Here is a 57097-nt window from a genome sequence, read left to right on the forward strand (position 1 = left end):
ACCGCCAGAACCAGGCGCTGAGCCTGATGGAGCGGATGGCGGTCAAGCGCCTGGGCTCGAAGCAGCACTTCATCCGTACGCTGGAGAAGCAGGGCCTGCTGGATCGCCAGATCGAGTACCTGCCTTCGGACGCGGAAATGTCGGCGCGCAAGGCACGTGGCCAGGGCCTGACCCGTCCGGAGCTGTCGGTGCTGCTGTCCTATTCCAAGCTGGTGGCATTCGCGCAGCTGCTGGATTCGGACATTCCGGAAGATCCGTACCTGTCGAAGGAGCTGCAGCGTTACTTCCCGACGCCGCTGCAGAAGAAGTATGCGGATGCGATGGAGCGTCACCGCCTGAAGCGCGAGATAATCGCTACGGCGGTGACCAACCAGACCATCAACCGGATGGGCGCGACGTTCCTGATGCGCATGCAGGAAGACACGGGCCGCACCATTGCAGAGGTGGCGAAGGCGTACACGATCAGCCGTGAAACGCTGGACGCGCGTGCGTTGTGGGCGCAGATCGATGCGCTGGACGGGACGCTGCCGGAGTCGGTGCAGATCGATGCGCTGGAAGTGATCTGGAAGTTGCAGCGTGCGTTCGTGCGCTGGCTGCTGTTCCGCCCCGGTACGATGCCGGGCATCACGGAGGCGGTGAACCGCTACCAGGCGCCGTTCAACGACATCCGCGAGGCGTCGGGCGTGCTGCCGGACTCGCAGCGCCCGGCCTACGAGGCGAGCGTGCAGGAGTGGAAGGACAAGGGCCTGCCGCCGGCGCTGGCACAGCAGCTGTCGGAACTGCAGTTCCTGGAACCGGCGTTCGACATCATCGAGCTGGCGCGTACGCGCAAGCTGAAGCCGGTGGACGTGTCGAAGGTCCACTTCCGCCTGGGCGATGCGTTGCAGCTGCCGTGGTTGTTCGAGCAGATCGATGCGCTGGAGGTCAACGGCCGTTGGCACGCGGTGGCCCGTGGCGTGCTGCGCGACGAGCTGGCGGCGCATCACCGCAACCTGGCGGCGCAGGTGCTGTCGATGAAGGGCAGCAGTGCGGAAGCGAAGGTCGCGGCCTGGCTGGCACGTGACGACAGCAGCCTGCGCTTCACGCTGTCGATGCTGCAGGAACTGGCCGAGCAGAAGACCCTGGACTACCCGACCGTCTCGGTCGCGGTCCAGCGCCTGGGCCAGCTGGCTGCCCACGGCGCGTAAGCGCTTCGGGTAGTGCTCTGAATGAAAGGCCCCGCTTCGGCGGGGCCTTTTTTTTGGCTGCGACGTGGTCGCACACCCACGTAGAGCCGGGCTCTGCCCGGCTGCGGTTGGATTCGTGCGAACAACCCTCGGCCGGGACATTCCCTGTGTGGGGCCGGCGGGTGGGGGGTACGGGACACGCCTTAAATCTCCCGTTAGGCTCGGGCGGCACATCCATGTGCCTTCACGGTCCCGTACCCCCCACCCGCCGACCCCTCGACAGCGCGTCGGTGGCCACGGGAAACGCGGATGCCGGCCGTTGGCCGCCCCGGCACGGATGAACTGAAACGCTGCCGTTCGCGACCAGGCAAGCACCTGCAATCTCCCACCCCGGTTATGCTTCAACCAGCAACCCCCTCCGGACCCCTACATGAGCGATTCCCCCCGCATCGCCTTCCTGGCCAGCAACACCGAAGCGGCGCAGCTCGCCCGCGCGGCGATGGTGGCGCGTTATGGCGACCATGCGCCGGAAGAGGCTGACGTGCTGTGCCCGCTGGGCGGCGATGGCTTCATGCTGCAGACCCTGCATCGGCATGGTGCGCTGGGGCGGCCGGTGTTCGGCATGAAGCTGGGTACGGTGGGGTTCCTGATGAACCAGTACCGCGAGGACGATGGCGAACTGCCGGCCCGGCTGGCCGTGGCCGAACCGGCCAACCTGCGGCCGCTGGAGATGCTGGCGCTGACCGAGTCGGGTACCACCACCGGCTCGCTTGCGTACAACGACGTGTCGCTGCTGCGCCAGACCCGGCAGGCGGCGCATATCGGGGTCGACCTCAATGGACAGGAGCGCGTGGCCGAGCTGATCGGGGACGGGGTGCTGGTGGCCACGCCGGCGGGGAGCACTGCGTACAATTACTCGGCGCACGGCCCGATCCTCCCGCTGGGCTCGCATACCATCGCGCTGACGCCGTTGGCGCCGTACCGGCCGCGGCGCTGGCGCGGTGCGATCCTGAAGGCCGACACCGAAGTGCGTTTCCGCGTGCTCGATCCCTACAAGCGCCCGGTCAGCGTGACCGCCGATTCGCATGAAACCCGCGACGTGGTCGAGGTGACCATCCGCGAGTCGCGCGAGCGCCGGGTGACCCTGCTGTTCGATCCGGAACACAACCTGGAAGACCGGATCCTCAGCGAACAGTTCATGTTTTGAAGGACCTTTGACCGCCATGGGCGACAACACTCCCCGCTTGCTGACCGTTGCCGTGACCTCGCGTGCGCTGTTCGACCTTGAAGAAGGCCATGCGCTGTTCGAGGCCGAAGGCGTGGACGCCTACGCCGAGTACCAGCGCACGCATGAAGACGACATCCTGCGCCCCGGCGTGGCCTTCCCGGTGGTGCGCAAGCTGCTGGCGCTGAACCAGGGCGAGTCGCCGGAGTCGCCGCGCGTGGAGGTCATCCTGCTGTCGCGCAATTCGGCCGACACCGGGCTGCGCATCTTCAATTCGATCCAGCATTACGACCTGGGCATCATCCGGGCTACGTTCACCGCCGGCGAGCCGACCTGGCCGTACGTGAAGCCGTTCGGGACCGACCTGTTCCTGTCGGCCAACCCCGAATCGGTGCGGCGTGCGCTGCGCCACGGCATCGCGGCCGCGACCATCCTGCCCAAGCCCTACGATGAAACGCTGGCCGCGGCCGAGCCGCTGGACATGAGCCAGCCGCTGGGCCAGCTGCGCATCGCCTTTGATGGCGACGCGGTGATCTTCGGCGATGAGAGCGAGCGCATTTCGCGCGAGCAGGGGGTGGAGGCGTTCGGGCGGCATGAACGCGAGAACGCGCGCGAGCCACTGAGCGGCGGACCGTTCCGCAACTTCCTGTCGGCGCTGCACACCCTGCAGGCGGAATTCCCGGCCGGCGAGGCCGCGCCGATCCGTACCGCGCTGGTCACCGCGCGCTCGGCGCCGGCGCATGAGCGGGTCATCCGCACCCTGCGCGAATGGGGCGTGCGCCTGGATGAAGCGCTGTTCCTGGGCGGCCGCCACAAGGGGCCGTTCCTGGAAGCCTTCGGCGCGGACATCTTCTTCGACGATTCGCAGCACAACATCGACAGCGCCCGGCAGCACCTCAATGTGGCGGCCGGCCACGTCCCGCACGGCGTCGCCAACGAAACACGGTGATGCCCGATTACAGGGGCAACCGGATATCCACCAGTTTCCAGGTCAGCCCCTGCCGCTGCAGCACGAACACCACCGGACCCTGCGCGGTCTGGGTGGTCGCGGTGAACCGCGACAGCGACTCGAACCGATGCGTGGCGCCCTCCAGCGGCCGGGCCGCCTTCGGCGCGGCATAGGCGTCGCTGGTCTCCAGGTCGTTGCTGGCCCGCTTCCACAGGGTGTGGCCTTCGAGCAGCGCGCCGATCCCGGTCGGGGTCACCATCGCATCCACGGCCGTCCCACCCAGGCGCTGCCCGGCGGTCAGCAGCAGCGCGCCCACCAGGTTCGACTGCACGTCCGGCCCGGCCCGGCGCACCACGTAGTCCTCCAGCTGTGCACGCAGGTTGGCGCGCAGCATCGGGAAGTCCACATAGCGGTCCAGCCTGTCGGTATCCCGCTGCTCGATGGCCTGCGACAGGCCGCGAATGGTCAGGTAGGGCCCAGCCGCGACGAAGCCGGCCAGCAGGACCGCGAGAACGACCAGGATCCAGATCAGCTTCTTCATAAGGTCAAGCTTGCCCCAGCATTCGTAAAGGCGGGGTAGAGCGACGCCCCGCGTCGCTGCACCGTATCAACGTTCGATCAAACGATCAAAACTCCAGATCCAGCGCCGCACACAGGTAATCCACGAACGGGCCCAGCGTCACCAGGTCCTTGGCCAGGGTCTGGCGCAGCTTCGGCCCGGTCATGGTGGCGTCGTCCAGCGAGCGCCAGAACACCCAGTTGCGGTGCTTGAGGTCGTCGATGAACTCGAAGTCCGGCTCGAACCCACGCGGGGCCCGCACCAGCTTCTCGCTTTCCTCGAAATCGAACTTCTTCCGCAGCGCCGGCGCGTGCGCGGCCGCCTTCTAGGCACCCGGGTTGTCCACGATGAAGTGGCGGACCTTGCGCTGGGTGGCTGGCTCGGGATGCCACAGCCCCGCGCCGACGAAACTTTCGCCCGGCTGCAGGTGGATATAGAACGAGGGCGCCGGCACCTGCTTGCGCCGCTCATGGAACAGCCGCGCCCCCTGCCAGGTCTTGTACGGCGACTTGTCGTTGGAAAAGCGCGCGTCGCGGTAGATCCGGAACAGCGAGCCGCCCACGCCACGCGGGTCGGAACGGAAGTGGTCGCTCACCGTTGCCAGGTCGGGCTGCAGGTCGCTGATCAGGCGCAGGAACGGCTGCCGCACGTGTTCCTCGTACTTGTCCTTGTGCGCGTTGAACCAGGTCTTGTCGTTGTTGCGTGCCAGGCCCCGCAGGAACGTGAAGCTGGCAGGGGTGAAGTAGGTACTCACAGGCTCTGCTCCAGGTGGTTGCCCCAGTCGCGCAGGTGCTGCAACAGGGCCAGTTTGTCGGGCACGTCGGCATGCTCGGCCGCCAGCGTGTCCAGCTGCGCGCGGAACTCCGCCAGGGTCTGCTCGCCCAGCGCGGCATCGCCGAGCAGGCGCTGCCGGCGGTAGTCGTTCCAGCGGCTGCGTTCGTCCGCATCCAGCGTCTGCGGGTGGTTGCGCGCGCGGTAACGGAACAGCAGTTCCGGCATGCGCGGGTCTTTCAGGCGCTCGGCGAAACCGGCCAGCTCGGCCGGGGGGCTGGTGCGCAGGCGGGTCATCAAGGCCTTGTCGCCGTCGGCCAGGAAGCCGTCGTACAGCGACGCATCCACGTCGCTCACCGTGGCGGTGCGCTCGCCCGCATAGACCTGGCGCACCTTTTCGACCAGCGCCGGGCCGGCCGCGCGCACGCGGGCGACGTTGGCCTCCACCAATGCCACGTCGATCCCCAGCCGGGCGTGATCGGCCGGGCGCAGATGGTTCCAGGCGACCAGCGCCGGCACCTTGTTGAGGTGCACTTCCTTGAGCGGTACGCGCTGCTCGCCTTCGGCCAGGTCGGCCGCGCGGGTGTACAGGCGCGCGGCCAGGGCTTCGGCCGGGAGCGCCAGCAGCCCGTCGAGGTCGCCCTCCAGGTCCAGCGCGATCACCCGGTTGTTGATGTAGGGGTGCCGCGCGATCGGCAGCACCGGGGCGGCGCACATGCGCTGGGCCGGGTAGCGCATCGAGATGTGCAGTACCGGCTGCAGGGCGTCCACCTCGAGCAGGCTGCCGACGAAACGCTTGTCGCGCAGCTTCAGTGCGTAATCCCACAGTCGTGGCTGGGCCTGTTTGAACAGGCGCGCCATGCCGATGGTGGCATGCACGTCCGACAGCGCCTCATGCGCGTCGCCGACGCGCACGTTGTTGGCCAGTGCCAGATGTTCCAGCTTGAACGAGGTGGCGCCGTCTTCGCGCTGCGGCCAGGCAATGCCGTCAGGACGCAGCGCATGCACCAGGCGCAGCATGTCCAGCAGGTCCCAGCGCGAATTGCCGTTGCGCCACTCGCGCTCGTACGGGTCGAAGAAGTTGCGGAACAATCCGTGGCGGACGAACTCGTCGTCGAAGCGCAGCGTGTTGTAGCCCAGCGTGCAGGTGCCGGGGCGTGCCATCAGGTCGTTGATGCGCGCGAATGCCTCGGCCTCGCTGACGCCTTCGGCCAGGGCATGCTGCGGGGTGATGCCGGTGATCAGCGTTGCCACCGGCGATGGCAGCAGGTCGTCGGCCGGCTTCACGTAGAAGCTGACCGGTTCGTCGATCGGGTTGAGATCGGCATCGGTGCGGATCGCCGCGAACTGCGCGATGCGGGTGCGGCGCGGGTCCTGGCCGAAGGTTTCGAGGTCGTAGAACAGGTAGCTGTCGGCCATCAGTGCGCGCCCTCCAGCACCGGCAGCTGCGCGTGCACGACACGTTCCAATGCCGCCCAGTCGATGTGCTCCAGCGTTTCGTGACCGCTGGTGGCGTCCTGCAGGATTTTCCGCTGCAGTTCGGTACGCTCCAGCGCCACCGCATACGGCGTGTGCAGGAAAGTGACCATGGTGTAGTGCGGCACGAACCGGGTCGGCCAGCGTGCCTGCAGCGCCTGTTCCAGCTCGCGCTGCAGCAGGAATGCGGGGTCGGCGACGCGGTCACGCATTTCGAGGTAGTTTTCCAGCGCCATCTGCTGGATCGCTTCGGCATTCGGCTTGCGCTCGGCTTCGAACGCGGCGAACGCGGCGGCCAGCGAGTCCTGTTCCTGCAGGTGGCGGGCCAGCGCCACGCAGTCTTCGAACGCGCAGTTCATGCCCTGGCCGTGGAACGGCACCATCGCGTGCGCCGCATCGCCCAGCAGCACCGCGCGGCCCTGCAGGTGCCACTGACGCAGGTGCAGGGTGCCGAGCAGGCCCGGGGGGTGCTCTTCCCAGTCGCGGCGCAGGTTCGGGATCAGCGCCAGCGCATCCGGGAAATCGCGCGCGAACAGGGCTTCGGCTTCGGCACCGCTGTTGGTGGTGGCGAAGCTCGGAGTGCCTTCGTTGGGCAGGAACAGGGTGACGGTGAAGGTGCCCTCGTCATTGGGCAGCGCAATGCACATGTAGTTGCCGCGCGGCCAGATGTGCAGCGCGTTGGCTTCGATGCGGAACCCGCCGTCCTCGGTGGGCGGGATCTCCAGCTCCTTGTAGGAGTGGTCAAGGAACTCGATGCGCTCGTCCAGCGGATGTTTGCGGTTCATCGCCGCGCGCAGCGCCGAGCCGGCGCCGTCGGCGCCGATCAGGGTGTCGAAGCGGATGTCGTGCGGGTGGTCGTTGCGGTCGTCGATGAAGCGCGCGTAGCCGGCATCGAAGTCCACCGTATGCAGGCGGCGGTGGAAGTGCACCTGCGCGCCGGCGTCTTCGGCCAGCTGCAGCAGGGTGGTGTTGAGGTCCTTGCGGTGGATCGACCAGATCACTTCGCTGTCGTCGCGGCCATAACGCTGCAGCTGCGGCTCACCCTGGCGGGGATGGACCATGCGCCCGCGCATCATCACCGCCTTGGCCATGACCGCGTCTTCGACCCCGGCCTGGCGCAGCGCGTTGCGTCCGCGCTCGGCCAGGGCCAGGTTGATCGAGCGGCCGCTCTCGTAATCGCTGATACGGGGGTCGCCGCGGCGTTCGTACAAGGTGATCCGCCAACCCTGGCGGGACAGCAGGATGGCCAGCAGGGAGCCGGCCAGGCCGGCGCCGATGATGCTCAGGGAGCGGTGTGCAGATGCGATCAAGTCAGGGTCCACGCAGGGAAGGGCAGGCTTACAGGCCCGCCCAGGATTCCACTTCTTCGACGAAGTGATGCAGGTCGAGGTAACGGTTGTACAGCGGAGTGGGCGAAATGCGGATCACGTCCGGCTCACGCCAGTCGCCCAGCACGCCCACGGTCTGCAGGTATTCGAACAGGTTGCGGCCGCGCTCGCGGCCACCGACCACGCGCAGCGAGAGCTGGCAGCCGCGGCGCTCGGGTTCGGCCGGAGTAAGCACCTCAAGCACGCCCGCCAGCCGGGCACGGACCAGCGCGTCGAGCAGGCCGGTGAGCTGCAATGACTTGGTACGCATCGCCTCGATACCGCCGGCCTTGTCGACCACGTCCAGCGCAGCGCGCAACGGCGCCAGGCCCAGCACCGGCGGGTTGCTCAGCTGCCAGCCTTCGGCACCCACCGCCGGGACGAACTGCGGTGCCATCTTGAACCGGGTGGCTTCCTCGTGCCCCCACCAGCCGGCGAACCGGGGAAGGGTGGCGTCGCGGTGGTGGCGTTCGTGCACGAAGCAGCCGGCCACCGCGCCGGGGCCACTGTTGAGGTACTTGTAGTGGCACCAGACCGCGAAGTCCGGGGCGATGTCGTGCAGCTGCAGCGGCACGTTGCCGACCGAATGGGCCAGGTCGAAGCCGACCCGTGCACCCTGCAGGCGCGCCATGCGGGTGATGGCGTCAAGGTCGAACACCTGGCCGCTGCGGTACTGCACGCCGGGCCACAGCACCAGCGCCAGGCGCGGGCCGTGTTCGGCGATGGCGCGCTCGATCGCGGCCAGCGAGATCGTGCCGTTGGGTTCATCGGGCTGCACTTCGACCAGGTCCGTGGCCGGGTCGAAGCCGTGGAAGCGGATCTGCGACTCCACCGCGTGCCGGTCGGTGGGGAACGCGCCGGCCTCCATCAGGATCACCGGACGCTCGGCGGTCGGGCGATAGAAGCTGACCATCATCAGGTGCAGGTTCACGCTCAGCGTATTCATCGCGACCACTTCGCTGGGTAGCGCGCCGACCATGCGGGCCAGCTGCGCGTTGACCAGCCGGTGGTAGCCCAGCCACTGGGTGTCGCCGGTGAAGTGGCCCTCCACCGCCAGCGCCCCCCATTTGTCCATCACCTCCTGCACAGCGGACCTGGCCGCCCGGGGCTGCAGGCCCAGCGAGTTGCCCACGAAGTAGGTCTGGTCGCGGTGGTTGTGCTGCGGGAACACGAACTCGGCGCGCAGGGCGCGCAGCGGGTCGGCGGCGTCCAGGGCGGTGGCATGGGTGCGGCTGAGGAGCTCGGACATGGGGCGATCAGAGTTGACTATGAGACCGCAGTCTATCCATGCGAGCTGTATATGGCACGAATCCGATAATGCGGGGTCAGGCGGCCGGCAGGGGGTCGATATGGCCGCAGTTGTCGCAGGTGCGCATGTCCACGTCGGCCTGGTAGCGGGCGAACAGCCTGGGCAGGTCGGTTTCGATGTTCTGCAGGGTGAAATATTCTTCGTAGAGCTTGTGGTTGCAGCGTTCGCAGAACCACATCACGCCGTCCTTTTCATGCGCCAGGCGCTTGCGTTCGACCACCAGTCCGATCCCGCCGGGGGGACGACGCGGGGAATGCGGCACCTTGCCCGGCAGCAGGAAGATCTCGCCGGCGCGGATCGGGATGTCGCGCACCGCGCCGTCTTCCTGCACCTTGAGCAGCATTTCTCCTTCGAGCTGGTAGAACCACTCTGGACCTTCGTCGTAATGGAAGTCGGTGCGGCTGTTCGGCCCGCCGACCACCATGATGATGAAGTCGCCGTTCTCGATCATCTTGTTGCCCACCGGCGGCTTGAGCAGGTGGCGGTTTTCTTCGATCCAGCCAAGCAGGTTGATCGGCGAGGGCAGCATGGTCGGTTCCGTGGGTGAAGGTCAGTCGCGTTTGCCGCGGCGCGGCACGTGCGCAAGGGCCGTTGCGTAGGCCGGGGCCAGGTCTTCCGGCGCACCGACGTCAATGCCCATCTCGCGCACGCGGCCGTCCTTCAGGCTGTAGACCCAGCCGTGCACCATCAGCTTCTGGCCGCGTGCCCAGGCATCCTGCACGATGGTCGAGCGGCAGGCGTTGACCACCTGCTCGATCACGTTGAGTTCGCACAGGCGCGCGTGCTTCAGGTCGGGATCGTCGATCGCGTCGAGAATGGCCTCATGCTTCTGTGCCACGTCGCTGACATGGCGCAGCCAGTTGTCGGCCAGGCCTACGCGGGTGTTGTTCAGGCTGGCATGCACGCCGCCGCAGCCGTAGTGGCCGACGATCAGGATGTGCTTGATCTTCAGCTGGTCCACCGCGTACTGGATCACGCTCAGGCAGTTCAGGTCGGTGTGCACGACAACATTGGCGATATTGCGGTGTACGAACACTTCGCCCGGGGCCATGCCGATGATCTGGTTGGCCGGCACGCGCGAATCGGAACAGCCGATCCACAGGTATTCCGGGTGCTGCTGCTTGGCCAGCTGGTGGAAGAACTCGGGGTCCTCCTTCTCGATCCGGTCGGCCCAGTCGCGGTTGTTCTGCAGCAGCTTGTGGATGTCTTTCATCGTTTACGGTGTCCCGTGAGGTGGGGTGGGTCAGCCGCCGCGGGCGGGCTGCTCGCGTACCTGGCGCATCCACTGCGCCAGGTCCTGGGAAGCGGGGGAGCCGGAGCCCTCCAGGGAATCGATCACCGACAGCTGGTTGGCCTCGGGATGGTTCTGGCTCAGCTTGAGCTTGATCTGCACCTGGCCCGGGCGGAAACGGAAGCCGACGATGCCTTTCAACATGCGGGTCTGGCGGACGTCGTCGCGGTCCAGCCGCCAGTCGTTGCCGACGCTGGCTTCGTTGACCGCGCTCAGCGCGTCCAGCATGTCCATCAGCTCGCCCGGGTCGGTGACCGGCTCCAGTGCACCGCGCAGTTCGGCGGCGGCGTAGTTCCAGGTCGGAACCCGGCCCGCGCTGTCCTTGTCCGGGTACCAGCCCGGCGACAGATACGCGTGCGGACCGTGAACGAGCATCAGCGCCGGCCCGGCATGGCCGGCCTGCGGGTTGGCGCGCGCCAAGTGCCCTTCGATCAGGATGGCGTCGCCGTCGCGCCGGTACACCACCGGCAGCAGGGTGACCTGCGGCAGGCCGTCGGCGCCGGTGGTGACCAGGGTGACGAACGCATCGCGCGCCAGCAGCCGGTCCAGCCAGGTCAGGTCGGTCGCAACGAAGTCGGACGGGATGAACATCGTGGGGTCAGGCGCGCGCGCCCAGGTTCCGTACCATCTGGCCCTTCAGGCCGTCATCGTCGTCGGCGTGCGGCGGCTGCACTTCATGCAGGCTGAAGCCGCGCACCAGCGCGTCTTCCTCGTCCAGCCCGTCGAACTCGACGAACTCGGCGTCGAACAGCTGCGAACGCGCGGTGTCTTCGCTGTCGTAGCTAAGCGTGTTGCCGTCGCTGTCGAGCACCTCGGCGGTGCCGGCGGCGCGCACGCGGAGGCGTGCCCAGATGAGCGTGTTGCCCAGGCTTGCGAGCCACCAGGAATCGCGTACGGCGGAAATATCGTTCATGTCAGTACCATCGAAAGCAGCCAGAGCAGGGCAGCCATGCCCAGTCCGGCCAGCAGGGTGAGCAGCGACAGCCAGGCCGGCGCGGCCAGCCCCGACAGCGAGCGGTCGGGGGTGCCGCGGTAGTCGCGACCCAGCAGCCAGCGCAGCGCGTCCGGGCGCAGGAAGGCGCCACTGCCGAAGCGGTTGGCCAGGGCAGGGTGGCGGTCGCGGATGTGGACCAGGGTCAGCGGCCAGAAAATCACGAAGGCACTGAACCCGGCGATCGCCACGCCGACGAAGCACAGCGCGAGGAACAGGGTCATGGGCGTGCCTCCGTGGTGGGAATCAGAACTCGGCGCTGCCCGGTGCGCGCGGGTAGGGGATGGCGTCGCGGATGTTGCCCAGCCCGCACACGTACACCACCAGGCGCTCGAAGCCGAGGCCGAAACCGGCGTGCGGCACCGAACCGTAGCGACGGAAATCGCGGTACCAGCCGTAGTGCGCCGGGTCCAGGCCGAACTGCGCCATGCGCGCGTCCAGCACGTCCAGGCGCTCTTCACGCTGGCTGCCGCCGATGATCTCGCCGATGCCCGGGGCCAGCACGTCCATCGCCGCGACGGTCTTGCCGTCGTCGTTCAGGCGCATGTAGAACGCCTTGATGTGCTCGGGGTAGTTGGTCACCACCACCGGGCGGCCGATGTGTTCTTCGGTCAACCAGCGCTCGTGTTCGGTCTGCAGGTCCAGGCCCCACTCGACCGGGAAGTCGAACTTCTTGCCCGAATTCTGCAGCAGCTTCACCGCCTCGGTGTAGTCGATCTGCTCGAACGGCGCGTTGATGAAGCCTTCCAACTTGGTGATCGCGTTCTTGTCGACGCGCTCGGCCAGGAACGCCAGATCGTCGCCACGCTCGTCGAGCACCGCGCGGAACAGGTACTTCAGGAACTGCTCGGCCAGGCGGGCGTCTTCGGCCAGGTCGGCGAAGGCGATCTCCGGCTCGATCATCCAGAATTCGGCCAGGTGGCGGGTGGTGTTGGAGTTCTCGGCACGGAAGGTCGGGCCGAAGGTGTACACCTTGCTCAGCGCGAGGCAGTAGGCCTCGACGTTGAGCTGGCCGGACACGGTCAGGAAGGTTTCCTTGCCGAAGAAGTCGCGGCTGAAGTCGACCTTGCCCTGCGCGTCGCGCGGCAGGTTGACCATGTCCAGGGTGGAGACACGGAACATCTGCCCGGCGCCTTCGGCGTCGGAGGTGGTGATAATCGGGGTGCTGATCCAGTTGAAGCCGTTCTGGTGGAAGAACCGGTGCACGGCCTGGGCCAGGCAGTTGCGGATGCGGGTGACTGCGCCGAACAGGTTGGTGCGCGGGCGCAGGTGGGCCACTTCACGCAGGAACTCAGCGCTCATCGGCTTGGGCTGGATCGGGTAGGTCAGCGGGTCTTCGACCAGGCCGACGATCTCGATGTCGCTGGCCTGGATTTCGAACGACTGGCCCTTGCCCTGCGACTTGACCAGGGTGCCGCGGGCGATCACCGAGCAGCCCGGAGTAAGTGCCTTGATCTCGTCGAAGTTGCCCAGCGTGTCATTGGCCACCACCTGGATGGGGGCGAAGCAGGAGCCGTCGGTGACATTGACGAAGGCCAGCGCCGCAGACCCGCGCACCGTGCGCACCCAGCCCCGTACTGTTGCCTCGCCGCCTTCCGGGATCTTCCCGGCAAGCGCATGTTCAACGCTGACCACCGTCATGACTTGAATCCTCTGTTGATCGACTCGATCTCTGAACGAGGAGTTTAACGGTTGCAGCGTTCTGCTTGCGAGGCATTTCTGACTGGGCCGTAGACCTATAATGTGTCCGATCCACTGGAGTAGTCCGTCATGGCTGTCACCCTTACCCCTGTAGCCTTCGCCCGTGTCCAGAAGTTCGTGGCCCAGACCCCGGACGCGCTGGGCCTGCGTTTCGGCGTGACCCGCACCGGCTGTTCGGGCTGGGGCCACATCACCGACCTGGCCCGCGACCAGCGCGAGGGCGACACCGTGTTCGAGCAGGACGGGGTGCGCATCTACGTGGATGCCGACAGCCTGGCCCTGGTCGATGGCACCGAGATCGACTTCGGCAAGCAGGGCCTGAGCGAGACGTTCACGTTCAGGAACCCGAACGCCACCGCCGAATGCGGCTGCGGCGAGAGCTTCACCACCGAGGCCGACAAGGCCTGATCCGGCCCCCGGGGCGGCCCGACGGCCGCCCGGCTTGCCCGGAACCCCGTCTGCTGCGATAATGCGCGGCTTCCTGCCCGTTTTCCGGCAGGAACCCTTGCTCCACCGCGTTCACCTGCGGGGGGCTGTCCGGCCCGAGAGGGCCACATCCGAAAGGTATACACACATGAGTCGTCATTACGAAGTCGTGTTCATGGTCCACCCGGACCAGAGCGAGCAGGTTCCGGCCATGATCGAGCGCTACAAGTCGCTGGTCGAAACCGGTAACGGCACCATCCACCGCCTGGAAGACTGGGGCCGTCGCCAGCTGGCGTACCCGATCCAGAACCTGGTCAAGGCACATTACGTGCTGATGAACATCGAAGTGGACCAGGCCGTTCTGACCGAACTGACCGAAAGCTTCAAGTTCAACGACGCCGTGCTGCGCAACCTGGTGCTGGTCCGCGATGCGGCCGACACCGAGCAGTCGCTGATCATGAAGAGCAAGGACGAGAAGGGCGACAAGCCCGAGCGTGGCGAACGTCGTCGTCGTGACGACGAAGAAGGCGAAGCCGCCAACACCGCTGACAACGAAGCCGGCGACGACGCCGCTTCCGCCGCCTAAGGAGCACGCACATGTCCAAGTTCTTCCGTCGCCGCAAGTTCTGCAAGTTCACGGCCGAAGGTGTCAAGGAGATCGACTACAAGGATCTCAACACCCTGCGCCAGTACCTCACCGAGAACGGCAAGATCGTGCCGAGCCGCGTGACCGGTACCAAGTCGAAGTACCAGCGCCAGCTGGCAACGGCCGTCAAGCGCGCCCGTTTCCTGGCCCTGATTCCGTACACCGACAACCACGACGTCTGATGAAGGCGGGCGGCCTGCGGTCGCCCCTTTCACGGTTCGATATTCGGACAGCCATCCGCTGCGGGGTCTTCCCCGCTAACGAATACATTTTTGGAGCAACACCATGAAGCTGATTCTTCTTCAGAAGGTCACCAACCTCGGCGTCCTGGGCGACCTGGTCGACGTGAAGCCGGGCTACGGCCGCAACTTCCTCGTCCCGACCGGCAAGGCCGTTCCGGCCACCGCCGCCAACACCGCCGAATTCGAAGCCAAGCGCGCCGACTACGAAGCCAAGGCTGCGTCGGTCCACGCTGAAGCCGAAGGCCGCAAGGCTGCGCTGGAAGGCAAGAGCGTCACCATCGCCGCCAACGCTTCGACCGAAGGCAAGCTGTACGGTTCGGTCGGCCCGCGCGACATCGCCGAAGCCTTCACCAAGGCCGGCCTGCCGATCGAGAAGAGCGAAGTGATCCTGGGCGAAGGCGCCTTCCGCAACGTCGGCGAGTTCGAGGTGGTCATCCACCTGCACGCCGACGTCGAAACCACCGTCCAGGTGGTCGTGGTCGCCGAAGCCTGATCCCAGCCGCAAGGCCGTGATCGCTGAAACGGGTACCCGCAAGGGTGCCCGTTTTTGTTTTGGGGCTTCGAGGCTGGTAGAGCCGGGCTTTGCCCGGCTGCTGTTGGATTCAGGCGAACAGCTGCAGGGTGCAACGTTCGCTTGGTCAGGGCCGTCGGGGGTGGGTATGTGGGGGACGCCGTAAACCCATCCATGGGGGCTAAGTCGCCGCATCCATGCGGCTCATTCCCCCACATACCCACCCCCGCCGACCCTCAGACAATTGGCAGGTGAGTCACCAAAAGGCGGTAGAGCCGGGCTCTGCCCGGCTGCTCTTTCGTACCGCACACGACCATGTATGGGGGCGGCCGCCGGGTAGCCCCCGGAGGGACGCTAGAAAACATGGATGTTTTCTAGCAGCCCCCATGGATGGGTTCACGGCGTGTCCCGGAGCGGGGCTGCCCGGCGGCCGCCCCTGCACGTAGAACCGAGACGCCGCTCTGCAGTTGCCCCGAACGCCCGTGGAACAGCCGCCCCGTTATACTCGGGCCATCGCGACTGTCCGGAAGCCCTCTACGCCATGCGTCTGTCCACGATCAAGCTCTCCGGCTTCAAGTCGTTTGTTGATCCCACCACCCTGCATCTGCCCACCAACATGACCGGCGTGGTCGGGCCCAATGGCTGTGGCAAGTCCAACATCATCGATGCCGTGCGCTGGGTCATGGGCGAAAGCTCCGCCAGCCGCCTGCGTGGCGACTCGCTCACCGACGTCATCTTCTCCGGCTCCTCCGCGCGCAAGCCCGTCTCGCAGGCCACCGTCGAACTGATCTTCGACAATACCGACCACACCATTTCCGGCGAGTACGCCTCGTTCAACGAAATCTCGGTCAAGCGTACCGTCAGCCGCGACGGCAGCAGCAACTACTATCTCAACGGCACCAAGTGCCGCCGCCGCGACATCACCGACCTGTTCCTCGGCACCGGCCTCGGCCCGCGCAGCTACTCCATCATCGAACAGGGCATGATCAGCCAGATCATCGAAGCCCGCCCCGAAGACCTGCGCGTCTACCTCGAAGAAGCCGCCGGCATTTCCAAGTACAAGGAACGCCGCAAGGAAACCGAAACCCGCATCCGCCACACCCGCGAGAACCTCGACCGCCTCAACGACCTGCGCGAGGAAATCGGCAAACAGCTCGAACACCTCAAGCGCCAGGCCCGCCAGGCCGAACAGTACCAGGGCCTGCAGGAAGAGCGCCGGGTCAAGGACGCCGAGTGGAAGGCCCTTGAATACCGCAATCTCGACGCCCGCCTCGGCAGCCTGCGCGAAGCCCTCTCGCAGGAAGAAACCCGCCTGCAGCAGTTCATCGCCGAACAGCGCGACGCCGAAGCCCGCATCGAGACCAGCCGCGTCCGTCGCGAAGAAGCCGCCGACGCCCTCAGCACCGCCCAGGCCGAGGTCTACCAGGTCGGCAGCACCCTGGCCCGGCTCGAACAGCAGATCCAGCACCAGCGCGAAATGTCCCAGCGCCTGCACAAGGCCCGTGACGAAACCTCGCAGGCCCTCGCCGAACTCGGCCAGCACATCAGCGGCGACGAAGCCAAGCTGACCGTCCTGCGCGACGCCGTCGACCTGGCCGAGCCGCAGCTCGAACAGCTGCAGGAAGAAAACGAGATCAAGCAGGAAGCCCTGCGCGACGCCGAAGCCAAACTGGCCGACTGGCAGGCGCGCTGGGAATCGCATACCCGCACCACCTCCGAAGCCTCGCGCGCCGGCGAAGTCGAACGCACCCGCGTCGACTACCTCGACCGCCAGGTGCTCGAAGCCGACCGCCGCCGCGAAGCGCTCAGCGCCGAACGCGTCGGGCTCGACCTCGACGCACTGGCCGAAGCCTTCGAAGAACTGCAGCTCCAGCACGAAACCCAGAAGGCCTCGCTCGACGGCCTGACCGAACAGGTCGAAGCGCGCAAGGAAGCCGTCGCCGGCCTGCAGGACCGCCAGCGCACCGGCCAGACCGAACTGGCCGACATCCGCAAGCAGGCCCAGGCCGCGCGCGGCCGCCTGTCCTCGCTCGAAACCCTGCAGCAGGCCGCCCTCGGCCAGGAACAGGGCGCTGCCGTGGCCTGGCTCAAGCAGCACGGCCTCGACTCCGGTGCCCGCGTCGGCGAACGCCTCAGCGTCGAGAACGGCTGGGAAAACGCCGTCGAAAGCGCGCTTGGCCAGCTCATCGAAGGCGTGCTGGTCGACGCCCCTGAACAGCTGGTGGGTGCCCTGGCCGAGCTCGGCGACGGGCGTATCGCGCTTGTCTCTGCCGACACCAGCCCGCTGCAGGTCGCCCCGACCTCGCTGGCCGCCAAGGTGCAGGGCCCCACCGCCATCCGCCGCCTGCTGGCCCGCCTGCATGCCGCTGAAGACCTCGAGCAGGCCCGTGCCCTGCAGGCCACCCTGGCCGACGGCGATTCGGTGATTACCCGTGGCGGCGAACGCCTCGGCGAAGGCTGGGTCCGCGTCTCGCGCTCGGGCGCCGCCAAGCAGGGCGCACTGCTGCGCGAACGCGAGATCGTCAGCCTGCGCGAGCAGATCGACACCCTGCAGGAACGCGAAGCCGAACTGGAAAACCGCCTCGCCGCATTCCGTGACCAGTTGCTGGCCGGCGAACAGCAGCGCGAAGACGCACAGCGCCAGCTGTACCTGGCCCACCGCAGCGTCTCCGAACTCGGTGGTCAGCTGCAGAGCCAGCAGGGCAAGGTCGACGCCGCGCGCACCCGTATCGACCGTATCGAAGGCGAGCTTTCCCAGCTGCTGGAAAACCTCGACGCCAGCCGCGAACAGGTCCGCGAAGCCCGCGGCCGCCTGGACGACGCGGTCAACAGCATGGGCGACCTCGAATCCACCCGCGAGGCGCTGGAAAGCGAGCGCCGCCAACTCGGCGATGCCCGCGACCGCGCCCGCGAAGCCGCGCGCAACGTGCGCGACAGCGCCCACTCGCTGGCCCTTACCCTGGAGTCCCAGCGCACCCAGGTCGCCTCGCTGAGCCAGGCGCTGGAGCGCATGAGCACCCAGCGCGGCCAGCTCGATTCGCGCCTCGGCGAACTGCACTCCCAGCTCGACGAAGGCGACTCGCCGGTGCATGCGCTGGAAGCCGAACACCAGAACGCGCTCGGCGAACGCGTGCGTGCCGACCGCGTGCTGGGCGAAGCCCGTACCCTGCTGGAAAGCATCGACGCCGAACTGCGCAGTTTCGAACAGACCCGCCACCAGCGCGACGAACAGGCCCTGGCCCAGCGCGAGCGCATTTCCCAGCGCAAGCTCGACCAGCAGGCGCTTGTGCTCAGCGCCGACCAGCTGACCGCCTCGGTGGAGAAGGCCGGCTTCGTGCTGCAGGACGTGATCAACACCCTGCCCGAAGATGCCCGCATCAGCGACTGGGAACAGACCGTGCACCAGATCGACGGGCGCATGCGCCGGCTCGAGCCGGTCAACCTGGCAGCGATCCAGGAATACGGCGAGGCCTCGCAGCGCTCGGAGTACCTGGACGCGCAGAACACCGACCTGACCACCGCGCTGGAGACCCTGGAAGACGCCATCCGCAAGATCGACCGCGAAACCCGCGGCCGCTTCAAGGACACCTTCGACCGCGTCAACGCCGGCGTGCAGCAGCTGTACCCGCGCCTGTTCGGCGGCGGCCATGCCTACCTCGAACTGACCGGTGAAGACCTTCTCGACACGGGTGTGACCATCATGGCGCGCCCGCCCGGCAAGCGGGTGTCCAGCATCTCGCTGCTGTCCGGCGGCGAGAAGGCGATGACCGCGGTGGCGCTGGTGTTTGCGATCTTCCAGCTCAACCCGGCCCCGTTCTGCCTGCTGGACGAAGTGGACGCGCCATTGGATGAAGCCAATGTCGGCCGCCTCGCCAACATGGTCAAGGAAATGAGCGAGAAGGTGCAGTTCCTGTTCGTCAGCCACAACAAGGCCACGATGGAGGCGGCGCACCAGCTCTCGGGCGTGACGATGCGCGAACCGGGCGTCAGCCGCCTGGTCAGCGTGGACCTGGAAGAGGCGGCACGATTGGCGGGCGCGGCCTGACGTGCCATGCTTACCTGAACGTATTTAGCTGGAGACCCTTCGAATGTCCGACATGGCACTGCTCCGCATCGGCATCCTGGCCGCCGGCCTGCTGCTGATTGCTGCGATCTTCCTGTTTGGCCAGCCGCGGAAGAAGTCGCAGGGCCGCCGCGTGGAAAGCGGCGAGGGCACCGGTCAGCGCCGCGAGCCGCTGCTGGGCGAGACCGAGCCCGGTGCCGAGGGCGTTGCCGGCGACGACGGCGTGACCCAGCCCGAACTCGGCCTGCCCGAGGTTGACGGCCCGGCCAGCGACCTCGGCAAGCGCGCCACCCAGGACTTCGACAAGATCGTGTCGCTGTTCGTCGCCGCCCGTGCCGGCGAAAAGCTGCGCGGCGAAGACATCGTGGTGGCGGCCGAAAAGACCGGCCTCGTATTTGGCCACATGAACGTGTTCCACCGTCTGGTCGAAGGCCACCCCGAGCGCGGGCCGATCTTCTCGATGGCCAACATCATGAAGCCAGGCAGCTTCGACATGGCCAACATCCGCGAATTGGAAACCCCCGCGATCGCGTTCTTCCTGACCCTGCCGGCGCCGCTGAGCGCGCTGGATGCCTGGGAAAAAATGCTGCCCACCGTAGAGCGCATGGGCGAACTGCTCGGCGGCGAGGTGCTGGACGACAGCCGCGCCAGCCTGGGCCGCCAGCGCGTCGCGCATATCCGCGACGAACTGCGCGCGTATGACCGCCAGCACCAGGCACCGCCTCTGACGAAAGCGCCGCGTTGGTAATGGGAAGGGGCACCGCAACGGGTGTCCCAACAAATGAAGGGACACGCTGGTAGGGTCGCATCCCAATCGACCGCCGATGGCGGTGATTACCCCATTTCGGCATGACCCCGGATCGAAAAAACGCGTTTCCAACCGGGGTCCATGCGTCACCGTGCCGATCACCGTTATCGGCGGCCGTTCGGAAACCGGCCCTACCGCTCTGCGCCGACCACCGCCGCGAACGCGGTGCGGAACGCCTCCATCTCTGCTTCCGTTCCCACGCTGACCCGCACGATCTTCGGCCAGATCGGCCAGCTTCGGCCGATCACCACGCCGCGTTCCGCCATCGCCTTGGCGAACCCGGCGCCGTCGCGCTGCACGTCGACCATGAAGCAGTTCGCTTCGCTCGGCAGGCAGCGGAAACCACGCTTCTCCAGCCAGTCCACCGTGGTCTGCCGCACCTGCGTGTTCTGCCCGCGCCGCTGCGCCACCAGGCCCGGCTCGCGCAGGCTGGCCAGGCCGGCCGCCAATGCAGTGACCGGCAGCGGGTTGTCGCCCAGGCTGGCGAGCTCGCGCAGCCGGTCCGGATGCGCCGCCGCCACGCCCAGGCGCAGCCCGGCCATGCCGTACAGCTTCGAGAACGTGCGCAGCACGATCACGTCGTCGCGCTGCATCACCTGCGCGATCACCGACGGCTGCACGCTGAACTGCAGATAGGCTTCGTCGACCAGCAGCCGGGTCTGCTTCGGCTTGTTGGCCAGCAGCCAGGCCACGTCGGCCGCCGGAGTGATCGAGCCGGTCGGGTTGTTGGGATTGCACAGGTACAGCAGGCCCGCATTGACCCGCCGTGCCGCCTCGACCATGGCATGCACGTCATGCGCGCCATCGGCGCGCAGCGGTACCTTCGCCACCGTGGCGCCGCGCGCGGCCGCCAGGTCGCCCAAGGCTTCAAATGTCGGGTCGGCCACCACCAGGCCGGCCGTCGCCGAGGTCCAGACCACCGCCGCACGATTCAACGGCTCGCTGGAACCGGGGTACAGACGGACACGGTCGGTGCTGATGCCTTCCTGTTCGGCAAACAGGTTGCGTAGCTCGCCGGCAAGCGGGAACAGGTAGCGCCCGCTCTCCGCGATGATCACCCGCGCCGCCGCCTGCGCGGCCGGCGCGGGGCCGTAGGGACTTTCGTTGAAATTCAGCAGCACGCTGCCCACCGGCGCGGCCCGCGTCGGCAGGACCACGCTGGACGCGGCAGCAGCCGGCGCCAGGCCGATGCCGGACAGGGCCAGCCCGGTACCGGCCAGCTGCAGGAAGGAACGGCGGGACGCAACGGGCGATGACATGGCGGGAACACCGAAGGCTGGACAATGGCGGCACGCTAGCGCCACGCCGCGTGCCAGGCAAGCGACATCGGCGACATTTCGTCGGGCTCCGATCCGTTAAAATTCACCACCCCTCCAGGATGTCTGCCGCATGAGTCCCAGCCCCGCCCAACGTGCCGAGGCCCTGCGCCGCCAGATCGACGAGGCCGGCAAGGCGTACTACGAGCGCGACGAGCAGCTGATTCCGGATGCCGATTACGACCGCCTGGTGCGCGACCTGGAAGCGCTCGAACAGGCGCACCCGGACCTGGTCCAGAACGACTCCCCGACCCAGCGGGTCGGCGGCAAGGCCTCCTCGCGCTTCGCCGAGGTACGCCACGCAGTGCCCATGCTGTCGCTGGGCAATGCCTTCAGCGACGAAGAAGTGCAGGACTTCGTGCGCCGCATCGGCGAGCGCCTGCGCCGCGATGCGCTGTTCTTCTCGGCCGAACCCAAGCTCGACGGCCTGGCGATCAGCCTTCGTTACGAAGACGGCCGCTTCGTGCAGGGCGCCACCCGCGGCGACGGCAGCACCGGCGAGGACGTCAGCGCCAACCTTCGCCAGATCAAGGTCATTCCGCACACCCTGCAGGGCAGCGGCTGGCCGCAGGTGCTGGAAGTGCGCGGCGAGGTGTACATGGCGCGCGCCGACTTCGAGGCCTACAACGCCGACGCGCGCCTGCATGAAGGCAAGGTGCTGGCCAACCCGCGCAATGCCGCGGCCGGTTCGCTGCGCCAGCTGGACCCCAAGCTCAGTGCGCGCCGCAAGCTGAGTTTCTACGCGTACGGCACCGGCGAAGTGCAGGGCGGCGAACTGCCGCCGACCCATTCGGCCACGCTGGCCCAGCTCAAGGCCTGGGGTTTCCCGGTCAGCGAGCTGTGCCAGGTGGTGGAGGGCAGTGACGGCCTGCTCGCCTATTACCGTGACATCGGCGAGCGCCGCGACGGGCTGGCCTTCGACATCGACGGCGTGGTGTACAAGCTGGACGACCGTGCCGGCCAGGAGCAGATGGGCTTCGTCTCGCGCGCGCCGCGGTGGGCCATCGCGCACAAGTTCCCGGCGCAGGAACAGACCACCACGGTGGAGGCCATCGAGATCCAGATCGGTCGCACCGGCGCCGCCACCCCGGTGGCGCGCCTGCACCCGGTGGCCGTGGCCGGGGTGATCGTTTCCAACGCGACCCTGCACAACGCCGACCAGATTGAACGCCTCGATGTCCGGGTGGGCGACACGGTGATCGTGCGCCGCGCTGGCGACGTGATTCCCGAAGTGGTGAGCGTGATCGCCGAGCGTCGCCCGGCCGGTACCACCGCGTGGCGCATGCCGACCCAGTGCCCGGTCTGCGGTTCGGAAATCGTGCGCGAGGAAGGCGCCGCAGCGTGGCGCTGCTCGGGCGAACTGAGCTGCCCGGCGCAGCGCAAGGAAGCCATTGCGCATTTTGCCTCGCGCCGCGCGATGGACATCGACGGGCTGGGCGGCAAGTACATCGAAACCCTGGTCGACGCCGGTATCGTGCGCGGCGTGGCCGACCTGTACCGCCTGACCCGCGATCAGCTGCTGCAGTTGAAGCTGGTGCTGGACGCCGAATCGCCGCAGGCATTGGCCAGCCAGATCGGCCTGCATCTGCCACCGGAGGGCAGTGGCCAGTACCTGCGCGACGTGCTGGCGCTGGACGCCGGCGATGAAGGCTGGCGCGCGCGTGCCCTGTCGTTGCCCGCCGCGTTCGAATGGAACACGAAGAAGATCGCCACCAAGTGGGCGGACAACCTGATTGCCGCGATCGATGCCAGCCGCACGACAACGCTGGAGCGCCTGCTGTTCGCACTGGGCATCGAACACGTCGGCGAAAGCACGGCCAAGGCGCTGGCGACCTGGTTCGGTGACCTGGAACTGATCCGCCACCTGCCGTGGCCGTTGTTCAAGCGCGTGCCGGACATCGGCGGTGAAGTGGCACGTTCGCTCGGTCACTTCTTCGAACAGCCCGGCAACCAGGAGGCGATAGACGCACTGCTGCAGGTCGGCCAGGTGCGCATCAGCGATGCCCACCCGCCCAGCGCGAAACTGCGCGACGGGCTGGATTTCGCCCAGCTGCTGGTCGAAGCGGAGATTCCCGGCATCACCCGCCTGCGTGCGGAGAAGTTGACCGCGATGCTGCCCGACGCGGCATCGGTGCTGGATGCCGAGCCGGTGCAGCTGGTGGCGGCCGGCCTGCCCAACGAGGTGGCGCTGGGCGTTGCCGAGTGGCTGGACAGCAACGGCAACGGCCCGATGCTGCTCAAGGCCGACGACTACCGGCGCACACTGCTGGAGCGCGCCCCGGAAGCTTCGGAACAGGCCGCCGGTCCGCTGGACGGCCAGACCGTGGTGCTGACCGGCACGCTGGCGCAGATGACCCGCGATGAGGCCAAGGAGCGGCTGGAAGCGCTGGGTGCGAAGGTGGCCGGCAGCGTGTCGAAGAAGACTTCGTTCGTGGTGGCGGGGACGGATGCAGGGTCGAAGTTGACCAAGGCCAATGAACTGGGCATCGAGGTATGGGATGAAGATCGTCTGGTAACGTTCCTCGCCCGATGACGTCACCCCACGCCGTGTGGCCACCGTTGAACCCCGTTGCAAAGGACACCCCATGCAGACCGCACCCCTCGACTTCCGCCTTGCCACCGTCGCCGACACCGAACTGGTGATCGGCCTGATGCGCGCGTTCTACGCCGAAGACCACCTGGACTTCGAGGAAGCACGCGTGCGCCGCGCGCTGGCCGCGCTGCTCGAAGACCCGCGCAACGGTGAGGTGCTGCTGTGGTTGTCCGAAACCGGTGAAGTGGTCGGCCACGCGGCGCTGGCGATGGGCTTCAGCCTGGAGCAGGGCGGCCACTTCGCGCTGCTCGACGAGCTGTACCTGAGCCACGCCGCACGCGGCCGCGGGCGCGGCAAGCAGGCGCTGGCCATCCTCGAACAGCGCGCCAACGCGCGCGGCGTGGAACGCATGCGCCTGGAAGTGAACCACCACAACGAACTGGCACGCCGTCTGTACCTGGCCACCGGCTATGTCGACGACACCCGCAGCCTGCTCACCCTGCAGCTGGCCAAGCGCCTGCGGGACGCGCGCGCGTGATCGCCGCACTGCGCCAGCGCGCCGCGTTGAACGCGCTGATCCGCAGCTTCTTTGCCGAACGCAACGTGCTGGAAGTGGAGACGCCGATACTGTCGGCAGCGGGCAACACCGAACCCAACATCGACAGCTTCCACACCCGTTTCAGCGGCCACGTCGATGCCGGCACCGCGCAACGCTGGCTGCGCACCTCACCGGAATACCCGCTCAAGCGACTGCTCGCGGCCGGCGTTGGCGACTGCTATGAGCTCGGCCGGGTGTTCCGCAACGGCGAGGCCGGCGGCCGTCACAACCCGGAGTTCACCATGCTCGAGTGGTACCGGGTCGGTTGGGACCACCACCGCCTGATCGAGGAAACCGCTGCGCTGGTGCGTGCCGCGCTGGCACTGGTGCAGCGCGAGGCCCGGCTGGACGTGCTGGACTACCGCAGCCTGTACCGTCAGCACGTCGGGCTGGACCCGTTCGAAGCCACCGACGCGGAACTGCGGGCACCGCTGGCCGACGTGCGCATCGACCCCGACGGGCTGACCCGCGACGACTGGCTGGACCTGCTGATGACCCACTGCATCCAGCCGCATTTCAGCGACGACGGCATGACCGTGGTGCATGACTGGCCGGCCAGCCAGGCGGCACTCGCGCGGGTGCGCCCGGGTACGCCGCCGCTGGCCGAACGGTTCGAGCTGTACCTCGGCGCGGTCGAGCTGGCCAACGGCTACCACGAGTTGAACGATGCGACCGAACAGCGCGCCCGCTTCGAGCGCGACCACGCACTGCGGCGCGCACGCGGCGCGGTGCTGCCACCGGTGGATGAACACCTCATCGAGGCGTTGCCGTCACTGCCGGACTGCGCCGGCGTGGCAGTCGGCGTGGACCGGCTGTTGATGGCGATGAACCGCACCGGACGTATCGCCGACGTGCTTGCGTTCGACTTCGCGCAGGCCTGAACGCGCGTACATCGCCCTGCGCCTGTCTTGCGCGTTGCGCATGATGATGCTCTGATCACACCCGATGTCGGATGGTGTCGACGTAATCGTTCAGTGGCGGCGGGAAGGGTAGTGATGAGGCAGGGGCAAGGCGCTGGAACAACGCCGTCGGCAACGACGTGGCGCCTGCCCGAATGGGGCGCGCCGCGCTGGACGCTGCCTGCATTGAGCCTAGTGCTGTGCGCCGGCATGCTTCCATCCGTTGCCCAGGCCGAGACCGGCTACAGCGCGCAGGTCGTGCGCTGCCAGTCGCGCGACATGGAGTGGGTGCACTGCGACATGCCGGTGGCCAACGGCGTCGACCTGGTCCGTCAGCTTTCCGACAACAGCTGCGTCCGCGGTTCGGAATGGGGCACCGACCGCACCGGCGTCTGGGTCACGTTGGGCTGCCGGGCCGAATTCCGCAGTCGTGCTGCCTCCAAGGCCGAAACGGATCCCGGTCGCAACGTGCGGCGCGTGGTGCGCTGCGAGTCCAACGGCCGCCCGACCAGCTGTCCGGTGATCCTGCAGGGCGCACCGGTGCGCCTGCTGCGCCAGCTGGGTGCGTTGCCGTGCCGCGAAGGCCACAGCTGGGGTGTCAAGCGCAACGAGATCTGGGTCACCCGCGGCTGCCAGGGCGATTTTGAAGTAGGCGCGGCCGATGGCAGCGGCTTCCTCAACGTGCCGCGCACCCTGGTGTGCGAATCCAAGTCCCGTCAGCGCCGGTTCTGCGGCGCCGGGATCAGCAAAAGCGCGGTCCTGGTCAAGCAGCTCTCCGGCAGCCCCTGCGAAGAAGGTCGCAGCTGGGGCTGGGACACGCGCGGGGTGTGGGTCGACAACGGCTGCCGGGCAGAATTCCGCGTCAACTGAGCCGTTACAATAGGTCCATGAACGCATCCCCCGATATCGACTACGCCCGCTACGACCACATCCGCCCGATCCTGTGGACCGGCGACTCCCTGCAGCTGCTCGACCAGCGCAAGCTGCCGTTCGTGGTGGAGCATGTGGAATGCCGGGACAGCGATGCGGTGGCCGAAGCCATCCACGCGCTGACCGTGCGTGGCGCGCCGGCGATCGGTATTGCCGCCGCCTGGGGCGTGGTGCTGGCCGCACGGCAGGTCCAGGCCGACGACGGCGCCCAGGCGCTGGCAAAGCTCGAGCCCGCCCTGCAGCGCCTGAATGCCTCGCGCCCGACCGCCGTCAACCTTGCCTGGGCGCTGGCCCGCATGCGCCGTGCGTTGGCCCCGGCCGGTGCCGACTGGGCGCAGGTGCTGGCCGATGAGGCCCAGGCCATCGCCGAAGAGGATTTGGCTGCCAACCGCCACATGGGCGCGCTGGGCGCCGGCCTGATCGATGCCGGTAGCGGCGTGCTGACCCACTGCAATACCGGCTCGCTGGCGACCGCCGGCTTTGGTACCGCGCTGGGCGTGATCCGCGCGGGCATGGCCCAGCACCGCATCGGCCGGGTGTTCGCCGGCGAAACCCGGCCGTGGCTGCAGGGCGCGCGCCTGACCGTGTGGGAGCTGCAGCAGGACGGCATCGACGCCACCCTGATCGCCGACTCGGCCGCCTCGCACCTGATGAAGACCGGTGCGGTGCAGTGGGTGATCGTGGGCGCCGACCGCATCTGCGCCAACGGCGATACCGCCAACAAGATCGGCACCTACCAGCTGGCGATCGCGGCCCGCCACCACGGGGTCAAGTTCATGGTGGTGGCGCCGTCTTCCACGGTGGACATGGACACCGCCGACGGCACGCAGATCGAGATCGAACAGCGCGACCCGGGCGAGCTGTACGGCGTCGGCGGCACCCGTACGGTGGCCGAGGGCATCGCCGCCTGGAACCCGGTGTTCGACGTCACCCCGGGCGAGCTGATCGACGCCATCGTGACCGAGAAGGGCGTGATCCTCAGCCCCACCGCAGCCAACATGCAGCCCGCCTTCGGCTAATCCCATAGGAATGACTGTAAGTCCCTGATTTACGCCGGTAAAAACCCCGTAAACAGCGGCTAAACACCCCCGTTTGTGGTAGACTCCGTCAGTTAATCGAGATTCCGGCGCCGCCGCCCCGAAAGGGCCGGCGCGACGGACTGGACCGCTACCAGACAACGGAACCCGAATGGCAGAAAACGCCAAGGAAATCATCCAGGTCAACCTGGAAGACGAGATGCGCAAGAGCTACCTCGATTACGCCATGAGCGTGATCGTGGGCCGCGCGCTCCCGGATGCGCGCGACGGCCTCAAGCCGGTGCATCGCCGCGTGCTGTTCGCGATGAATGAACTGAACGCGCACAGCAACAAGCCCTACTTCAAGTCGGCGCGTATCGTCGGTGACGTCATCGGTAAGTACCACCCGCATGGCGATCAGTCGGTGTACGACACGCTGGTGCGCCTGGCACAGCCGTTCTCGCTGCGCTACATGCTGGTCGATGGCCAGGGTAACTTCGGCTCCATCGACGGCGACTCCGCCGCAGCGATGCGATACACCGAAGCGCGCATGTCGCGCCTCGCGCATGAGCTGATGGCCGACATCGACAAGGAAACCGTCGATTTCCAGCCCAACTACGACGAAAAGGAACTGGAGCCGACGGTCATGCCGACCCGGTTCCCGAACCTGCTGGTCAATGGTTCGGCCGGTATCGCGGTGGGCATGGCGACCAACATCCCGCCGCACAATCTGAGCGAATCGATCAACGCCTGCATCGCGCTGATCGACAACCCGGAAATCGACGTCGACGGCCTGATGGAATACATCCCGGGTCCGGATTTCCCGACCGCCGGCATCATCAATGGCACCGCCGGCATCGTCGCCGGCTACCGCACCGGCCGTGGCCGCGTGCGCATCCGTGCCAAGGCCGATATCGAAGTGGCCGACAACGGCCGCGAATCGATCATCGTCACCGAGATTCCTTACCAGGTGAACAAGGCGCGTCTGATCGAGAAGATCGCCGAGCTGGTCAAGGAAAAGAAGATCGAAGGCATCAGCGAGCTGCGCGATGAGTCCGACAAGGACGGCATGCGCATCTACATCGAGATCAAGCGCGGTGAATCTGCCGAGGTTGTGCTGAACAACCTGTACCAGCAGACGCAGATGGAATCGGTGTTCGGCATCAACATGGTGGCGCTGGTCGATGGCCGCCCGCAGTTGATGAACCTCAAGCAGATGCTGGAGGCGTTCGTCCGCCACCGTCGCGAAGTGGTCACCCGCCGCACCGTGTTCGAGCTGCGCAAGGCGCGTGCCCGTGCCCACGTGCTGGAAGGCTTGACCGTCGCGCTGGCCAACATCGACGAGATGATCGAACTGATCAAGACCTCGCCGAACCCGAACGAAGCACGCGAGCGCATGCTGGCGCGCGTGTGGGAGCCGGGCCTGGTCGGTGCGATGCTGGGCGCCGCCGGTGCCGAAGCCTCGCGTCCGGAAGACCTGCCCAAGGGCGTGGGCCTGATCGAGGGCGGCTACCAGCTGACCGAGATCCAGGCCACCCAGATCCTGGAAATGCGCCTGCACCGCCTGACCGGGCTGGAGCAGGACCGCCTGACCGACGAGTACAAGCAGCTGCTGGAAGTGATCGCTGGGCTGATCCACATCCTGGAAGACCCCGACCGCCTGCTGCAGGTGATCCGCGAAGAGCTGGTCAGCGTCAAGGCCGAGTTCGGCGACGAGCGTCGTACCGAGATCCGCCACAGCGAAGAAGACCTGGACATCCTCGACCTGATCGCGCCGGAAGACGTGGTGGTCACCGTGTCGCACGCCGGTTACGTGAAGCGCCAGCCGGTGAGCGTGTACCGCGCGCAGCGCCGTGGCGGCCGTGGCCGCAGTGCGGCGGCGACCAAGGAAGAGGATTTCATCGAGCAGCTGTGGCTGGTCAACACGCACGACACGCTGCTGACCTTCACCAGTTCGGGCAAGGTGTTCTGGCTGCCGGTGCACCAGCTGCCCGAAGCCGGTTCGAATGCACGGGGTCGTCCGATCATCAACTGGATCCCGCTCGAAAACGGTGAGCGCGTGCAGGCCGTGCTGCCGGTCCGTGAGTACGCCGAAGGCCAGTTCGTGTTCTTCGCCACCCGCAACGGCACGGTCAAGAAGACCCCGCTCAGCGAGTTCGCATTCCGCCTGGCGCGCGGCAAGATCGCCATCAACCTCGACGAGGGCGATGCGCTGGTCGGTGTCGGCCTGACCGACGGCGACCGCGACATCCTGCTGTTCGCCTCCAACGGCAAGACCGTGCGCTTCGGCGAAGACCGCGTTCGTTCGATGGGTCGTACCGCCACCGGCGTGCGCGGCATCAAGATGGCCAAGGGCGAGGAAGTGGTCAGCCTGATCGTGGCCGAGCGTGCCGGCGGCAGCGATGACGAGAACGAAGACGACGTGCAGGTCGAAGAAACCGCGGTCGAGAACGGCGATGCCGTGATCGAAGGTGGCGACGACGACAGCATGCTGTACATCCTGACCGCGACCGAGAACGGCTACGGCAAGCGCACCCCGCTGCCGGATTACCCGCGCAAGGGCCGTGGTACCCAGGGCGTGATCGGCATCCAGACCACCGAGCGCAACGGCAAGCTGGTCAGCGCCGTGCTGATGGGCTCGCGCGACGAGGTCCTGCTGATCTCCGACGGCGGCACCCTGGTGCGTACCCGCGGCTCGGAAATCTCGCGCGTGGGCCGAAACACCCAAGGCGTGACCCTGATCCGCCTGTCCAAGGACGAGAAGCTGCAGGCGGTCGAGCGGATGGATGCCTCCATAGACGACGTCGAGGACGAAGCAGAGACCGCGGCAACGCCGGTCGATGCGGTAGTGGCGCCAGCTACCGGTGACGAAAACCCGCAGGGTTGATCGAACCGCAGAGCACCAAAAACAACGCCGGCCGAAAGCCGGCGTTGTTCGTTTCTGGCGCAACGAAAAAATACGCACGACATTCACACCCCAACGGGCATAAGCTTCAAAAAACCGGCCAGCAGGGGGAGGCCGGCAGCATCCAGGGTTCCGCCGTACCGGGGAGAACACCGATGTCCGCTGCAGCGTCGTCCGAACCGTCCCTAGTGGCGCCCGCGCGCCACCCGCTGATCACCGTGCTCGCGATCCTCCTGCTGATCCTCGGCCTGGTCCTCGGCGGCCTCGGCGTCTGGCTGGTGCAGCTCGGCGGCTCCTGGTACTACGCGCTGGCTGGTGCCGGCCTGCTGGTCGCCGGCGTCCTGCTCTGGGGTAACCGCCGCAGCGGTGCCTGGGCCTACCTGCTGGTGTTTGCCGGCACGCTGGCGTGGACCTGGTGGGAGTCGGGCAGTAATTACTGGCGCTGGGTGCCGCGGCTCGGCCTGGTGACCGCGCTGGGTTTCCTGCTCGCGCTGTTGCTGCCGACCCTGCGCACGCCGGTGCCGCGGCGGGTGTCGCGCACGCTCGCCGGCGCGCTCGGGATCGTGTTCGTGGCGGCGTTCGCCCTGGCCTTCGTGCCGCACGGCGCCGTGGCGGGCACCCAGGCGTTCCCGGTCGACCTCACTGGTACCGGTCTCGCACCCACCCGTGAAGCGAGTCCGCAGCCGGCCGACGAACCCGCACCTGGTGATTGGACCGCCTGGGGCCGCAGCAACGCCGCCACCCGCTATTCGCCGCTGCAGCAGATCACTCCGGCCAACGTGGGCACGCTCGAGCTGGCCTGGCAGTTCCGCACCGGCGACCTGCCGAAGAAGCGCTGGGGCGCCGAAACCACGCCGCTCAAGGTCGGCGACACGCTGTACCTGTGCACCGCGCGCAACCAGCTGGTCGCGCTGGATGCCGCCACCGGCAAGGAGCGCTGGCGTTTCAACCCGAAGGTGAAGGACGCCAGCATTCCGTACACCGCCGCCTGCCGCGGCGTGGCGTACTACGAAGTGCCCGGCGTGCAGCAGGTCGACCCGGTGCTGGCCGACGTCGCCGCCGACCTGGCCCTGCCCGAAGCATCGCCCAGCCTCGGCTCGCGTCCGCTCGCGCCGGGCAACCGCGCGCTGTGCGCCGCGCGCATCATCGAAGGCACGCTCGACGGTCGCCTGATCGCGGTCGACGCCGCCACCGGCCGGCCGTGCCCGGGCTTCGGCAACAACGGCCAGGTCGACATCACGCTCGGCATGGGCGAAGTGCCGCCGGGTTACGTGTCGATCACCTCGCCGCCGGCGATCGTGCGCGGGGTGATCGTCACCGGCCACCAGGTGCTCGACGGCCAGCGCCGCGACGCACCGTCCGGGGTGATCCAGGCCTACGACGCGGAGACCGGCAAGCTGCGCTGGGCCTGGGACATGGACGCGCCCGAGCGCAGCGGCCTGCCGCCGCAGGGCCAGACCTACACGCGCGGCACCCCGAACATGTGGACCACCGCCACCGGCGACGAACAGCTGGGGCTGGTGTACCTGCCGATGGGCAACGCGGCGGGCGACTACTGGAGCGGGTCGCGTACCGAAAACCAGAACCGCTACGCCACCTCTCTGGTCGCACTGGACGTCACCACCGGCAAGCCGGTCTGGTATTTCCAGGCGGTGCGCAAGGACGTCTGGGATTACGACCTGGGTTCGCAGGCCACGCTGGTCGACTTCCCGACCGCGGCCGGCAAGGTGCCGGCGCTGCTGCTGCCGACCAAGCAGGGCGACCTGTATGTGCTCGACCGCCGCACCGGTGAGCTGCTGACCCCGGCCGAAGAGCGCGCCGTCCCCGGTGGTGGCGTGGAGCCGGACCAGCGCAGTCCGACCCAGCTGTTTTCGCTGTACCACACGCTGCGCAAGCCGGACCTGACCGAGCGCGACATGTGGGGCATCACCCCGATCGACCAGCTGGTCTGCCGCATCCAGTTCCGCAACGCCAGTTACCAGGGGTTCTACACGCCGCCCACGGCCGACCGGCATTCCATCGAGTATCCCGGTTACAACGGCGGCTCGGACTGGGGCAGCGTTGCCGTGGATCCGCGCCACGGCGTGATCGTGGCCAACTACAACGACATGCCCAACTACAACCGCCTGGTGCCGCGCGCCGAGGCCGACCGCAAAGGCTGGGTGCCGCGCGAAATGGTGCGCGCCGACCGTGGCGGTGCCGAAGGGGCAGGGGACCCGCAGACCGGCACCCCGTACGCCATCGACGTCAACGCCGGGTGGCGCCTGCCATTCACCAGGCTGCTGTGCAAACAACCGCCGTACGGCGGTATCCGTGCCATCGACCTGCGCAGCGGCAAGCTGCTCTGGGACCGTCCGTTCGGCAGTGCGCGCGGCAATGGCCCGTTCGGCATCCGTTCCGGCCTGCCGATCGAGATCGGCACACCCAACAATGGCGGTTCCGCGATCACCGCCAGCGGCCTGATCTTCATCGCCGCCGCCACCGACAACCTGCTGCGCGCGATCGACCTGAAAACCGGCAAGGAGCTGTGGCACGCCAAGCTGCCGGCCGGCGGCCAGGCCAACCCGATGATCTACGAATACAACGGCCGCCAGTACGTGGTGATCATGGCCGGCGGCCACCACTTCATGGAAACCGCGCCTGGGGATTACGTGATGGCGTATGCGTTGCCGAAAGCGGGGCGGTAAATCAGACCACCCGCACCATCTTCCGCATCAGATGTTCGACCACGCCCTGCGGATCGGCGGTGCGCCCCACATGGGTGCTCGACATCTGCACGATGGAGCTGCGCTTGGCGGTCAGGAAATGGAAACGCGCGCGCGCCGGCAACTGCGCAATGGGGCCGGCCGTCGCATCACCGCGACAGATCGCAACAATCGCATCCAGCCACGGTTGCAGCGCCTCCACATCCAGCGACGGCGCGAACGCCTGCATCCGCGCCGGGTCGATCTCAATCGCGGCCTGCAGGTGTTTCGCCCCCGGGCAGGACACGATCACCCCGACGTTGATGAACTCTTCGCGCTCCACCCGCGGTACCACGCGGATGACCGCATAGTCATACGTATGCAGCGTGGGCACGGACGGCCTCCTGTACGAACGCGGCGCGCGCCTGCAGGCGGCACTTCAGGTAATCGACGTACCCCTGGCGATACGCGGCAGGGCTCTCGAACGCCGGCTCGTCCACCAGCCAGCTGTCCGGCACCAACCCCACGATCCGCTCGATCTCCGCGTCCGGCAGCAGCGCGGCCAGTTCGGCATCCACCTCGGCAATCTTCGACGCGAACGGCAGCAGCACCTGGTCGCGGATCAGCACGAAGGGCTTTTCGCAGGCGTCACCCGCGTTGGCCCAATCATGATGGAAGTACATCGCCGCACCATGGTCGATCAGGTAAAGCTTGCGATGCCACACCATCAGGTTCGGGTTGCGCGCGGTGCGGTCGACATTGCTGATGAACGCGTCGAGCCACACGATGCGCGAGGCCAGGTCGGCGTCCACCGGCATCGCGGCCGGGTCGTAATTGATCGCGCCGGGCAGGTAATCGCTGCCCAGGTTCAGCCCTTCGCTGGCACGGATCAGGTCCTGGATCTCCGGATCGGGCTCGGTGCGCGCGAACTCGCGGTCCAGCTCCACGAACATGATCTCGGGAATCGGCAGCCCCAGGGTTCGTGCCATCTCACCGGCGATCAGCTCGGCAATCAGCGCCTTCGGGCCTTGGCCGGCACCCCGGAACTTGAGCACGACCATGCCTTCGTCGTCGGTCTCGACCACGGCAGGCAGGGAGCCCCCCTCGCGGAGCGGGGTGATGTAACGGAGCGCGTGGACGGTACGCAAAAGGGCATCCATTGACGGAACGAGCGGGCCCATCTTACCGTGACCCGAGAGCGGCCCGCAGGGGTGGACCGCCCCAAGGAAGATCCGCCATGTATACCGATGAGCTGCGCGTTCCCGATGGTGTTCTCAGTGACCCGGAGGCATTCGAAATCCTCCGGCTGTGGGCAGCGAATAAGTCGCTGCACGTCAGCCTCAATTCCGACCTGGGCGGCGGTGCCGAAGACTTCGGCGAACTGCTGTCGGATCTGTTCGAGCATGCCGCGCGCATGTTCGCAGAACGCGACGGGCAATCCGTCGAAGACTGCCGCGACGTGATGCTGCGCGACTTCCTGAAACGCGTCGACGCCCCCAAGGACAGCATCGAAGGTGCGATCAGCGATCGCGACGATCGCAAACCGTCGCACTGAAGGGTCACCATGCGCACGGTCCGTCGCCCGCAGCAGCATGCCTTTTGTCCTATTCCGGGTGCGATTTAGATCGATACAATCGAGGTCTCCGCGCTGGCCGTGGCGCAACTTGGGAGTCCGTAGTGCACCGTACGATGCTGGCTGCTGCTTCGCTTGTCCTGACCGCCGCGCCCTGCGCCCTGCAGGCCGCCGACCTCGCCGCCGAGGTCAATCCGTTCATCGGCACCACCAACGCCGGCAATGTGTATCCGGGCCCGTCGGTGCCGTTCGGCATGGTCGCCTTCAGCCCTGAGATGACCCCGCTGCCGGGCAAGCGCTTCGCGTTTGCGGCGCCCGGCGGCTACGAGTGGCGCGGCAATGGCGTGCGCGGCTTCAGCCTGACCCACGTGTCCGGCACCGGCTGCACCGGCGCCAGTGGCGATATCCCGATCATGCCGGTCACCAGCAAGGTGGAGCTGTCCCCGTCCTCGGCCGACGCTGCACTGCGCTACGCCAGCGTGCTCGACCACAAACGCGAAAGCGCCAGCCCCGGCGCCTATACGCTGACACTCGACAACGGCGTGGTGGTCAATCTCGGCGCCACCGCGCGCACCGCCGTGGGCCAGTTCCAGTTCCCCGCCGACAAGCCGGCCAACCTGCTGTTCCGCACCTCCGACAGCGAGGTGGGCAGCACCGATTCCAGCATCGTGATCGACCCGGCCACGCGCACCGTGCGCGGTTCGGTGACCGCCGGCAACTTCTGCGGCTACCTCGCCGAAGACCGCCGCGAGAGTTATTACACCCTGCATTTCGTGGCGGAGTTCGACCAGCCGTTCGAGGTCGGTGGCACGTGGCGCGACGACACCGTGCAGCCCGGCGCGCGCGAAGGCGGCGGTGGCACCAGCTACGGCACGCAGGGCCACCCGCCCGTCGGCAAGGGCGCAGGCGGCTGGATCCAGTTCGACCCCAAGCGCAGCCCCACCGTGACCGCACGCATCGGCATCTCCTATGTCGATGAAGCCGGCGCGCGCGCCAACCTGCGCCGCGAAAGCCCGGCCGGTACCACCGTGGCCAAGACCCAGGCGGCAACCCGCGCCGAATGGAACAAAACGCTGGGCCAGGTACGCGTGGAAGGCGGCACGCCTGACGAGCGCACCGTGTTCTACACCGCGCTGTACCACGCACTGCTCGCGCCGAACCTCTTCAGCGACGGCGACGGTCGTTACCGCGGCATGGACGGCAAGGTCCACGCGTTGTCGAAAGGCCAGCGCGCGCAGTACGCCAACTACTCCGGTTGGGACGTGTACCGCTCGCAGCTGCAGCTGGTGACCCTGCTGCAGCCGCAGGTGGGCTCGGACATCGCGCAGTCGCTGCTCAACCAGGCCGACCAGAATGGCGGTGTGTGGGACCGCTGGACCCACCTCACCGGCGCCACCGGCGTGATGAACGGCGATCCGTCGCCGCCGTCGGTGGCCGCGATCCATGCCTTCGGTGGACGCAGCTTCGACCTGAAGCGCGCGTACGCCTCGCTCAAGCAGGCCGCCACCGTGCCGACCGAACGCGATCTCAGCCGCCGGGGTTGCCCGGTGCTGTGCGTGGGCCAGCGCCCGGGCCTGGACCGGTGGATGGCGCTGAAGTACATGCCGGTGGGTGCGCCGGGCTGGGGTACCGCCTCGGACACGCTGGAAATGGCCGCGGCCGATTTTGGCCTGGCCGAGCTGGCCAGCGCTGCCGGCGACAAGCAGGGCGCAGCGCAGTTCCGCGAACGCTCCGGCTGGTGGCGCAACCTCTACAACCCGAAGGCCACCGCGCAGGCCGGCTACATCCAGCCGCGCAACGCCGACGGCAGCTGGCCGGCATTCGATCCCGCCTCGGACGAGGAGTTCGTGGAAGGCAGCGGCGCGCAGTACCTGTGGATGGTGCCGTTCGACCCGGCGGGGCTGATCGCCACGCTGGGCGGGCGCGACGCAGCGATCCAGCGCCTGGATGCGTTCTTCCGCAGGGAGAATGGCGACTGGGCCGTCACCAAGTCCGGCCCGTTGCATGCCGAACTGGACAACGAACCATCGGTTGCCGCGCCGTGGCTGTACAACTTCGTCGGGCAGCCGTGGAAGACCCAGGAAACCGTGCGCCAGGCGATGCGCCAGATCTGGACCAACGCACCGGAAGGCATGCCCGGCAACGACGACCTCGGCCAGATGTCCTCGTGGTACGTGTGGTCCGCGCTCGGCCTGTACCCGCTGTATCCGGGTCGCGCCGACCTGGTGATTGGCAGCCCGCTGTTCCGCAAGGCGGTGATCCAGCGTCCGGGTGCCACGCTGACCGTCAACGCCAACGGCGCGGCGATGGATGCGCCGTACGTGCAGGCGCTGCGCGTGAATGGCGCGCCCAGCGACGCCAGCTGGCTGCCCGCCAGCTTCGTGCAGAAAGGCGGTACGCTCGACTTCGAGCTGGGGTCCACGCGCAACACGCAGTGGGGCACGGCCACGCTGCCGCCTTCCTACGGACCGGAATGATCAACACCCTGCATCCACTGCTGTTGCGCAGTGCCGCCGTGCTGCCGTGGCTCGGCCTGTTCGCGAGCGCGGCCATGGCCGTGATCGTGACGGCGTTCGGTCTGTTGGCGATGCCGTACTACGTCGATCTGTTCGGCGCGGCCGGCCAGCCGTTGCCATGGATCACCCAGGTGTTCAGCCAGGCCTGGGGAGTGGCCTGGCTGGCGCCGGTGCTGGTCGGCGCTGCGCTGTTCGTGCGGACCACGCCGTATGTGCGCATCGCCGCCGGCGTGTTCGGCTTGGGTGCGGGCGTGCTCGGTGCTGTCAGCGCGCTGTTTGCGATGTACCTGCCTTACTTCAAGCTGGCATCGCTGGTCTGATTTCCGAAGTGGCCGCGCGGGCCAGGAAGTGCGTGGCCAGCGCGTCCACGAAGCGTTGCAGCGACTCGACGTTCATCAGGTGCCCGCCTGGCAGCATGCACAGCGTGGCCTGCGGCAGGCCGGCGACCAGCGCATGCACGCCTTCCTGCGGGGCCAGACGGTCTTCATCGCCGCCGATCACCAGGGTCGGCACGCGCAACCGCGACAGGGCAGGACGACCGTCGAACGCCAGCATTGACTGCAGCAGGCGCAGCCAGTCGTCGCGGTCCTGTTCGTCGTCGGCGTTCTCCGGGTAATCCAGATACGGGGCGGCCGCCGGGCTGGACAGGAAGCGGTCCGAGAACAGCCACGGCAACACCAGCTCAAAGATCTGCTTCGGCGTGGCACCACTGGCGTAGACCGCGCCGATCGCCTTCAGGAACAGCGCGGCCTGGGTGCCGGTATGCGCGAAGGTAGCGGCCAGCACCAGGCTGCGCACCCGCTGCGGCGCGGCCAATGCCAGTGCCTGCGCCACCGTTCCTCCCATCGAGAAGCCCACCACGTGGGCGGCATCGATGCCGGCTGCGTCCATGATCGCCAGGACATCCTGCGCGAGGTCTTCAATCGAGAAGGGCGCGGTGCCCCCCGGCGTTTTGCCGGAACCGCGCAGGTCTACCGCCAGCACCCGGAAGCGGTCGGCGAGCGCGTGTTGTTCGGCGACCCAGAACGTGGCGTCGCCGCCCAGTCCATGGATCAGCACCACCGGCGGTGCATCGGCGGGGGAAGCGGTTTCGGTCCAATGGGCAGGACCGCGTGACGTCGTCATCAGGGGCATGGGAAACACCAGCAGGGCAGGCAGGGGCGGGAGGATATCGGTTGGCGCGGGCGGATGCTCATGCGGCGCGCAGGTCGGGCAGATCGATGCCGTTGGCGGCTGCCGCCATCTGCGTGTCCGGCACCGGGCCTTGGCGGTTCATGTCCACCAGCGCCTGGTTGAGGTCGACGAAGGCGCGCATGCGCGCTTCGTAACGGGCGAACGCGGCTTCCGGCGTGGTCGGTGTGTTGGCCAGTTCGCGGGCCAGCACGAACGCGCCGACCAGCGCCAGGCTGGTGCCCTGGCCTGAAAACGGTGACGCGCAATGCGCCGCGTCACCCACCAGCGCGACCCGACCCTTCGACCAGCATGGCAGTTTCACCTGCACCAGTTCGCCGAAATAGAACGCGTCGGTACTGTCCACCGCATCCACCAGCGGTTGCCAGCGCCCCCCCAATCCGCGCAGTTGCGTGCGGGTGAGCGCCTTCTGCGCGGCTACATCGTGGCGCAGTGCGCTGTCGACCTCCGCACCGAATCCGGCACCAACGCGCAGCTCGCGCCCACTGGCATCGGGGTAGACCACCACGCCCAGTTCGGCGTCGCGGTACATGCCTTCGCGGCCGTCCAGCGGCAACAGGTTGGGGGCGCTGTAGAACGCCAGCGCGCCGCCGAGCGGCAGCAGGCAGTCGTCGCCCGGCTGCACGGCATGCCGGCGGACCGGCGAGTACACGCCGTCCGCACCGATCACCACATCGTAGGTGCGCGACAGCTGGCGCGCGAAACTTGCGGTCACGCCGTTCAAGCCGGGCGTCAGCGCCGTGATGTGTTCGTCGAAGCAGATGTCGGCACGGTCACCAATCGCCTCGGCCAGCACCCGGCACAACGTGTCGCGGAAAATTTCGATGTCGGCGCTGTCGAGCTTGCCGCCGCTGAAGGTGCGGCTGTCATCCACGCTGACCGGTTCGCCCTGGCGGTCCAGCATGCTCATCCCGCGCAGGCGGGTGCGCTGTGCCTGCAGTGTGTCGTGCAGGCCCATGGCCTTGACCACCTCCAGCGCCACGCCGCGGATATCCACCGCATGGCCACCATCGCGCAGCAGCGGCGCCTTCTCCACCACGGTGACGGGGAAGCCGAAGTGGCGCAGCCACCAGGCGGTGGCAAGGCCGGCGACACCGGCGCCGGAAACGAGAACGGTAGGAAGCGGGGGCATGGCAAGCGATCCAGGAAGGGAGTGCGCACAGACTAGGGCGATGCGCGCGGTGCTTCTTGACCTGGGTCAAGCCGGAACGATCAGTGTGGCGCGGGCAGCCCGAGCAGTTCAGAAAGGCCCAACCAGCCGATCTGCACGCCGATGCACAGGATCACGAACGCCAGCAGGCGCAGCATCACCTGCATGCCGGTGCGGCCGAGCAGGGCCTGCAGCCGGCCGGCGTAGCGCATGCACAGGTAGATCAGCGCGCATAGCGCTACCAGCGCGCTCGCGGCTGCCACCACGTGCACCACCTCCGGGCCCTGTTCGGGCGAGGTGGTGCCCACGGCGGTTGCCACGGCGATGGCGCCAGGGCCGACGGTCAGGGGCAGGGTGAACGGATAGAAGGTCTGCGACTCGACCGAGGCGTCGAGGTCCAGATCCTGGCGTGCCTCGGCCTGGGCCGCACCGGTCAGCGAGACCCGCTCCGGTTGCGCGGGCGCATTGAGCAGCCGCCATCCCGTGGCTGCGATCACCAGGCCACCGGCCAGGCGCAGTACCGGAATCGAGATGCCGAAAAAGGACAACACCCAGGCACCGATGCTGATCGACACCGCCAGCATTACCAGGCTGTTGAATGCCACCGCGCGCGCCACCCGCGCACGTTGCGTCTGCGAGGCATCGGGCAGCAGTCCGAGCACCATCAGCGCCGCGCCCGGAGGATTGATCACCGGCAGCAGGCTGGTGAAGATCACCAGAAAGGCATGGCTGAATTCATTCCACATGATGCTTTCCATTGGGCGGGCCGGGATCGCGTGCCCACCTTGCCAGAAAAAAGCCGCACGCGATGCGTACGGCTTTGAGGGTTAACCAGCGAACCGGCTCAGTAGCCCCACCAGGGCTGGCAGTGCAGGTGGCCGTACGGGCCGCGCCAGCAACGACCACCCGGATACGGGTGCGGACCGCCGCCCCAGCCCCACGGACGCGGGCCATACATCGCCGGGCCGTACCACCAGTCGATGAACACGCTGGCATGCTGGCCGACGTCGGGCAGGGTGCCGCCCAGCACGCGGATGTCATAGGTCAGGTTGCCGGCGCTCAGGCGCGGGTTGGTGAGCTCGACCACAGCCAGGTCGGTCTTGCCGTTGACCACGGTGGAGACCGTTGCGTTCGGCGGGTCCTTCTGGAAATCGTCCTTGCCGCTGCCCCAGTAGCTGACGAACTTCGCGGTGGACACATCGCCGGTCATGCGTTCGGGGCGGTCGGTGAACATCAGGGTCTGCTCGCCCACGCCCTTCAGGGTCATGGTCTTGCCGTCGGACTGGAAGCCGTTGCCGGTCTGCACGAACAGCCAGTTGGCGGCCGGCATCGGTTCGACATTGCCGGCGGGCGCCGCTGCCTTTGCGCTTGCGGGAGCGGCCTGGGCGCTCAGTGCGCACCAGGGCAGAAGGAGCAGCATCGCCACTCCGAGGGAAAAACGCTTCATTGCTGTCTCCGAAAAGGGGTTGGGGGCGAGGGCAGCGGAGACGGGGAGAGGGTTCGTCCGCCGCTGCCATCGCTGGGGGAGGACATTACGAGCGCGGGCCGGGCCGTCACTTGACCCAGGTCAAGCGCCACGAACACGGCCGCGAGGGTTCAGCCAGGGAGCTGCGCACGCAGCTGGCGCACCACCCGCCGCCAGGCCAAGGCGGCGATCAGCAGCAGGGTCGCGCCAAACACCAGAAGCGCCATGCGGCCACTGTCGTTGAACGCGATCAGCGCCAGCGTCAGTAGGCCGGTCACGGTGAGGGAGATCGCAACGGTGCGCGCCGGCGCGTGATCGTTCGCGTCGACGGTCGTCATCGGCGTCGGTGCGTAGGCGTCGATGCGCGCCCGCACGCGCTGCCATTGCGGCGCGGGACCCTTCGCAATGACGTGCGATACCGACAGGATCAGCACCGGCAACACCGCTCCCACCAGTACGTCGGTGAGCCGGGGGTTGTCCTGTATCCAGCGCGCGGGCGCGCGGGTGGCGAGCCACCCCAGATCCATGCCCACCCGCACCAGCACGCCGGCGATGAAGCTGATGCCGGCGGTAGCGAACACCGTGCGCGTTCCGATCCGGCCACTGAGCAGGCCCCAGAGGGTCGGCGCCATCAACGGACCGAGCAGCATGCCGGTCAACGTGAGTACGATCTTCTCCGCACCGCCCATGCTGGGCACGCACAGCGCCACCGCGATCAACGCCGCGCCGATCAGCAGTGCGAACAGGCGCCCAGCGCCGACCAGGCGGCGCTCGCTCGCCTCCGGGCGCAGACGCCGGTAGAACTGTTCGGTGAGCACGCCGGCAAACACGTTGATCTGCCCGCTGATTGCACTTGCCGTGGCCGAGAACATGGCCGCCATCATCAGGCCCAGCATGCCCGCCGGCAGCACCAGCTGGCTGGCCAGGATGTAGGCCTGTTCGGGGTCCGCGTCCGATTGCAGCATGCGGTACAGGATCGGTGGGGTCAGCCACAGGGTCGGGCTGATCAGGTACAGCGCGCCGAACAACCACGCGCTCCAGCGCGCGTCGCGTTCGGTCGGTACGCAGATGTAGCGTTGTGCGAAGGCCCATTCTGCGCCGACCAGGAAAAAGTGCACCGCGACCCAGCCTGCCATGAACCACAGCGTGTATTGGCTTGAGAAGGGTTGGAAGAAGGTATCCGGCACCGGTGCCAGCGGCACCCCGCTGTGCAGCTGCCACCACAGCAGGGGAATCACGAACAGCACCGCCAGCTGCAGCACGATGAACTGCAGCACGTCGGTCATCAGCACCGCCCACAGTCCGCCGGTGACCGTGTAGGCCACCACGACCGCCCCGAAGATGCCAATCGCCACGGCAAGCGAGAGATGCCCGGTCGCGTCGTCGCGCAGCAGGTGGCCCGGTTCCAGTGGTACCAGTGCCACCAGCATCACCGACAGCGCGTACAGCGCCACCCCGGTGGAGACGATGCGCATGCCCATCATGGCCCAGGTATACAGCTGCACCGCCTGCGGCCCGAAGCGAAGCTGCACGAACTCGGCCGGTGTGGTCACGCCCGTGCGCCGCCAGCGTCCTGCGACGAAGCTGCCCACCAGCAGGCCCGCAATGCCGATGCAGGTGTTGATCGCAATGGCGACCACGCCTTCGCGATAGGCTAGTCCGCCCCAGACCACGAAGGTGCCGGCCGACTTGAGGGTCATGAACCCGCTCAGCCCGGACACCCACCACGGCGAACGACCACCCGCAGCGAACATGTCGCGCGAGCGTCGGTTGCGTCCGGCGTAGCGCAGGCCGATCAGCAGCGTGCCGATCAGGTAGGCGGCCAGCACCACGAAATCGATCGGCGCCATCGTCAGAAGTTCATGCGCAGGCTGAGGCCGGCACGTCGGCGGAAATCTCCCGGCAGTTGCTGCGCATACGCATTGGCACCCCCAGCGGTACTCACCGGCATGATGTTGGCGGCATAGCGGGTGTCGGCCAGGTTGTGCACGTACACGCCCAGCTCGACCCTGCCATCGGCGAAGATCAATCCTGCCGAAAGGTCGACGATGCCATACGCGCGCTGGGTCATCCGTGGGTTCTGGCTGATGTCGAACACCACTGCGTCCTGCCAGCGGTAGTCGCCCTGGACATAGACATCCATCGTCGCGGTCAGCGGCGCGTCGTAGCGCGCGCCCAGCACGCTGCGCCAGCGTGGCGCGTTCATGAACGGCTTGCCGTCCAGGTCCTGCACGAACGCACCGCCGGTGCCGGTCGGAAGGCAACCCTGCGCGGCCGTCTGGCCGGTGTAGCAGGGGCCGTTGGGCACGCCGTCGAAGCGCGCATCCAGCCACGTCACCCCGCCGCTGAGGCTGAAGTACGCGTGCGGGCGCGCGATGAATTCCAGCTCCACCCCGTCGATGGCCACGCCGCCGGCACTGGTCAGCAGGAACAGCCCCTGCGTGGCGCTGTAGGTCTGTGCCTGGTAGTCGTCGATGCGGGTGCGGAAGCCGGTCAGGTTCAACATAAGTGCGTTGTCGAGCCAGGTGCTTTTCAGCCCGGCCTCGAACAGTTCGGAGGTTTCGGCAGGCGCGGGCAGCTGCGCGAACTGGGCCGCAGTCAGCCCCAGCGTGGCGGCCAGGCCTTCGCCCTTGTAGCCGGTGCCCCAGCCCAGGTAACCGGTGACGACCGGGGTGAACGCATAGCTGGCGCTGAGCCGGCCGATGCTGGCGCTGTCGCGGTAGCGACCGCTGACCGGCCCGAACGCCGGCAGCGTGGCGGATTGGTCGGCACCGTTGAAGCGCGCATCCTGCGGCCGCACGAAGCGCAGCCGCTGGCGTTCGGTAAGCAGGCGCAGCCCGGCGGTCAGGGTCAGCCGTTCGCGCGGGCGCCAGTTGGCCTGGCCGAACATCGCGGCGTTGCGGCTGTCCACGTCCGAATGCCCGGCCAGCACGGCCTGGTCGCCGGGCACGCGTGGGACCACGCGGCCATCTGCCGCGATCGCAGTGGTTGCGCCGATGTTGAGGCCGCGACGGTCGAGCGCGTTGTGGACCGTACCGTCGAAGTAATAAGCACCCAGCAGGTAGTCGAACGCAGCGTCGGTGGGCGAGGCCAGCCGCAGTTCCTGGGTGAAGGTCCGGCTGGATTCGATGTTGAAATTGCGCGTGACCAGCTGCGCCTGGGTGTCGTCCAGGTCCACGTTGCTGTCGTTGTCGAAGCGGCGCCAGCCGGTGATGCTGGTCAACGTGTGCCTGCCCAGCGCAGTCCGTGCGGTCAGTGCCGCGCCGGCGTTCTTCTGTCGCACGAACGGCACCACGTCGTTGTTGACCTGGTTGTTGTTTCGGCCGACGGCGGTGCCGGTCGGCAGTGCGCGGGGATCCGTGGTCGCCTGTGTCAACGGCAGCGCGCAGCAATCGGCATCGAGCCGGCTCAGATCCGCGCTGAGGGTCACGTCCGAGCGCCGGTCGGCCGAGCGCCACTGCAGCTTGCCGCGCAGGCCATACGCACGCTGGTCGTTGAGCAAACGCCCGTCGTGCAGGTTGTCGACGTCGCCATCGCGGCTGCGCTCGAACGCCGCCAGCCGGTAGGCCAGCTGGTCGCTGAGCGGACCGGATACGGCACCCTCCAGCCGCTGCTCGTTGTCCTGTGCGAGCAGGGCAGACAGGGATCCGCTGCGGCGTTCGAAGTCCGGCGCCCGGGTGATCACCTGGATCACCCCGGCCGACGCGTTCTTGCCGAACAAGGTGCCCTGCGGACCGCGCAGCACCTCCACGCGTTCAACGTCGAGCAGATCGCTGAAGGCCGCGCCAGGACGTTGCAGGACTACACCGTCCACCACGGTGGCGATGCTGGGTTCTACCCCGGTCGAAAACACGTCGGTGCCGACGCCGCGGATGCGGATGGCGTTGTTGCGCAGCTCGTTGCCCGACGAAAACGTCACGCTGGGCACCAACGCCTGCAGTCGGCTGATATCGATCGCCTGGCGACGCTGCAGGGCTTGCCCGTCCACGACCGAGACCGCCAGCGCGATGCGTTGCACGTTCTCTTCGCGGTGCTGCGCGGTCACCGTGATCCGGTCCAGGGTCGTGGCCGAGGGCGTGGCGCGGGCGGTGGGATCCTCCCGCGCGAATGCCGCCGCTGCCGGCTGCACCAGCACCGTGAACAGGGCCATCTCCAGCGACCGCCATGGCATGTGCCACTCCGTGAACGGTGGTTCGGATTCATTCTGTAACGTGACCTGCGTCGCTGCACAGGCGTGTTCAGCTGAAAACCGACCAGTAAAACTACTGCCTGTTCAGTATCCTCCACCGTACTGCAACGGTTTGCACACGAGTACGCCAACTTGCGGAACGCCGTTCTAAAATTTAGGATCGGCAGCGTCGGCCCCAGCCCCGGACAGCGATCATGGCGCGAACCAGGCACTCCGCATCCCGCGACGACCTCGCCGAGGCCGTGGACGACGGCGACCCGCGTTTTGCCATTCCCGGTGCGCAGGCGCTGTCCAAGGGCCTGAGCCTGCTCACCCTGATCGCCGACGCCCCGCACCCGCTGCCCTTTAGCGAACTCGGGCGCTATTCCGGACTGCCCAAGAGCACGCTGCACCGGATACTGCAGACGCTGATCGAATACCGGCTGGTGCGCGTGGACGAGGCGAGCCAGACCTATCGCCTGGGTACGCGCCTGTTCGAGATGGCGCACCAGGTGTGGAGCGATTTCGACCTGCGCAGTGCCGCCGAACCGGAGTTGCTGCGGCTGCGCGAACTCGCGCAGGAAACGACCCGGCTGGGCATCCTGGAAGGTCGCGACATCCTGATCATCGACCAGCGCGACCACGTGCAGGCGATGCGCCTGGCAAACGGCGTGGGCAGCCGCCTGCCGGCGGTGGCGACCTCGATCGGCAAGGCGGTGATGTCGCATCGCCCGCCCGAAGAACTGCAGCGATATCTCAGCGGTGGACCGCTGGCCGCGCTGACCCCGCATTCGATCCTCGACCTGGCCGACCTGCAGCGCGAAATGGACCTGATCAAGGCACGCGGTTACGCGGTGTCGGTCGAGGAATCCGCACTCGGTGTCAGCGGCGTGGCGGCGCCGATCCTGGACCACCGCGGCGAAGCCATCGGCGCGGTCAGCATCAGTGGCCCGTCGTTCCGGCTGCCGCTGGAACGCCTGCATGCGCTGGGCCGCGACGTCATCGAAGCGGCGCGGCGCATTGCCGGCAACGTGGGGGAAACCTTCATGTCGATCAGCACCTCGGTCACGCCCAGCCACGCCGTGGACCACGACGTGCGCTGCGTGATCCCGCACAGCGCATTCCTGGCCGAGAGCCCGCACTGGCTCGGCGATGGACGCTCGCTGCTGTGGGTGGACATCCTGGCGCCGTCGGTCAACATCTCCAACCTGGCTACCGGGGACACGCGATCCACGCCGCTGGGCGAGCTGGTCGGCGTGGTGGTACCGCGTACCTCGGGTGGTTTCATCGCCGCCACCCAGAGCGGATTCCGCGTGCTGGACCTGCCCGGTGGCGGGATGCATCCGATTGCTGCGCCCCTGCACATGAGCGGGCGCCGCTTCAACGACGGCAAGTGCGATGCGCTTGGCCGTCTATGGGCCGGCACACTGGCCATCGATGCCACGCCCGAGCGCGGCGCGCTGTACCGGCTTGACACCGACGGCGTGCTTGACGAGATCGAAAGCGGCTTCCACATCTGCAACGGGCTCGGCTGGAGCCCGGACAACACCCGCTTCTACCTGGCCGACTCCGGTCGCCGCACCGTTTACGTGTACGACTACGCGCTGGACACCGGCCGCGTCTCGAACAAGCGCGTGTTCGCCATCTTCAGCGACTCCGAGGGCATGCCCGACGGCCTGGCGGTCGACGCGCAGGGCCATGTGTGGTGCGCGATGTGGGATGGCTGGGCGATCAAGCGGCTGGCGCCGGACGGCACCGTCGTGCGCAGCATCGACCTGCCGGTGCCACGCCCCACCAACCTGGCGTTCGGCGGTCCACAGTTGAAGACGCTGTACATCACCACCGCGCGGATCCGCCTGTCGGCCACCCAGCTGGCTGCCGCGCCGCTCTCGGGCAGCCTGCTGGCTCTGGACGTCGATGTGGCCGGCGCGCCGGTGCGCGGCTACGGCGGCTGACATGGCCCGGTACCCCTCGCTTGCGGGCAAGGTGGTGGTGGTCAGCGGGGGCGCGTCGGGCATCGGCGCGGCCATCGTGGAAGCCTTCGCGCTGCAGGGCAGCCAGGTGTGCTTCGTTGACATCGATGCCGACGCGGCGCAGCGCACGGTGGCAGCGCTGGTGGCACGTGGCATGGCCCCACCGGCGCACGCGGTCTGCGACCTGCGCGACGTCGAGGCGTCGCTGGCGGCAGTGAAGGGCCTGCTCGGCGGGCGCACGCCGCATGCGCTCATCAACAACGCCGGCAACGACCAGGCCCAGCCGCTGGGCGAGGTCACTCCGGCCGACTGGGACGACCGCGTGGCGGTCAACCTGCGTCACCAGTTCTTCCTCGCCCAGGCGCTGTCCGTGCCGATGCGGGCGGCCGGGCAGGGCGCCATCGTCAACCTCGGTTCGGTGGCGTGGCGGATCGGCGTGTCCGGTGTGCCGGTGTACTGCACGCTCAAATCGGCCGTGGAAGGGCTGACCCGCAGCCTGGCTCGCGAGCTGGGCACCGATGGCATCCGTGTGAATGCGATCGCGCCGGGCTGGGTACTCACCCAGCGGCAGCTGGCGAAGGCCGCCGCCGACCCGGGCAAGTCCGCACGCTACCTGGAGCGGCAGTGCCTGAAGACCCACCTGCGGCCGGCCGACATCGCCGAGATGGCGCTGTGGCTGTGCGCCGACGAAAGTGCGCTGTGCACCGGGCAGACCTTCACGGTGGACGGTGGCGTGGCCTGATCGGCCGCTGACCGGCTGAAGTTGCGTTGACTTGATCTGGGTCATGTGGCCGGCCTCCGGCCGCCGCTACCGTGCGCATGCCCCCCGTCCCGTCAGCGAGATCGGCATGCCTCCAGCCCCACGCAAACCTGTGCCCCCGATGCATACGCCCGGCCTCGACGAGGACATGTGCGTGCACATCTTCACCACCTCGGCCGCGATGATCGGGGTCTGCATGACCGTGGTCGGCGTGCTGCACGTGGTGAGCGTGCTGCGCAAGGTCGACACCTTCGGCGACGACCTGCTGTGCATCAACTCGCTGATCTACCTGGCCTCGTGCCTGACCGCCTACTGGGCGCTGCGCACCCGTCGCCGCAAGCGCAACCGCGTCCTTGAATGGGCCGCCGACTGGCTGTTCCTGGTCGGGCTGGTGCTGAGCACCGTCGCCACCGCCTTCATCACCTGGGCGGTTGCCGGCACCTGACGCCGAAGCCGCTCGTTCCCGTTTCCCCTACAGGTATCGCCATGGACGCCCCAGCCACTGCTCCCACTCCTTCACGCGCGAACCGGCTGCGGCGCGTGCATGACCTCTATGCCGTGGCCCTGGTGGTCGCGCTGCTGTGCACCGGCGCCACCGTCGCGCAGGCACCGGCCGAACGCAGCACCCCCGGGGCGCCGCTGCAGCCGCCGGTCGAGATCCGGTACGGCGCCGACGGGGTCAGCCAGGGCACGCTGCGCGCGGCGATGTCGCAGGTCTCCGTGGGCGGCCAGCCGTACCGCGCGCTGGTGTTCAACGGCAACTACGACGCGCCGCTGATCCGGACGAAGCCGGGCGGCACCATCGCGGTGACCCTGGACAACCAGATGGACGAAAAGACCAACCTGCATTTCCACGGCATGACGGTGACGCCACTGGATTCGGGCGACAGCATCTTCCGCGAAGTCGGCCCGCACCAGCAGGGCCTGTACCGGTTCAAGCTGCCGCCGGACCACAGCCCGGGAGCGTACTGGTACCACAGCCATTTCCACGGCGGCGCCCAGCGCCAGGTGGAATCGGGCATCGCCGGGCCGATCCTGGTCGACGGCATCCTCGACCCGTTCCCGGAGCTGAAGGGCATCCAGGAGCGGGTGCTGGTCCTGCGCAACTTCCAGAAGACCAGCACCGGCAAGCTGGCCAGCGCGATCGTGACCAGTGCACCGTCGATCCGCACCGTGAATGGGCAGGCCGACCCGGTGATCGACATCCAGCCCGGCGAAACCCAGCTGTGGCACCTGCTCAACATTTCCGCCAACCAGTACTTCCGCGTGCGCATCAACGGACAGGACGTGCAGATCCTCTCCCGCGACGGCAACACCGTGACCAAAAAGGTGATGACCGACGAGCTGCTGATCGGGCCGTCGGCGCGCTTCAGCGTGCTGGTGGTGGGCCCGGCCGCCGGCGACCATCCGGTCGAGCTGGCCGCCGGCAACACCGGCGCGGCCGGTGACCAGTACAAGGGCGCACGCATCGCCACGCTGCGCTCGTCCGGCGCGCCGGTGCCCACCCGATCCATCACCAGTGCCTACCCGGCAGCGCAGGACCTGCGCAACGTGCCCGTCGCCAACGTCCGCCAGTTCGCGTTCCAGGACTCGCCCACCGACGGCGACGCGTTCATGATCAATGGCGAGCGCTTCGACCCGCGCCGGGTCAACACCACGGTCAAGCTCGGCGATGTGGAAGAGTGGCGCCTGTACAACCCGTCGCAGGAGCTGCACCAGTTCCATATCCACCAGACCGACTTCCAGGTGGTGGCGATCAACGACAAGCCGGTGCCGTTCAGCGGCTACCGCGACACGGTGTACATACCCACGCGCGGCTCGATCACCCTGCGCATTCCGTTCAAGGACCCGGTGATGCTGGGCAAGTTCGTCTACCACTGCCACATCCTCGAACACGAGGACGGCGGCATGATGCAGGTGGTGCAGGTGGTGCGGCCGGAAGACTACGAGCAGGCGGTGAAGCTGGCTCCGCTCGGCGGCATCTATGGCGACAACCAGACCTGCAGCTACCTGCAGAACACCGGCCGTGAGTTCGTGCTGCCCACCAATGTGCAGCTGCCTGCGGAGGTGCGCTGATGAACGCCGTGCGCCGAACCGCCCTCATGCTGGGCGTGACCGCCGGGCTGGGCCTGGTCTCCACTGAAGCGCGTGCCGACAAGGGCTACTACCCGAACGTCGGCATGGACTACAGCGCGGTGCTGCAGTACGACTACAGCCACGCCGAAGACACGCCTGCGCCGCGCAACACCACCGACTTCTACCCGGACATCCAGAGCAGCTTCTACGTACGCTTCAGCCCGAATGACCAGATCCGGCTGTCGACCGAACTCAATCCGATCAACCCGCCGGCCACCGGCGAGAAGCGGACCTTTGGTGACGTCGGGCTGGTGATCAACGAACTGAACTACTACAAGCTCACCCAGCACACGCAGCTGCAGGTCGGCAAACTGCAGGTGCCGTTCGGGCGCGCCATGGACGCCGCACCCGGGCTGTACACCAACGATTTCGTGTCGACATACGACCTCGGCGGCATGCTCGGCGCCACCTATGCCTATCGCTGGTTCGGGCAGAAGGCCGGCATGGTGCAGGGTGGAGTGAACCTCTACACCGCCGATACCACCGAACTCAGTCGGCCGTTCCTGCGCAGTGGCGGGCGCGCGCAGCGCTCGGACGGCGGACCGGCCAACACCGGCAAGCTGGACTCGTACGCGCTCACCGTGAACTGGAATTCGATTCCGGCACTGCCGTTCCTGGAGCTGGAAGCGGGTTACATGCGCAACCGCGCCGGCGTGGCGCAGCCGGATACCGGCCCCGCGGATGACGAGATCATCAGCGTGGTCTCGGCGCGCTACATCTGGGCGCCGGCATCGAGCGCGGACCTGGACAGCACGCTGCGTGGCCGCTACTTCGACGTGGTGCCGCTGGTGGAGTACGCCGACGTGCAGAATGAGGATGCGGTGGCCGGCAACGATACCCGCTACCTCACCACCTCGGTGACGGTGGACTATGGGCGCTGGGTATTCGGCGCCACCCGTACCGACAAGCGGCGTCCGTGGGCGCCCGGGGCAGGGCGGCACGATTACCTCAACGAACTGAGCATGGGCTACCGGGTCACCGGCCAGCTGACCATGGCGTTCTCGGTGGGCAGCCAGGCGCAGGCCGGACAGGATTCCAACCTGGTCGGTTTCGCGCTGACCTATGAAGGAGCGCACTGACATGCTGCGGACCCTGTGGCCGGCGTTCGTCCCGGCCGTGTCGTTGTCCTTGCTGCTGCTGTCGATGCAGCCGCTGGCGGCGCAGAACCAGAGCCTGATCGGTGGGCCGTTCAAGCTGACCGACCAGAACGGCCAGGCGGTGACCGACCGCAGCTTCCACGGCAAGCCGGTGCTGCTGTATTTCGGTTTCACCAGCTGCCCGGACGTATGCCCGACCGACCTGGCCCGCGTGCAGCGCATCGCGCGGCGCGTGCAGAAGGCGGGCGGGCCATCGTTGACGCCGGTGTTCGTCAGCATCGATCCGGAACGCGATACGCCGGCGAAGATGAAGAACTACGTGTCGCTGTTCGGGCCCGACATGGTGGGACTGACCGGAACGCCGGCGCAGATCACGGCAATTACCGATCGTTACCACGTGTACTACAAGAAGGTGCCCTACGGGAAGCCGGGCCAATACATGATGGATCACTCCACGTTCGTGTTCCTGCTCGACCGCAACGGTCGGTATGTGGATCACTTCGGGCGCACGGCCGATGAAGCGCAGGTGGCCACGCAGATCGTGGGTGACCTGGCGCGTACCTCGCCGCGCGCGCGGGTAGCGGGGGTGCCGCGGCGCTGAGGGTAACGCATTGCGTTGGGCAAAAAAAAACGCGGCCCGTGGGCCGCGTTGACGTGTTGCCATATCGTGCACGCCGCCAATCAGGGGCGGCCGTTGTTGTTGGCGGAGTTCGCCGCCTGGCGCAGCTCTGCATCCGCCTGCGCCAACAGCTCGCGGGCGCGTCCGGCGTGGCCTCCAAGGCGGTCGTCATTGTTCTGCTGGGCCGCAGCCACCAGCTGGTAAGCCTGCACGATATGTTCCTGCGCGGCGCGCAGGTCGCCATGGCGTTCGCCGATGTTGACCACCGGCTCGGCTTGGGCAGCACCGGCCAGTACAAGGGCGCCGAACAGGGCGAAGGGGGCGAGGCGGGTCATGCGGTTCATGCGATTACTCCGAAAGGGTTGGGGTTCCGTGATCCGCGTCAGCGCGGCCGGTGAGCACACAGTAGGGATTGCCAGATGCGGCTTCTTGACCTGGGTCAAGCCACGGCATATCCCCTCCTGAATACGCAGAACCAGTAGAAATACTGAGGTTTCTCATATTGCGGAACGCTGTTCCAATAAATATTATGGAACCGTAGTCCACATGTTGGATTACGCGCGCCACCGCCCCCTGCGGTGCCGCACCCACCGGCAACCACTGCCGGTCCGGCCGACCGGCACCACGCCTCCACGACGGCCCGCCTTATCGCTTTTTGTTCTGCGCATCAGACAGGGGGAAGGCGGCAGGCATATCCAGTCCTGCCAGTGCCCGGATACCGGGCGACGCTGTAGTGCTGGAGTTACGTGTCATGAGTACCCGTTCTGGTGCGCCGTCGGCGCGCTGCCGCGAATGTCAGTCCTGCCCGTTGGTCTCGGACTGTTTTCCCGGTTCCCTGGAGGCAGGCAACCTGCACGAGCTCGACGGCCTCATCGAGCACACCGCACCGGTCCACACCGGTAGTTTCCTGTTCCGCCAGGGCGACCCGTTCCAGTACATCTCGGTGATCCGGCTGGGCACGGTAAAGACCTATTCAATCGACCGCGAAGGCCGCGAGCAGACCCTGGGCTTCCACATGCCGGGCGACATCCTCGGGCTCAGCGCGATCGATGAAGAGCGCCACCCGTGCAACGCCATCGCGCTGGACACGGTGACCACCTGCCGGCTGCCGTTCCGGGTGGCGGCCTCGCTGTCGGCACGCATGCCGCAGCTGCAGGCCAAGCTGTTCCGGCTGCTCAGCCGCGACATCGCCCGGGCCACGCAGCTCTCGTGCAACAACAGCGCCGACGAGCGCCTGGCCGCGTTCCTGATCGGCATGGCCGACCGCATGGCCGCACGCGGCTACTCGGCCAGCCGTTGGCAGCTGACCATGTCACGCATGGATATCGCCAGTTACCTGCGGCTGGCGCCGGAAACGCTCAGCCGGTTGCTGCGCCGCTTCCAGGCCGAAGGCCTGGTCGCGCTCGACGGCCGCGAAGTGGAAGTGCGCGGCCGCGAACGCCTGCAGGCAATGGCGGCCGCCGAGGCGGACCTCGATCAGGTGCGCAGGGAAGCTGCGTAACGGGAGGTGAAACGGCTGGCCGCGAGCAGGGCGGTGACGATCACCGCCACGCCGACGATCAGCGCATTGGGCCACACCAGCACCAGCGCGTCGGCGGCCACTATCGCCGCCACCGCTGCGGTCCACACACCGGACACCACGTAATGCCCGCGGATGAAGCGCGGTGTCAGCCACGCGGCCGGATCGCCTTCCGGCCGGGCATAGCCCAGCGTGAAGGGGCGGCCGATCAGCAGCGATGCCAGCATCACCAGCAGCAGCACCGTATCAACCGCCAGCCGCACGCCCATCACCGGCCATGCCGGTCGGGTCAGGCCGGCGTACACGGCCAGGCCACCGAACACGATCAGCGAGACCAGTTCAAGCACTCCGCAATGCCGGCGTGGGCCGGTCCAGTCACGCGCGCACAGGATCAGCGCGGTCAGGGCGGCCGCGCACAGGGCACCGGAGGTGCCGAACAGGCGCGCGGCGATGGCAAACACCAGGAAGGGCAGCAGGCCCAGTAGGATGTTCATGGAGGAATTCCAGGGAGGGGAATTCCAGCCTAGACAGTACGCTGGCGTCGGGGTTGATCCAGGTCAAGCCCACTCCACCTCGCTGCCCTAAGAGCGGCTCAGGGCCGCCAGAACCCGGATTGGAATTCAGCAAAGGTCAGGTTGTTGTCATGGTCCACGTCCAGCGACTGGAACCGCATGTCGGCCACGCGCGACACCTCTTCCTCGGTGAGTTCGCCATCGCCGTTCAGATCGGCCACCCGGATCCGGTCGGCCGCGGTGAGCTGGCCATCGCGGTCCGGGCCCACCACCTCCTGGATATCCTCGACGGTGACCTTGTAATTGCGGTCGCCATCCAACAGGCGGAACAGCGCCGCGCCGTCGTACTCGTCATCGCTGACCCGCCCATCGCCATTCTTGTCCAGGGCGGCAAAGCGCTGCGCGGCGGTATCACCGACCTTCTGCGCATGGGCGGAGGCAACAACGCCCAGGCAGATCACAAGGGAGCAGGCGAGGGTAGAAGCAAGCTGGTTCACGGGAAGCTCCGCAGGGCGGCCAGGGAAGCCTCAGTCTCCACCAGCACATCGCCCCCCACACCCGTATTTCTACTGGCAAACGTACCTTGGGCACACCGTGTAGTGACACGCCACGCGTGTCAGAACCGCCAGCGCACCCCCCCATAAACACCCAGCCCATCCCCCGGCGTAGACCGCGCCACATCCTTCCCTGCATCGTTGTAGCCCGGCGTCACCGTAGCCGCGTAATGCTTGTCGCCGATGTTGCGCATCTCCACCCACGCCTGCCAACGGCCACCCGGCGCGTCGAAACCCACCCGCGTACCGAAGATCAGATGGCTGTCGGCGCGGAAACTGTTCGCATAGTCCACGAACATCGACGAGGCGTACTCGGTGTTGAGCGCCGCGTAGAACCCACCCGGATGATCGAAGCGCAGCTCGCCCTGGTAGTAGTGGCGCGGCAGGCCCGGCAGACGGTTGTCGCCGAAGCGCGCATCGTGGCGGTAACGGAAGTCGCTGAAGGTATACGCCTGGCGCAGCGACAGGCGACCGTCGCCGCCTTCCCACAACGTGCTGTCCAGCCCGGCCTCGATGCCGCGGTGCACGGTCGGGCTGGCATTGTTCTCAGCCACGAACAGGTTCGGCACCGGTGCCACCTCCACGCTGAGCAGCTCATGCCGCACCTGCGCGTAGTACCCGGTCAGTTCCCAGCGACCCAGCACGCTCTCGCCACGCGCACCCAGTTCCAGCGTGGTCGCGGTCTGGTTCTGCAGGTCCACCGGCGCGCGCTGGCGCCCGCTCGACGCGCCGTTGCCCGGCGCGAAGTAGCGGTTGCTGCCCCAGATCATCGACCACGGGTGCGCCGGTTCCACCGAACGGCTGAGGTTGCCGAACCACTGGGTAGTGGCGCTCTGCTGCCAAGTGAATCCCAGGCGCGGTGCGTAATCCCAGTTGCTGCCCTTCAAGCGCTCCGGCGTGGCCGGCCAGGTGACCTGCACATCCTTGCGCGTGTTGATCAGGGCCAGCCCGGTCTGCACGCGCAGGCGTTCGTTCACGGCCAGCGCGTTGCTCACGTGCAGCGAACTGTTGGTGCCGTGATGCGAGAAGTCGCGCGTGTGGGTGCCGGCCGGATAGCCGTTGCTGGGGAAGCGCAGGGTTTCTCGCACGTCCGCGTCGAGGTCGTGGGTCACGCGCAGCCCCACCGTGGTCACGCTGTCGCGGCCCAGCAGCGCATGCGCGCGCCGGTAGTCGAGCGTGGCATTGAGGTTGGTGTAGTCCAGCTGCTGCCGGTAGAGGCTCTCGTTGAGGTCCATCGGGTAGTGGTGGTACACCAGCCCGGCCTGCAGCGAGGAGTCGTCATCGATCTGCAGCGTGGTCATGTTGCCCAGCCAGGTGCTGCCCGGCTGTGGGCGGCGCGCATCGATGGCGAGGTTGGCCGGGTTGGCGGCGCGCGGATCGTTGCGGATCTGGTCGCGGGTCAGGCGCCCCGGCGTTTCGTGGTTGGTTTCGCGGTAGCGCAGGAAAAAGCGCGTTTCCAGCTGCGGGTTGATCTGCCAGCCCACGTTCGCCATCGCACCCTTGCCGTCGCCGGCGGCGTGCTGCTGGTAGCCGTCGTACTCGGTATCGGTATAGGCCAGGTAGTAGTCGACGCTGCCGGCGATGCCGCCGTAGCCGACGCTGCGCTTCTGGTAGCCGCGGCTGCCGGCTTCGTACTGCAGCTCCAGCCCGGCCGCATCGCGCCCGCTGCGGCTGACGTAGTTGATCGCACCGCCCAGCGCCAGCGCGCCACGTTCGAAGCCGTTGGCCCCGCGCAGCACGTCCACGCGGCTCAGCCACAGCGGCTCCAGCAGTTCGTACGGCGTGCCGCCCGGGCCGGTCAGCGGCAGGCCATCCAGCGAAACGGAAATGCCGGAGGCGTGCGCGCCCGGGCCACGGTTGATGCCGGAGCCGCGGATGGACACCTTGGTGCCTTCATTGCCGGGCGACTGCGCACTGATGCCGGGCTGGTAGGCCAGCACATCAGCGGTACCGGCCAGGCGGCCGTCGGCCTGCGCCAGGTCGATCACGTTGCCCGCGCCGGGCACGCGCTTGAGCGCGGCACGCGCCTGGTCGGCATCGCTGGCGGCGGTGACCTTCACCGCCTCCAGGGTGGTGGGTGCATCAGCCGGAGCGGCCTGCGCGGTCGCCGTCAGGGCAATGCACAGGGCCAGCGGCAGGGGGGACAGGGTGGGGCGGTACAACGAACGAAGGACAGGCATGCGTCTGGAACCATTACGGAGCGGGCAGCGGCAGGCGCGACGACCTGTAAACCGCGTTGAGGGCGCGAAAGTTAACAGGTTGCGCGCCCGCCGTCACCCGGCACCGGCGTAGGGTGGCATGGATCGGTAGGGTCGGTTCCCAAACGACCGCCGACCGCGTTGGCGACTTCCTTAACGCACGGACCCATGCAATCTCGCGTCGGACGGAGCCGCGATGTCGATCATTGCAACGCCATCGCCGGGCGCGGGATTGCCGTCGGCAGTCGACTGGGGTGCGACTCTACCGGCGAGGGTGCACCGGCAACGTCATATCGGGAATGGTCATACCGGCCAGCGTCAGGCCTGCCAGGGTCAGAAACTGTACGTCAGCCGCAGCCTCACTGTCTTCGGCTCGAACACGTGGAAATGAAGATCCTCGACACCCTCATCCGGCTCGCCAGGCAGACGCGAGGCGTAGAAATAATCGATGTCGTGGTCGTTCGAATCGAACAGGTTGAGCACGTCCAATTCCACGCCCCAGTTTTTCCACCGCTTCCCAACTGCAAGGTTGGCGATGATGGCGCCGTCTGATTCGACACTGGCGTCCTCAATCAGCGGATACGCCCCCAGATAACGCAAGCGCAGGCTGGAGTGCCACCCGTGTCCCCATTCCGCGTTCCAGCCTGCCGACACCACCCACGGCACCGCGCCGGGTATGGCGTCTCCTGCAGGATCGTAGTCAGAGAAGCGGGCGTCGGTGTAGGCGGCTTCCAGCTCCAGATTCCACAGCGGATGCGCGAACCAGTAAGCGGTGAGCTCGGCACCTTTGCGCTTGCTGGGTCGCGTCGCTTCAGTGTTGCCTGCATCGCCCACGAACAGCAGCTCCGAATCCAGCTCCAGCTGCCACAGCGCCAGCGTCGTCTGGAACTGCTCGGTCTGGAACCAACGTACGCCCAGCTCGCTGCCACGGGAACGCACCAGCGGTGTGACAGGGTCTGCCGCGTCGCCAGACACCGGGTCGATGTGCAGGGTGGTACCGCGCGCATCGTTAGAGTGGAATCCTTGTCCCCAGCTGGCATAGAGCTCGACCGGGTCGGCCACGCGCCACGCCAGCCCCGCTTTGGCGGAGGTGATGCTGTCGTCCGCGTCGCCGCTGTTTTCCGGCTGCAGTGCATCCACCTCGAAGTCGTAGTGGTCGCGGCGCAGACCGCCGTTGATGCGCAGCGTGTCGGTGATGCGATAGGAACCACCCAACCAGGCGCCCAGGCTGCGCTCGTCGACCCGGTCATTGCGGATGTAGTCCAGCATCCGGCGCTCGACCGT

49 protein-coding genes and 2 pseudogenes (1 of these 51 cut by a window edge) are annotated in these 57097 nt (G+C 67.5%); 26 read left to right on the plus strand and 25 right to left on the minus strand.

Annotated features, from left to right (window positions below):
- The 3 genes and pseudogenes from RYM47_RS07315 to RYM47_RS07325 form a co-directional block, all read left to right on the plus strand.
- Window positions 1-1187, plus strand: a pseudogene (locus RYM47_RS07315) (NAD-glutamate dehydrogenase domain-containing protein); the annotation flags it as partial.
- Window positions 1188-1596: 409 nt separating this feature from the next.
- Complete coding sequence (locus RYM47_RS07320) at window positions 1597-2373, plus strand: NAD kinase (RefSeq protein WP_315386883.1); 777 nt, start codon at window positions 1597-1599, stop codon at window positions 2371-2373.
- A 16-nt stretch (window positions 2374-2389) separates the two neighbouring features.
- Window positions 2390-3340 carry a 5'-nucleotidase gene (locus tag RYM47_RS07325; RefSeq protein WP_070209228.1) on the plus strand — a complete coding sequence of 317 codons (951 nt, stop codon included), beginning with the start codon at window positions 2390-2392 and terminating at the stop codon, window positions 3338-3340.
- 7 nt (window positions 3341-3347) lie between these two features.
- On the opposite strand, the gene RYM47_RS07330 is transcribed toward RYM47_RS07325, so the two are convergent.
- The 11 genes and pseudogenes from RYM47_RS07330 to asnS all read right to left on the minus strand — a co-directional run bounded on the left by RYM47_RS07330 (window position 3348) and on the right by asnS (window position 12745).
- Window positions 3348-3881, minus strand: a complete 534-nt coding sequence (locus tag RYM47_RS07330; RefSeq protein WP_315386884.1) for a DUF2939 domain-containing protein — start codon at window positions 3879-3881, stop codon at window positions 3348-3350.
- Window positions 3882-3966: 85 nt separating this feature from the next.
- A pseudogene (locus tag RYM47_RS07335) lies at window positions 3967-4653 on the minus strand (DUF2461 domain-containing protein).
- Window positions 4650-6089, minus strand: coding sequence for an exodeoxyribonuclease I (sbcB, locus tag RYM47_RS07340; protein WP_315386885.1), 1440 nt, complete (start codon window positions 6087-6089; stop codon window positions 4650-4652). Before sbcB ends, RYM47_RS07335 begins: the two are co-directional and overlap by 4 nt.
- Window positions 6089-7456, minus strand: coding sequence for an NAD(P)/FAD-dependent oxidoreductase (locus RYM47_RS07345; protein ID WP_315386886.1), 1368 nt, complete (start codon window positions 7454-7456; stop codon window positions 6089-6091). The genes sbcB and RYM47_RS07345 overlap by 1 nt, the downstream gene beginning before the upstream one ends.
- A gap of 28 nt (window positions 7457-7484) precedes the next feature.
- Complete coding sequence (gene kynU, locus RYM47_RS07350; protein ID WP_315386887.1) at window positions 7485-8762, minus strand: kynureninase; 1278 nt, start codon at window positions 8760-8762, stop codon at window positions 7485-7487.
- 76 nt (window positions 8763-8838) lie between these two features.
- Window positions 8839-9351 (minus strand): 3-hydroxyanthranilate 3,4-dioxygenase, encoded by a 513-nt coding sequence (locus tag RYM47_RS07355; RefSeq protein ID WP_315386888.1) that lies wholly within the window; start codon window positions 9349-9351, stop codon window positions 8839-8841.
- 21 nt (window positions 9352-9372) lie between these two features.
- Window positions 9373-10035 (minus strand): carbonate dehydratase, encoded by a 663-nt coding sequence (gene can / locus RYM47_RS07360; RefSeq protein ID WP_315386889.1) that lies wholly within the window; start codon window positions 10033-10035, stop codon window positions 9373-9375.
- 30 nt (window positions 10036-10065) lie between these two features.
- Window positions 10066-10704, minus strand: coding sequence for an FMN-binding negative transcriptional regulator (locus RYM47_RS07365; RefSeq protein WP_315386890.1), 639 nt, complete (start codon window positions 10702-10704; stop codon window positions 10066-10068).
- A 7-nt stretch (window positions 10705-10711) separates the two neighbouring features.
- A complete protein-coding gene (locus tag RYM47_RS07370; RefSeq protein WP_315386891.1) occupies window positions 10712-11026 on the minus strand; it encodes a hypothetical protein in 315 nt (104 codons plus the stop codon).
- Window positions 11023-11328, minus strand: coding sequence for a hypothetical protein (locus tag RYM47_RS07375; RefSeq protein ID WP_315386892.1), 306 nt, complete (start codon window positions 11326-11328; stop codon window positions 11023-11025). Before RYM47_RS07375 ends, RYM47_RS07370 begins: the two co-directional genes overlap by 4 nt.
- 22 nt (window positions 11329-11350) lie before the next feature.
- Window positions 11351-12745: an asparagine--tRNA ligase gene (gene asnS, locus RYM47_RS07380; RefSeq protein WP_315386893.1), complete on the minus strand. Its 1395-nt coding sequence runs from the start codon at window positions 12743-12745 to the stop codon at window positions 11351-11353.
- A 129-nt stretch (window positions 12746-12874) separates the two neighbouring features.
- Here asnS and RYM47_RS07385 point away from each other — a divergent pair, with 129 nt between their 5' ends.
- From RYM47_RS07385 to zipA, 6 genes are all read left to right on the plus strand, one after another.
- Window positions 12875-13213 carry an iron-sulfur cluster assembly accessory protein gene (locus tag RYM47_RS07385; protein ID WP_102944729.1) on the plus strand — a complete coding sequence of 113 codons (339 nt, stop codon included), beginning with the start codon at window positions 12875-12877 and terminating at the stop codon, window positions 13211-13213.
- A gap of 166 nt (window positions 13214-13379) precedes the next feature.
- The gene (gene rpsF / locus RYM47_RS07390) at window positions 13380-13817 is read left to right on the plus strand and encodes a 30S ribosomal protein S6 (protein ID WP_070209226.1); all 438 of its coding nucleotides are present in this window, start codon (window positions 13380-13382) and stop codon (window positions 13815-13817) included.
- Between the two features lie 11 nt (window positions 13818-13828).
- Window positions 13829-14059 (plus strand): 30S ribosomal protein S18, encoded by a 231-nt coding sequence (rpsR, locus tag RYM47_RS07395; RefSeq protein WP_002804494.1) that lies wholly within the window; start codon window positions 13829-13831, stop codon window positions 14057-14059.
- 103 nt (window positions 14060-14162) lie between these two features.
- Window positions 14163-14612 carry a 50S ribosomal protein L9 gene (gene rplI / locus RYM47_RS07400; protein ID WP_315386894.1) on the plus strand — a complete coding sequence of 150 codons (450 nt, stop codon included), beginning with the start codon at window positions 14163-14165 and terminating at the stop codon, window positions 14610-14612.
- A gap of 559 nt (window positions 14613-15171) precedes the next feature.
- A complete protein-coding gene (gene smc / locus RYM47_RS07405; RefSeq protein WP_315386895.1) occupies window positions 15172-18675 on the plus strand; it encodes a chromosome segregation protein SMC in 3504 nt (1167 codons plus the stop codon).
- A 43-nt stretch (window positions 18676-18718) separates the two neighbouring features.
- The gene (zipA, locus tag RYM47_RS07410) at window positions 18719-19441 is read left to right on the plus strand and encodes a cell division protein ZipA (RefSeq protein ID WP_315386896.1); all 723 of its coding nucleotides are present in this window, start codon (window positions 18719-18721) and stop codon (window positions 19439-19441) included.
- 191 nt (window positions 19442-19632) lie between these two features.
- Here the strand turns inward: zipA and RYM47_RS07415 are convergent, their stop codons facing one another.
- Window positions 19633-20760, minus strand: coding sequence for a pyridoxal phosphate-dependent aminotransferase (locus tag RYM47_RS07415; protein WP_315386897.1), 1128 nt, complete (start codon window positions 20758-20760; stop codon window positions 19633-19635).
- Between the two features lie 130 nt (window positions 20761-20890).
- Here RYM47_RS07415 and ligA point away from each other — a divergent pair, with 130 nt between their 5' ends.
- The 7 genes from ligA to RYM47_RS07450 all read left to right on the plus strand — a co-directional run bounded on the left by ligA (window position 20891) and on the right by RYM47_RS07450 (window position 32385).
- Window positions 20891-23350, plus strand: a complete 2460-nt coding sequence (ligA, locus tag RYM47_RS07420; RefSeq protein WP_315386898.1) for an NAD-dependent DNA ligase LigA — start codon at window positions 20891-20893, stop codon at window positions 23348-23350.
- 52 nt (window positions 23351-23402) lie between these two features.
- Entirely contained in the window at window positions 23403-23888 is a 486-nt protein-coding gene (locus RYM47_RS07425; protein WP_315386899.1) for a GNAT family N-acetyltransferase, read from the plus strand.
- Window positions 23885-24829, plus strand: coding sequence for an EF-P lysine aminoacylase EpmA (gene epmA / locus RYM47_RS07430; protein ID WP_315386900.1), 945 nt, complete (start codon window positions 23885-23887; stop codon window positions 24827-24829). Before RYM47_RS07425 ends, epmA begins: the two co-directional genes overlap by 4 nt.
- A 228-nt stretch (window positions 24830-25057) precedes the next feature.
- Window positions 25058-25717: a DUF3011 domain-containing protein gene (locus RYM47_RS07435; protein ID WP_315386901.1), complete on the plus strand. Its 660-nt coding sequence runs from the start codon at window positions 25058-25060 to the stop codon at window positions 25715-25717.
- Between the two features lie 17 nt (window positions 25718-25734).
- The gene (gene mtnA / locus RYM47_RS07440) at window positions 25735-26796 is read left to right on the plus strand and encodes an S-methyl-5-thioribose-1-phosphate isomerase (RefSeq protein ID WP_315386902.1); all 1062 of its coding nucleotides are present in this window, start codon (window positions 25735-25737) and stop codon (window positions 26794-26796) included.
- A gap of 169 nt (window positions 26797-26965) precedes the next feature.
- The gene (gene gyrA / locus RYM47_RS07445) at window positions 26966-29680 is read left to right on the plus strand and encodes a DNA gyrase subunit A (protein ID WP_315386903.1); all 2715 of its coding nucleotides are present in this window, start codon (window positions 26966-26968) and stop codon (window positions 29678-29680) included.
- Window positions 29681-29853: 173 nt separating this feature from the next.
- A complete protein-coding gene (locus RYM47_RS07450) occupies window positions 29854-32385 on the plus strand; it encodes a membrane-bound PQQ-dependent dehydrogenase, glucose/quinate/shikimate family (protein WP_315386904.1) in 2532 nt (843 codons plus the stop codon).
- Between the two features lies 1 nt (window position 32386).
- Here RYM47_RS07450 and RYM47_RS07455 read toward each other — a convergent pair whose 3' ends face one another.
- Both RYM47_RS07455 and RYM47_RS07460 read right to left on the minus strand, forming a co-directional pair.
- Window positions 32387-32776 carry a DUF3037 domain-containing protein gene (locus RYM47_RS07455; protein ID WP_315386905.1) on the minus strand — a complete coding sequence of 130 codons (390 nt, stop codon included), beginning with the start codon at window positions 32774-32776 and terminating at the stop codon, window positions 32387-32389.
- Window positions 32754-33530, minus strand: coding sequence for a HipA family kinase (locus RYM47_RS07460; protein ID WP_315386906.1), 777 nt, complete (start codon window positions 33528-33530; stop codon window positions 32754-32756). The genes RYM47_RS07455 and RYM47_RS07460 overlap by 23 nt, the downstream gene beginning before the upstream one ends.
- 89 nt (window positions 33531-33619) lie before the next feature.
- Here RYM47_RS07460 and RYM47_RS07465 point away from each other — a divergent pair, with 89 nt between their 5' ends.
- The 3 genes from RYM47_RS07465 (at window position 33620) to RYM47_RS07475 (ending at window position 36791) form a co-directional block, all read left to right on the plus strand.
- Entirely contained in the window at window positions 33620-33937 is a 318-nt protein-coding gene (locus RYM47_RS07465) for a DUF5076 domain-containing protein (RefSeq protein WP_315386907.1), read from the plus strand.
- Between the two features lie 122 nt (window positions 33938-34059).
- Window positions 34060-36432, plus strand: a complete 2373-nt coding sequence (locus RYM47_RS07470; RefSeq protein WP_315386908.1) for a GH92 family glycosyl hydrolase — start codon at window positions 34060-34062, stop codon at window positions 36430-36432.
- Window positions 36429-36791: a hypothetical protein gene (locus RYM47_RS07475; protein WP_315386909.1), complete on the plus strand. Its 363-nt coding sequence runs from the start codon at window positions 36429-36431 to the stop codon at window positions 36789-36791. Before RYM47_RS07470 ends, RYM47_RS07475 begins: the two co-directional genes overlap by 4 nt.
- Here RYM47_RS07475 and RYM47_RS07480 read toward each other — a convergent pair.
- The 6 genes from RYM47_RS07480 to RYM47_RS07505 all read right to left on the minus strand — a co-directional run bounded on the left by RYM47_RS07480 (window position 36769) and on the right by RYM47_RS07505 (window position 44448).
- Window positions 36769-37605 (minus strand): alpha/beta fold hydrolase, encoded by an 837-nt coding sequence (locus RYM47_RS07480; protein ID WP_315386911.1) that lies wholly within the window; start codon window positions 37603-37605, stop codon window positions 36769-36771. The two genes, RYM47_RS07475 and RYM47_RS07480, sit on opposite strands and share 23 nt — an antisense overlap.
- A 58-nt stretch (window positions 37606-37663) precedes the next feature.
- Window positions 37664-38794, minus strand: coding sequence for an FAD-dependent monooxygenase (locus RYM47_RS07485; protein WP_315386912.1), 1131 nt, complete (start codon window positions 38792-38794; stop codon window positions 37664-37666).
- A gap of 80 nt (window positions 38795-38874) precedes the next feature.
- Window positions 38875-39558 (minus strand): MarC family protein, encoded by a 684-nt coding sequence (locus tag RYM47_RS07490; protein ID WP_315386913.1) that lies wholly within the window; start codon window positions 39556-39558, stop codon window positions 38875-38877.
- A gap of 98 nt (window positions 39559-39656) precedes the next feature.
- Window positions 39657-40259, minus strand: a complete 603-nt coding sequence (locus RYM47_RS07495) for a hypothetical protein (protein WP_315386914.1) — start codon at window positions 40257-40259, stop codon at window positions 39657-39659.
- A gap of 149 nt (window positions 40260-40408) precedes the next feature.
- The gene (locus RYM47_RS07500; protein ID WP_315386915.1) at window positions 40409-42127 is read right to left on the minus strand and encodes a hypothetical protein; all 1719 of its coding nucleotides are present in this window, start codon (window positions 42125-42127) and stop codon (window positions 40409-40411) included.
- A gap of 2 nt (window positions 42128-42129) precedes the next feature.
- Window positions 42130-44448, minus strand: a complete 2319-nt coding sequence (locus RYM47_RS07505) for a TonB-dependent receptor (protein ID WP_315386916.1) — start codon at window positions 44446-44448, stop codon at window positions 42130-42132.
- 212 nt (window positions 44449-44660) lie between these two features.
- On the opposite strand from RYM47_RS07505, the gene RYM47_RS07510 reads away from it, so the two are divergent.
- The 6 genes from RYM47_RS07510 to RYM47_RS07535 all read left to right on the plus strand — a co-directional run bounded on the left by RYM47_RS07510 (window position 44661) and on the right by RYM47_RS07535 (window position 51012).
- Window positions 44661-46400, plus strand: coding sequence for an SMP-30/gluconolactonase/LRE family protein (locus RYM47_RS07510; RefSeq protein WP_315386918.1), 1740 nt, complete (start codon window positions 44661-44663; stop codon window positions 46398-46400).
- 1 nt (window position 46401) lies between these two features.
- Window positions 46402-47160: an SDR family oxidoreductase gene (locus tag RYM47_RS07515; protein WP_315386920.1), complete on the plus strand. Its 759-nt coding sequence runs from the start codon at window positions 46402-46404 to the stop codon at window positions 47158-47160.
- A 139-nt stretch (window positions 47161-47299) separates the two neighbouring features.
- Window positions 47300-47623 (plus strand): hypothetical protein, encoded by a 324-nt coding sequence (locus tag RYM47_RS07520; protein WP_315386921.1) that lies wholly within the window; start codon window positions 47300-47302, stop codon window positions 47621-47623.
- A 41-nt stretch (window positions 47624-47664) separates the two neighbouring features.
- Window positions 47665-49254 (plus strand): multicopper oxidase domain-containing protein, encoded by a 1590-nt coding sequence (locus RYM47_RS07525; RefSeq protein ID WP_315386922.1) that lies wholly within the window; start codon window positions 47665-47667, stop codon window positions 49252-49254.
- Entirely contained in the window at window positions 49254-50393 is a 1140-nt protein-coding gene (locus RYM47_RS07530) for a hypothetical protein (RefSeq protein WP_315386923.1), read from the plus strand. Before RYM47_RS07525 ends, RYM47_RS07530 begins: the two co-directional genes overlap by 1 nt.
- A gap of 1 nt (window position 50394) precedes the next feature.
- Window positions 50395-51012 carry an SCO family protein gene (locus RYM47_RS07535; RefSeq protein ID WP_315386925.1) on the plus strand — a complete coding sequence of 206 codons (618 nt, stop codon included), beginning with the start codon at window positions 50395-50397 and terminating at the stop codon, window positions 51010-51012.
- An 80-nt stretch (window positions 51013-51092) separates the two neighbouring features.
- Here RYM47_RS07535 and RYM47_RS07540 read toward each other — a convergent pair whose 3' ends face one another.
- On the minus strand, window positions 51093-51374 hold the full coding sequence (locus RYM47_RS07540) for a hypothetical protein (RefSeq protein WP_315386927.1): 282 nt from the start codon (window positions 51372-51374) through the stop codon (window positions 51093-51095).
- 407 nt (window positions 51375-51781) lie between these two features.
- Between RYM47_RS07540 and RYM47_RS07545 the strand changes: the two genes are divergently transcribed.
- A complete protein-coding gene (locus tag RYM47_RS07545) occupies window positions 51782-52531 on the plus strand; it encodes a cyclic nucleotide-binding domain-containing protein (RefSeq protein WP_315386928.1) in 750 nt (249 codons plus the stop codon).
- Here RYM47_RS07545 and RYM47_RS07550 read toward each other — a convergent pair.
- The 4 genes from RYM47_RS07550 to RYM47_RS07565 form a co-directional block, all read right to left on the minus strand.
- The gene (locus tag RYM47_RS07550; protein WP_315386929.1) at window positions 52507-53043 is read right to left on the minus strand and encodes a hypothetical protein; all 537 of its coding nucleotides are present in this window, start codon (window positions 53041-53043) and stop codon (window positions 52507-52509) included. The two genes, RYM47_RS07545 and RYM47_RS07550, sit on opposite strands and share 25 nt — an antisense overlap.
- A gap of 98 nt (window positions 53044-53141) precedes the next feature.
- Window positions 53142-53558 (minus strand): hypothetical protein, encoded by a 417-nt coding sequence (locus RYM47_RS07555; RefSeq protein ID WP_315386930.1) that lies wholly within the window; start codon window positions 53556-53558, stop codon window positions 53142-53144.
- 119 nt (window positions 53559-53677) lie between these two features.
- Window positions 53678-55795 (minus strand): TonB-dependent receptor, encoded by a 2118-nt coding sequence (locus RYM47_RS07560; RefSeq protein ID WP_315386931.1) that lies wholly within the window; start codon window positions 55793-55795, stop codon window positions 53678-53680.
- A 351-nt stretch (window positions 55796-56146) separates the two neighbouring features.
- Window positions 56147-57097: the 3' portion of a TonB-dependent receptor gene (locus tag RYM47_RS07565; RefSeq protein WP_315386932.1), read on the minus strand. The gene runs 1086 nt beyond the window's last position; only the last 951 of its 2037 coding nucleotides appear in the window; its start codon lies beyond the right edge, outside the window; it ends in the stop codon at window positions 56147-56149.

Origin of the sequence: uncultured Stenotrophomonas sp. (assembly GCF_963519125.1) — a bacterium.
GTDB lineage: Bacteria > Pseudomonadota > Gammaproteobacteria > Xanthomonadales > Xanthomonadaceae > Stenotrophomonas.

What these genes read in the sequence shown, in the direction of transcription:
- RYM47_RS07320 (WP_315386883.1), top strand. Translation starts at nt 1,597, where the DNA reads ATGAGCGATTCCCCCCGCATCGCCTTCCTGGCCAGCAACACCGAAGCG.
- RYM47_RS07325 (WP_070209228.1), top strand. Translation starts at nt 2,390, where the DNA reads ATGGGCGACAACACTCCCCGCTTGCTGACCGTTGCCGTGACCTCGCGT.
- RYM47_RS07330 (WP_315386884.1), bottom strand. Translation starts at nt 3,881, where the DNA reads ATGAAGAAGCTGATCTGGATCCTGGTCGTTCTCGCGGTCCTGCTGGCC.
- sbcB (WP_315386885.1), bottom strand. Translation starts at nt 6,089, where the DNA reads ATGGCCGACAGCTACCTGTTCTACGACCTCGAAACCTTCGGCCAGGAC.
- kynU (WP_315386887.1), bottom strand. Translation starts at nt 8,762, where the DNA reads ATGTCCGAGCTCCTCAGCCGCACCCATGCCACCGCCCTGGACGCCGCC.
- RYM47_RS07355 (WP_315386888.1), bottom strand. Translation starts at nt 9,351, where the DNA reads ATGCTGCCCTCGCCGATCAACCTGCTTGGCTGGATCGAAGAAAACCGC.
- can (WP_315386889.1), bottom strand. Translation starts at nt 10,035, where the DNA reads ATGAAAGACATCCACAAGCTGCTGCAGAACAACCGCGACTGGGCCGAC.
- RYM47_RS07365 (WP_315386890.1), bottom strand. Translation starts at nt 10,704, where the DNA reads ATGTTCATCCCGTCCGACTTCGTTGCGACCGACCTGACCTGGCTGGAC.
- RYM47_RS07370 (WP_315386891.1), bottom strand. Translation starts at nt 11,026, where the DNA reads ATGAACGATATTTCCGCCGTACGCGATTCCTGGTGGCTCGCAAGCCTG.
- RYM47_RS07375 (WP_315386892.1), bottom strand. Translation starts at nt 11,328, where the DNA reads ATGACCCTGTTCCTCGCGCTGTGCTTCGTCGGCGTGGCGATCGCCGGG.
- asnS (WP_315386893.1), bottom strand. Translation starts at nt 12,745, where the DNA reads ATGACGGTGGTCAGCGTTGAACATGCGCTTGCCGGGAAGATCCCGGAA.
- RYM47_RS07385 (WP_102944729.1), top strand. Translation starts at nt 12,875, where the DNA reads ATGGCTGTCACCCTTACCCCTGTAGCCTTCGCCCGTGTCCAGAAGTTC.
- rpsF (WP_070209226.1), top strand. Translation starts at nt 13,380, where the DNA reads ATGAGTCGTCATTACGAAGTCGTGTTCATGGTCCACCCGGACCAGAGC.
- rpsR (WP_002804494.1), top strand. Translation starts at nt 13,829, where the DNA reads ATGTCCAAGTTCTTCCGTCGCCGCAAGTTCTGCAAGTTCACGGCCGAA.
- rplI (WP_315386894.1), top strand. Translation starts at nt 14,163, where the DNA reads ATGAAGCTGATTCTTCTTCAGAAGGTCACCAACCTCGGCGTCCTGGGC.
- smc (WP_315386895.1), top strand. Translation starts at nt 15,172, where the DNA reads ATGCGTCTGTCCACGATCAAGCTCTCCGGCTTCAAGTCGTTTGTTGAT.
- zipA (WP_315386896.1), top strand. Translation starts at nt 18,719, where the DNA reads ATGTCCGACATGGCACTGCTCCGCATCGGCATCCTGGCCGCCGGCCTG.
- RYM47_RS07415 (WP_315386897.1), bottom strand. Translation starts at nt 20,760, where the DNA reads ATGTCATCGCCCGTTGCGTCCCGCCGTTCCTTCCTGCAGCTGGCCGGT.
- ligA (WP_315386898.1), top strand. Translation starts at nt 20,891, where the DNA reads ATGAGTCCCAGCCCCGCCCAACGTGCCGAGGCCCTGCGCCGCCAGATC.
- RYM47_RS07425 (WP_315386899.1), top strand. Translation starts at nt 23,403, where the DNA reads ATGCAGACCGCACCCCTCGACTTCCGCCTTGCCACCGTCGCCGACACC.
- RYM47_RS07435 (WP_315386901.1), top strand. Translation starts at nt 25,058, where the DNA reads ATGCTTCCATCCGTTGCCCAGGCCGAGACCGGCTACAGCGCGCAGGTC.
- mtnA (WP_315386902.1), top strand. Translation starts at nt 25,735, where the DNA reads ATGAACGCATCCCCCGATATCGACTACGCCCGCTACGACCACATCCGC.
- gyrA (WP_315386903.1), top strand. Translation starts at nt 26,966, where the DNA reads ATGGCAGAAAACGCCAAGGAAATCATCCAGGTCAACCTGGAAGACGAG.
- RYM47_RS07450 (WP_315386904.1), top strand. Translation starts at nt 29,854, where the DNA reads ATGTCCGCTGCAGCGTCGTCCGAACCGTCCCTAGTGGCGCCCGCGCGC.
- RYM47_RS07465 (WP_315386907.1), top strand. Translation starts at nt 33,620, where the DNA reads ATGTATACCGATGAGCTGCGCGTTCCCGATGGTGTTCTCAGTGACCCG.
- RYM47_RS07475 (WP_315386909.1), top strand. Translation starts at nt 36,429, where the DNA reads ATGATCAACACCCTGCATCCACTGCTGTTGCGCAGTGCCGCCGTGCTG.
- RYM47_RS07480 (WP_315386911.1), bottom strand. Translation starts at nt 37,605, where the DNA reads ATGCCCCTGATGACGACGTCACGCGGTCCTGCCCATTGGACCGAAACC.
- RYM47_RS07485 (WP_315386912.1), bottom strand. Translation starts at nt 38,794, where the DNA reads ATGCCCCCGCTTCCTACCGTTCTCGTTTCCGGCGCCGGTGTCGCCGGC.
- RYM47_RS07490 (WP_315386913.1), bottom strand. Translation starts at nt 39,558, where the DNA reads ATGTGGAATGAATTCAGCCATGCCTTTCTGGTGATCTTCACCAGCCTG.
- RYM47_RS07495 (WP_315386914.1), bottom strand. Translation starts at nt 40,259, where the DNA reads ATGAAGCGTTTTTCCCTCGGAGTGGCGATGCTGCTCCTTCTGCCCTGG.
- RYM47_RS07500 (WP_315386915.1), bottom strand. Translation starts at nt 42,127, where the DNA reads ATGGCGCCGATCGATTTCGTGGTGCTGGCCGCCTACCTGATCGGCACG.
- RYM47_RS07505 (WP_315386916.1), bottom strand. Translation starts at nt 44,448, where the DNA reads ATGCCATGGCGGTCGCTGGAGATGGCCCTGTTCACGGTGCTGGTGCAG.
- RYM47_RS07510 (WP_315386918.1), top strand. Translation starts at nt 44,661, where the DNA reads ATGGCGCGAACCAGGCACTCCGCATCCCGCGACGACCTCGCCGAGGCC.
- RYM47_RS07515 (WP_315386920.1), top strand. Translation starts at nt 46,402, where the DNA reads ATGGCCCGGTACCCCTCGCTTGCGGGCAAGGTGGTGGTGGTCAGCGGG.
- RYM47_RS07520 (WP_315386921.1), top strand. Translation starts at nt 47,300, where the DNA reads ATGCATACGCCCGGCCTCGACGAGGACATGTGCGTGCACATCTTCACC.
- RYM47_RS07525 (WP_315386922.1), top strand. Translation starts at nt 47,665, where the DNA reads ATGGACGCCCCAGCCACTGCTCCCACTCCTTCACGCGCGAACCGGCTG.
- RYM47_RS07530 (WP_315386923.1), top strand. Translation starts at nt 49,254, where the DNA reads ATGAACGCCGTGCGCCGAACCGCCCTCATGCTGGGCGTGACCGCCGGG.
- RYM47_RS07535 (WP_315386925.1), top strand. Translation starts at nt 50,395, where the DNA reads ATGCTGCGGACCCTGTGGCCGGCGTTCGTCCCGGCCGTGTCGTTGTCC.
- RYM47_RS07540 (WP_315386927.1), bottom strand. Translation starts at nt 51,374, where the DNA reads ATGAACCGCATGACCCGCCTCGCCCCCTTCGCCCTGTTCGGCGCCCTT.
- RYM47_RS07545 (WP_315386928.1), top strand. Translation starts at nt 51,782, where the DNA reads ATGAGTACCCGTTCTGGTGCGCCGTCGGCGCGCTGCCGCGAATGTCAG.
- RYM47_RS07550 (WP_315386929.1), bottom strand. Translation starts at nt 53,043, where the DNA reads ATGAACATCCTACTGGGCCTGCTGCCCTTCCTGGTGTTTGCCATCGCC.
- RYM47_RS07560 (WP_315386931.1), bottom strand. Translation starts at nt 55,795, where the DNA reads ATGCCTGTCCTTCGTTCGTTGTACCGCCCCACCCTGTCCCCCCTGCCG.